Origin of the sequence: Flavobacterium pasteuri (assembly GCF_048286615.1) — a bacterium.
Taxonomy (GTDB): domain Bacteria; phylum Bacteroidota; class Bacteroidia; order Flavobacteriales; family Flavobacteriaceae; genus Flavobacterium.
This window is the reverse complement of record NZ_JBLVPN010000002.1, coordinates 1-57,671: the sequence shown is the minus strand read 5'-3', so window position 1 is coordinate 57,671 and position 57,671 is coordinate 1. Positions and strand designations below refer to the sequence as shown.

Annotated in this window: 42 protein-coding genes and 1 pseudogene; 16 read left to right on the top strand and 27 right to left on the bottom strand. The window is 34.1% G+C overall.

Features of this window, described 5'->3' with window-relative positions; genetic code table 11:
• Positions 1-5: 5 nt before the first annotated feature.
• The 5 genes from lgt to ACNQF6_RS02875 all read right to left on the bottom strand — a co-directional run bounded on the left by lgt (position 6) and on the right by ACNQF6_RS02875 (position 5,036).
• Positions 6-932 carry a prolipoprotein diacylglyceryl transferase gene (gene lgt / locus ACNQF6_RS02895; protein ID WP_417963076.1) on the bottom strand — a complete coding sequence of 309 codons (927 nt, stop codon included), beginning with the start codon at positions 930-932 and terminating at the stop codon, positions 6-8.
• A gap of 68 nt (positions 933-1,000) precedes the next feature.
• Positions 1,001-1,249, bottom strand: a complete 249-nt coding sequence (gene yidD / locus ACNQF6_RS02890; RefSeq protein WP_417963074.1) for a membrane protein insertion efficiency factor YidD — start codon at positions 1,247-1,249, stop codon at positions 1,001-1,003.
• An 82-nt stretch (positions 1,250-1,331) separates the two neighbouring features.
• Entirely contained in the window at positions 1,332-2,810 is a 1,479-nt protein-coding gene (gene cysS, locus ACNQF6_RS02885; protein WP_417963072.1) for a cysteine--tRNA ligase, read from the bottom strand.
• 124 nt (positions 2,811-2,934) lie between these two features.
• Entirely contained in the window at positions 2,935-3,606 is a 672-nt protein-coding gene (gene folE, locus ACNQF6_RS02880; protein ID WP_417963070.1) for a GTP cyclohydrolase I FolE, read from the bottom strand.
• Positions 3,607-3,830: 224 nt separating this feature from the next.
• The gene (locus ACNQF6_RS02875) at positions 3,831-5,036 is read right to left on the bottom strand and encodes a pyridoxal phosphate-dependent aminotransferase (protein WP_417963068.1); all 1,206 of its coding nucleotides are present in this window, start codon (positions 5,034-5,036) and stop codon (positions 3,831-3,833) included.
• Between the two features lie 127 nt (positions 5,037-5,163).
• Between ACNQF6_RS02875 and ACNQF6_RS02870 the strand changes: the two genes are divergently transcribed.
• A complete protein-coding gene (locus tag ACNQF6_RS02870; RefSeq protein ID WP_417963066.1) occupies positions 5,164-6,495 on the top strand; it encodes a PDZ domain-containing protein in 1,332 nt (443 codons plus the stop codon).
• 61 nt (positions 6,496-6,556) lie between these two features.
• Here the strand turns inward: ACNQF6_RS02870 and ACNQF6_RS02865 are convergent, their stop codons facing one another.
• Positions 6,557-6,943, bottom strand: a complete 387-nt coding sequence (locus ACNQF6_RS02865; RefSeq protein ID WP_417963064.1) for a DUF1573 domain-containing protein — start codon at positions 6,941-6,943, stop codon at positions 6,557-6,559.
• A gap of 160 nt (positions 6,944-7,103) precedes the next feature.
• On the opposite strand from ACNQF6_RS02865, the gene ACNQF6_RS02860 reads away from it, so the two are divergent.
• Both ACNQF6_RS02860 and ACNQF6_RS02855 read left to right on the top strand, forming a co-directional pair.
• The gene (locus ACNQF6_RS02860; RefSeq protein WP_417963062.1) at positions 7,104-9,737 is read left to right on the top strand and encodes a valine--tRNA ligase; all 2,634 of its coding nucleotides are present in this window, start codon (positions 7,104-7,106) and stop codon (positions 9,735-9,737) included.
• A 258-nt stretch (positions 9,738-9,995) separates the two neighbouring features.
• A complete protein-coding gene (locus ACNQF6_RS02855) occupies positions 9,996-10,373 on the top strand; it encodes a hypothetical protein (RefSeq protein WP_417963060.1) in 378 nt (125 codons plus the stop codon).
• 224 nt (positions 10,374-10,597) lie between these two features.
• Here the strand turns inward: ACNQF6_RS02855 and ACNQF6_RS02850 are convergent, their stop codons facing one another.
• The 14 genes from ACNQF6_RS02850 to ACNQF6_RS02785 form a co-directional block, all read right to left on the bottom strand.
• Positions 10,598-12,814, bottom strand: a complete 2,217-nt coding sequence (locus ACNQF6_RS02850; protein WP_417963058.1) for a TonB-dependent siderophore receptor — start codon at positions 12,812-12,814, stop codon at positions 10,598-10,600.
• A gap of 558 nt (positions 12,815-13,372) precedes the next feature.
• Positions 13,373-14,359, bottom strand: a complete 987-nt coding sequence (locus ACNQF6_RS02845) for an FAD:protein FMN transferase (RefSeq protein WP_417963793.1) — start codon at positions 14,357-14,359, stop codon at positions 13,373-13,375.
• Positions 14,360-14,521: 162 nt separating this feature from the next.
• Positions 14,522-16,720: a PepSY domain-containing protein gene (locus ACNQF6_RS02840; protein WP_417963056.1), complete on the bottom strand. Its 2,199-nt coding sequence runs from the start codon at positions 16,718-16,720 to the stop codon at positions 14,522-14,524.
• A gap of 92 nt (positions 16,721-16,812) precedes the next feature.
• Positions 16,813-17,295 (bottom strand): DUF2271 domain-containing protein, encoded by a 483-nt coding sequence (locus tag ACNQF6_RS02835; protein WP_121342626.1) that lies wholly within the window; start codon positions 17,293-17,295, stop codon positions 16,813-16,815.
• A gap of 86 nt (positions 17,296-17,381) precedes the next feature.
• Positions 17,382-18,887 carry an ankyrin repeat domain-containing protein gene (locus tag ACNQF6_RS02830; protein ID WP_417963053.1) on the bottom strand — a complete coding sequence of 502 codons (1,506 nt, stop codon included), beginning with the start codon at positions 18,885-18,887 and terminating at the stop codon, positions 17,382-17,384.
• 297 nt (positions 18,888-19,184) lie between these two features.
• The gene (locus ACNQF6_RS02825; protein WP_417963051.1) at positions 19,185-20,312 is read right to left on the bottom strand and encodes a PepSY-associated TM helix domain-containing protein; all 1,128 of its coding nucleotides are present in this window, start codon (positions 20,310-20,312) and stop codon (positions 19,185-19,187) included.
• Between the two features lie 63 nt (positions 20,313-20,375).
• A complete protein-coding gene (locus tag ACNQF6_RS02820; protein ID WP_417963050.1) occupies positions 20,376-22,523 on the bottom strand; it encodes a TonB-dependent siderophore receptor in 2,148 nt (715 codons plus the stop codon).
• Positions 22,524-22,712: 189 nt separating this feature from the next.
• Positions 22,713-23,192: a DUF6265 family protein gene (locus tag ACNQF6_RS02815; RefSeq protein ID WP_417963048.1), complete on the bottom strand. Its 480-nt coding sequence runs from the start codon at positions 23,190-23,192 to the stop codon at positions 22,713-22,715.
• 241 nt (positions 23,193-23,433) lie between these two features.
• Entirely contained in the window at positions 23,434-25,725 is a 2,292-nt protein-coding gene (locus ACNQF6_RS02810; protein ID WP_417963046.1) for a DNA topoisomerase 3, read from the bottom strand.
• A gap of 243 nt (positions 25,726-25,968) precedes the next feature.
• Positions 25,969-26,619 (bottom strand): YdeI/OmpD-associated family protein, encoded by a 651-nt coding sequence (locus tag ACNQF6_RS02805; RefSeq protein WP_417963044.1) that lies wholly within the window; start codon positions 26,617-26,619, stop codon positions 25,969-25,971.
• A 237-nt stretch (positions 26,620-26,856) separates the two neighbouring features.
• Positions 26,857-27,441: a fasciclin domain-containing protein gene (locus ACNQF6_RS02800; RefSeq protein ID WP_417963042.1), complete on the bottom strand. Its 585-nt coding sequence runs from the start codon at positions 27,439-27,441 to the stop codon at positions 26,857-26,859.
• Between the two features lie 239 nt (positions 27,442-27,680).
• The gene (locus ACNQF6_RS02795) at positions 27,681-28,109 is read right to left on the bottom strand and encodes a hypothetical protein (protein WP_417963040.1); all 429 of its coding nucleotides are present in this window, start codon (positions 28,107-28,109) and stop codon (positions 27,681-27,683) included.
• Positions 28,110-28,182: 73 nt separating this feature from the next.
• Positions 28,183-28,560 (bottom strand): hypothetical protein, encoded by a 378-nt coding sequence (locus tag ACNQF6_RS02790; RefSeq protein ID WP_417963037.1) that lies wholly within the window; start codon positions 28,558-28,560, stop codon positions 28,183-28,185.
• 164 nt (positions 28,561-28,724) lie between these two features.
• Positions 28,725-30,824: a hypothetical protein gene (locus ACNQF6_RS02785; RefSeq protein WP_417963035.1), complete on the bottom strand. Its 2,100-nt coding sequence runs from the start codon at positions 30,822-30,824 to the stop codon at positions 28,725-28,727.
• Positions 30,825-31,322: 498 nt separating this feature from the next.
• Here ACNQF6_RS02785 and prfA point away from each other — a divergent pair, with 498 nt between their 5' ends.
• The 4 genes from prfA to ACNQF6_RS02765 all read left to right on the top strand — a co-directional run bounded on the left by prfA (position 31,323) and on the right by ACNQF6_RS02765 (position 35,616).
• Positions 31,323-32,399, top strand: a complete 1,077-nt coding sequence (prfA, locus tag ACNQF6_RS02780; protein WP_417963032.1) for a peptide chain release factor 1 — start codon at positions 31,323-31,325, stop codon at positions 32,397-32,399.
• 263 nt (positions 32,400-32,662) lie between these two features.
• Complete coding sequence (gene pyrF, locus ACNQF6_RS02775) at positions 32,663-33,505, top strand: orotidine-5'-phosphate decarboxylase (protein ID WP_417963030.1); 843 nt, start codon at positions 32,663-32,665, stop codon at positions 33,503-33,505.
• 274 nt (positions 33,506-33,779) lie between these two features.
• Positions 33,780-34,580, top strand: a complete 801-nt coding sequence (locus tag ACNQF6_RS02770) for an ABC transporter substrate-binding protein (RefSeq protein ID WP_417963029.1) — start codon at positions 33,780-33,782, stop codon at positions 34,578-34,580.
• 250 nt (positions 34,581-34,830) lie between these two features.
• A complete protein-coding gene (locus ACNQF6_RS02765; RefSeq protein ID WP_417963027.1) occupies positions 34,831-35,616 on the top strand; it encodes an alpha/beta fold hydrolase in 786 nt (261 codons plus the stop codon).
• A 251-nt stretch (positions 35,617-35,867) separates the two neighbouring features.
• Here ACNQF6_RS02765 and purU read toward each other — a convergent pair whose 3' ends face one another.
• Positions 35,868-36,722 carry a formyltetrahydrofolate deformylase gene (purU, locus tag ACNQF6_RS02760; protein WP_417963025.1) on the bottom strand — a complete coding sequence of 285 codons (855 nt, stop codon included), beginning with the start codon at positions 36,720-36,722 and terminating at the stop codon, positions 35,868-35,870.
• 125 nt (positions 36,723-36,847) lie between these two features.
• Positions 36,848-37,555, bottom strand: a complete 708-nt coding sequence (locus tag ACNQF6_RS02755; protein WP_417963791.1) for a DUF4197 domain-containing protein — start codon at positions 37,553-37,555, stop codon at positions 36,848-36,850.
• Between the two features lie 332 nt (positions 37,556-37,887).
• Here ACNQF6_RS02755 and ACNQF6_RS02750 point away from each other — a divergent pair, with 332 nt between their 5' ends.
• Positions 37,888-41,340, top strand: coding sequence for a methylmalonyl-CoA mutase family protein (locus ACNQF6_RS02750; RefSeq protein WP_417963023.1), 3,453 nt, complete (start codon positions 37,888-37,890; stop codon positions 41,338-41,340).
• Positions 41,341-41,599: 259 nt separating this feature from the next.
• Entirely contained in the window at positions 41,600-42,466 is an 867-nt protein-coding gene (locus ACNQF6_RS02745) for an alpha/beta hydrolase (protein ID WP_417963021.1), read from the top strand.
• Between the two features lie 99 nt (positions 42,467-42,565).
• Here ACNQF6_RS02745 and ACNQF6_RS02740 read toward each other — a convergent pair whose 3' ends face one another.
• Positions 42,566-43,138, bottom strand: coding sequence for a DUF1543 domain-containing protein (locus ACNQF6_RS02740; protein ID WP_417963019.1), 573 nt, complete (start codon positions 43,136-43,138; stop codon positions 42,566-42,568).
• Positions 43,139-43,224: 86 nt separating this feature from the next.
• On the opposite strand from ACNQF6_RS02740, the gene ACNQF6_RS02735 reads away from it, so the two are divergent.
• The gene (locus ACNQF6_RS02735) at positions 43,225-43,716 is read left to right on the top strand and encodes a hypothetical protein (protein WP_417963017.1); all 492 of its coding nucleotides are present in this window, start codon (positions 43,225-43,227) and stop codon (positions 43,714-43,716) included.
• 69 nt (positions 43,717-43,785) lie between these two features.
• Here ACNQF6_RS02735 and ACNQF6_RS02730 read toward each other — a convergent pair whose 3' ends face one another.
• Together ACNQF6_RS02730 and ACNQF6_RS02725 are read right to left on the bottom strand one after the other, a co-directional pair.
• The gene (locus ACNQF6_RS02730; protein WP_417963015.1) at positions 43,786-44,733 is read right to left on the bottom strand and encodes a TerC family protein; all 948 of its coding nucleotides are present in this window, start codon (positions 44,731-44,733) and stop codon (positions 43,786-43,788) included.
• A gap of 141 nt (positions 44,734-44,874) precedes the next feature.
• Positions 44,875-45,888, bottom strand: coding sequence for a glutamine synthetase beta-grasp domain-containing protein (locus tag ACNQF6_RS02725; protein WP_417963013.1), 1,014 nt, complete (start codon positions 45,886-45,888; stop codon positions 44,875-44,877).
• 664 nt (positions 45,889-46,552) lie between these two features.
• Here ACNQF6_RS02725 and ACNQF6_RS02720 point away from each other — a divergent pair.
• The 3 genes from ACNQF6_RS02720 (at position 46,553) to ACNQF6_RS02710 (ending at position 50,522) form a co-directional block, all read left to right on the top strand.
• The gene (locus ACNQF6_RS02720; protein ID WP_417963011.1) at positions 46,553-48,742 is read left to right on the top strand and encodes a glutamine synthetase III family protein; all 2,190 of its coding nucleotides are present in this window, start codon (positions 46,553-46,555) and stop codon (positions 48,740-48,742) included.
• Between the two features lie 226 nt (positions 48,743-48,968).
• Positions 48,969-50,147 (top strand): AIR synthase related protein, encoded by a 1,179-nt coding sequence (locus ACNQF6_RS02715; RefSeq protein WP_417963009.1) that lies wholly within the window; start codon positions 48,969-48,971, stop codon positions 50,145-50,147.
• Between the two features lie 18 nt (positions 50,148-50,165).
• Positions 50,166-50,522: a hypothetical protein gene (locus tag ACNQF6_RS02710; protein WP_417963007.1), complete on the top strand. Its 357-nt coding sequence runs from the start codon at positions 50,166-50,168 to the stop codon at positions 50,520-50,522.
• 192 nt (positions 50,523-50,714) lie between these two features.
• Here ACNQF6_RS02710 and ACNQF6_RS02705 read toward each other — a convergent pair whose 3' ends face one another.
• Entirely contained in the window at positions 50,715-53,543 is a 2,829-nt protein-coding gene (locus tag ACNQF6_RS02705) for a M16 family metallopeptidase (protein ID WP_417963005.1), read from the bottom strand.
• A 245-nt stretch (positions 53,544-53,788) separates the two neighbouring features.
• Here ACNQF6_RS02705 and ACNQF6_RS02700 point away from each other — a divergent pair, with 245 nt between their 5' ends.
• Both ACNQF6_RS02700 and ACNQF6_RS02695 read left to right on the top strand, forming a co-directional pair.
• Positions 53,789-54,385: a GNAT family N-acetyltransferase gene (locus ACNQF6_RS02700; RefSeq protein WP_417963001.1), complete on the top strand. Its 597-nt coding sequence runs from the start codon at positions 53,789-53,791 to the stop codon at positions 54,383-54,385.
• 486 nt (positions 54,386-54,871) lie between these two features.
• A pseudogene (locus ACNQF6_RS02695) lies at positions 54,872-55,312 on the top strand (IS91 family transposase); the annotation flags it as partial.
• Positions 55,313-55,542: 230 nt separating this feature from the next.
• On the opposite strand, the gene ACNQF6_RS02690 reads toward ACNQF6_RS02695, so the two are convergent.
• A complete protein-coding gene (locus ACNQF6_RS02690; protein ID WP_417962999.1) occupies positions 55,543-56,595 on the bottom strand; it encodes a serine hydrolase domain-containing protein in 1,053 nt (350 codons plus the stop codon).
• A 116-nt stretch (positions 56,596-56,711) separates the two neighbouring features.
• Here ACNQF6_RS02690 and ACNQF6_RS02685 point away from each other — a divergent pair.
• Positions 56,712-57,671: transposase (locus ACNQF6_RS02685; RefSeq protein ID WP_417962997.1), on the top strand; the 960-nt coding region annotated here is incomplete at its 3' end.

Below are 57,671 nucleotides of genomic sequence, written 5' to 3'. Positions count from 1 at the left end.
ATTATTTAATTCGTAAGTTCTTTTTGAGCCGTAAAGATGAAATACAGTCCTATAAGTATAAACGGAATACTTAGCCATTGACCTGTTGAAAACAAACCTAAAGCGCTTTCGAAACCACCTTGACTTTCCTTAACGGATTCCACAATAAAGCGTACTGTAAATAAAAGAACTAGGAACATTCCAAAAATAAATCCGGTATGTTTTCTTTTTTCAGTTTTCCAATACAAGAAAAATAAAATAGCAAAAACAAAAACGTAACAAAATGCTTCGTACAATTGCGTAGGATGTCTTACTGGAACCTGCTCCAGCAATAATGCAAATTTTGGATCGCTTGCTATTGCTGTATAGGCATCTTTTGGGTTGGCTATTTGTGTAGCATTGACCGCATCCATCGGACTGAAATGATCTTTGATGAATTTTATTCCAAATGGGGATGTAGTTTGATGACCTATAATTTCTGAATTGAAAAAATTTCCTAATCTCACAAAAATGGCTCCACTGGCAACCGGAATTACCACTCGGTCTAAAATCCACATTTGTGGTTTTTTAAGCACATTTTTGCTGTAAAAATACATCGCAATTATGATAGAAATGGCAGCGCCATGACTTGCTAAGCCTTGGTAACCGGTAAATTCAAAATTTGGGGAAAAACGGAAAGGTAAAATGATTTCCAATAAATGATTGCGGTAATACTCCCAATCATAAAAGAAAACGTGTCCTAAACGAGCACCAATCAAAGTGGCAAGTACAGTCCAGATAAACAAAGAATCTAATTTTTCTATAGATTCTCCTTCACGTTCAAATATATGTTTCATTATGTACCAGCCTAATCCAAAAGCAATTACAAACATTAAGCTGTAATATCGAATGATAAAAAAGCCTAAATCAATTCCTTCTGATGGATTCCAAACGATGTTTAAAGCGTGTGTCATTTAGTGTTAAATTTGTTTATTAGCCGTAAAAATAAAGATTTAAAGTAAAATTTCGTATTTAAAAAAAGTTAATGTTTATGATTACATACTTTTTTGGGAACAGGATCGTAACCCGTTTTCCCCCAAGGATGGCAACTCAAAATACGTTTCATTCCTAAAAATCCACCATAAAATAAGCCATGGGTTTGTAATGCTTCAATCATATACGAAGAGCAAGTAGGCTCAAATCTACAAGCTGCAGGTGTAAAAGGGGAAATAGCAACTTGATAAAACCGAACCAATAGCAAAAAAGGGTAAACAATTATTCTTGACAACATGACTTAAGTATTAAAATTTAAAACTTCACTTTTGTTAATCAAAATTATTTTACGGTATTAGTCTGCAATTTGATATTGAAAACTAAATGCTAAAAGTAGTTCCTTCTTTTCCGTCTTTCAACTGGATTCCCAATGCAATCAATTGATCTCTAATTTGGTCTGATAAAGCAAAATTCTTATTGTCACGAGCTTGTTTTCTCATTTCAATAAGCATGTTTACAGTTCCTTCTAATTTGTCATTACTGCTATCCGAAACTTTTTCATCTTCCAATCCTAGTACTTCAAAAACAAAACTGTTCATTGCTTTTTCAAAAGATTTCAATTCCTCAGCATTCAATGTTTCTTTTCCGTCTTTCAATAAATTGATAAAACGAACGCCTTCAAATAATTGAGCAATTAAAATTGGAGTGTTGAAATCATCATTCATTGCATCGTAGCATAATTGTTTCCATGCCAGAATATCGATAGTGCTTTTTGTGGCAGCATTGATATCCTTAAATGTATTCATAGCTTCCATTAATCGTTTGTATCCTTTTTCTGCAGCTACAATAGCATCGTCAGAAAAATCAAGAATACTTCTATAATGCGCTTGTAACATAAAAAATCGGGCTACCGATGCTGAAAAGGCTTTACTCAAAATGGTGTTGTCGCCAGTCAATATTTCTCGCGGTAAAATGTTATTTCCCGTAGATTTCGCCATTTTTTTACCGTTCAAAGTCAACATATTGGCATGTAACCAATAATTAACAGGAGTTTGACCAGTACAAGCTTCGTTTTGAGCAATTTCACATTCATGATGCGGGAACTTCAAATCCATTCCGCCACCGTGAATGTCAAAATGATTGCCCAAGTATTTGGTGCTCATTGCAGTGCATTCAAGATGCCATCCTGGGAATCCATCACTCCATGGTGAAGGCCAACGCATGATATGTTGGGCTTCTGCTTTTTTCCAAAGTGCAAAATCCTGTGGATTTCTCTTGTCACTTTGTCCGTCTAGATCACGGGTATTGGCAAGCATATCCTCAATGTTACGACCACTTAATCGTCCATAATGATTGGTTTCATTGAATTTTACCACATCAAAATAAACGGATCCATTCGCTTCATAGCCAATTCCTTTGTCGATTATGGTTTTAATAATCTCAATTTGCTCAATAATATGACCCGTTGCTGTTGGTTCAATACTTGGAGGCAAAAAGTTAAATTCATTCAATATATCATGAAAATCTACCGTATAGCGTTGAACCACTTCCATAGGTTCCAGCTGTTCTAAACGCGCTTTTTTTGCAATTTTATCTTCACCTTCGTCCACATCATCGACAATATGCCCCACATCCGTAATGTTTCGAACGTAGCGCACTTTGTAATCCAAATGCAAAAAATATCTGAAAATCACATCAAAGGACATAAAAGTACGCACGTTTCCAAGATGCACATTGCTGTAAACCGTAGGTCCACAAACGTACATTCCTACATTTCCTTCGTGAATGGGTGTGAATGCTTCTTTTTCTCCCGAAAGAGAATTGTATATTTTTAGATTTTGGCTACTATATAATGGCATTTTCTATTTTTTAGGAGCTTATTCCTGCTGTACACTTAATCTTTTTATGGCGAAAAAAGCCATAAAAAGGATATCGCTTCCATCAGGGCTAGGGCTTGTCGGTACTATGAAATTTATTTCTATTTTAGAACTTTGTTTCTAATTTGATATAATCCAAAAACTCTCTGCGAGTTACATTGTCTTTAAATTTTCCACCAAATTCGGATGTCACAGTGCTACTCTCAATATCACTGATTCCTCTTGAATTCACACAAAGGTGTTTGGCATCAATTACGCAAGCTACATCTTCTGTACCCAAAGCGATTTGTAATTCCTGAACAATTTGCATAGTCAAACGCTCTTGAACCTGAGGTCTTTTGGCATAATATTCAACAATACGATTCATTTTAGATAATCCAATTACGGTTCCATTAGAAATATAAGCAACATGTGCTCTTCCTATAATGGGTAATAAATGATGTTCACAGGTAGAGTAAACGATGATGTTTTTTTCAACTAACATTTCACCGTATTTATAATTATTATCAAATGTTGATGCTTTTGGTTTTTTAGCAGGATTTAAACCTCCAAAAATTTCCTTCACAAACATTTTTGCAACACGATTGGGGGTGCCTTTCAAACTATCATCAGTCAAGTCCATTCCAAGTGTAATTAGAATGCTCTCAACATCTTTTTTTATTTTTTCAATTTTATCATCATCAGAAATGTCAAATGCATCATCTCTTACTGGATTTTTTGCGGATAAACTAATATGATTATCTCCTATTTCGTCTTGAAATTCTTCGTTTTTTATCATTAAAAGCAACTATTATTGTGGGTGTAAATATTTAAGCGGTAAAGATAAATAATAAAAATTTAAGAATTTCTATCGTTCCCACTATTTAAGACTACTTTATCGGTTCTATAAGGCTTTATCATTTCTTTTTTTTGAAGTAAAAAAAAAGGCAATAACGAGTTCGCTATTACCTTTGATATAGAAATCAATTTATTAGAATGGTAAATCTAAAATTTCTTGTTTAATTATACTTTTGTAAGTGAAGCATTATAAACCGGAATTGCAGCTTTCAAAATGGATACTGCACTAATTAAATCTTCTTTCTTTAATACATAAGCGATTCGAACCTGATTTAATCCCATTCCTGGAGTAGAATAAAATCCTGCAGCTGGAGCTACCATTACAGTTTCACCATTTAAATCATAGCTTTCTAAAAGCCATTGTGCAAAATTATCAGCGTTGTCAACAGGAAGTTGTGCAATACAATAAAAAGCACCTTTTGGTTTTGATACTATAACACCTTCAATTTTATTCAACTCATTTATTAAAGTATCTCTACGTTCTCTATATTCTGAAATTACTTCATCAAAATAACTTTTTGGAGTATCAAGAGCTGCTTCACTTGCAATCTGTTCAATAGTAGGAGGACTTAATCTAGCTTGTGCAAATTTCATAGCAGTAGCCATAACTTCTTTGTTTTTAGAAACAATACATCCTATTCTTGCGCCACACATACTGTATCTCTTAGAAACCGAATCGATCATGATAGCGTGTTCTTCAAGCCCGGGAACATTCATTACTGAATAATGGATGTCACCATCATACGTAAACTCACGATATACTTCATCAGAAATCAAGAACAAATCATGTTTTTTGACTAAAGCTGCCAGTTGCATAATTTCTTCTTTCGAATATAAATATCCCGTTGGATTTCCGGGGTTACAAATAAGGATAGCTTTCGTTTTTGGAGTAATCAGTTTTTCAAAATCTTCTACAGCCGGTAAAGCAAAACCAGTTTCAATAGTCGAAATTACAGGAACAACAGTAACACCTGACGCAGTTGAAAAACCATTGTAATTAGCATAAAATGGTTCTGGGATAATGATTTCATCTCCTTGGTCCATAGTGCTTCCCATCGCAAACATAAGCGCTTCTGATCCACCAGTTGTGATAATGATGTCTTCAATATTTACTGAAATCCCCTGATGGATATAATAGGCAGATAGTTTTTTTCTATAGCTTTCATTTCCAGCAGAATGACTGTATTCTAGGATAGTTAAATCAATATTTTTAACTGCATTCATGGCAACTTCAGGAGTTTTAATATCCGGTTGACCAATGTTTAAATGGAATACTTTATGTCCTTTTTTCTTCGCTATTTCGGAGTATGGAACTAATTTTCGTATTGGCGATTCCGGCATTTGTTTGCCTTTGTTTGATATTTTTGGCATAGTCTTAATTATTGAATTGCAAATTTGCAATTTTTTTTTCGAATTTATTATAATCAATGTGCGTATATATTGTTAAATCTGCATTTTTGATATGATTTATTTAGTATTTTTATGTAAAAGATTAACAATGAAAAAAATAATAGTTATTATTCTCATTTACCTGTTTATTTGCCCTGTTGTTGCACAACAAGGATTTCAGTTTGAAAAAAAAGTGAATAAAATTACCGTCCCTTTTAAATTGATTAATAATTTAGTTTTTGTGCCTATCAAAGTAAATGGAATTGAATTAAATTTTTTATTGGATACCGGTGTTGCCGAAACTATATTATTTAGTTTAGAAGATAAAAAAGAAGTTCGTTTTTTTAATGCCGAAAAAATATTACTTAAAGGATTAGGAAGTCAAGAGGCTGTTGAAGGATTAAAATCCACCAATAATATTTTAGAATTCAATAGTATGAAGTATAGTAATCATATACTCTATATTATTTTGGATCCTGAATTTAATTTATCGTCACATGTTGGAATTCCGGTTAACGGAATTATTGGATATCATTTTTTTCGAAATAATTTAGTAGAAGTTAATTACAAGAAAAAGAGAGTTATAGTTTACAAAGACAATGATAAAAATCGAAAAAAAATCGAAAAAAAATACAAAACAATTCCTATTTCCGTTGAAAAATCCAAGCCCTATTTGAAAAGCACGGTGGTTCAGGATAATAAAGAAATTCCTGTAAAATTATTGATAGATATAGGGAATAGCGATGCAATATGGTTGTTCCAAGATCGATCAGAATTGATTAAAGTTCCAGCTAAAAATTTCGAAGACTTTTTAGGAAGAGGTTTTAGTGGTGATGTAAAAGGTAAAAGAGCCATAATTAAAAAATTTGAGATGGGAGATTTTGAATTTAATAATCCTGTGGTAGCCTTTCCAGATTCGGTATCAATTAGGAATGTAAATATGGTACCAGATCGAAAAGGATCTGTAGGAGGGGAGATTATGAAGCGGTTTGCAGTTGTTTTTGATTATAAAAATAACCAAATGTATTTAAAAAAGAATAGTGAGTATAATGCTACTTTTAGCTACAATAAAAGTGGAGTGGAAATACAGCAGAACGGATTACAGTGGGTTCAGGAAACTGTGCGAATGGAAACGGTTCCGTTATCTACAAAATATAATGAGTCAGGAGTTGCTAAAGCATTTGCTAATGACTTTAAATATAAATTCCAATTAAAACCTATTTATGAGATTGCTTATGTCAGACAAGATTCTCCCGCAGCTAACATAGGATTACAAAAAGGGGATATAATCATTTTGATTAATAATAATCCCATTCATAAACTTTCATTGCAAGAAATTAATGCTCTTTTTAAGGCGGAAGAAGAAAAATGGATTATTCTAGAAATAGAACGTAAAAGCGAAATCTTAAAATTCAGATTTCAATTGTACAATATTTTATAAACAAAAAACGCTTTTGAAAATAGTTTTCAAAAGCGTTTTCAATTTATTTTCGATTCTGGAATTAATTAGAAATAACTTCTCCTTTAATTTTCAGAGCCACTCTTCCACCTTCATAGTTAACAGCATTTGACTCAACAGTTAGAGTCTTTCTGATAGGACCAGGAGCCATGTTGTATTTTACAGTTATTTTCCCTGTTTTTCCTGGCATAATTGGTTCATCTGGTTTTGTAGGAACCGTACAGCCACAAGTAGACAGTACATTAGTAATAATTAATGGAGCATTACCTGTATTTGTAAAGATAAAATCACGAGAGCCATTTTCATTCTTAGTAACCTTTCCATAATCAATTGTATTGTCTTTGGCTGCAAATTCAATTTTTGGGCCATTCTGAGCAAAACCGATACTGCTGATTAATGCGAATGCGAATAAAGCTATTGTTTTTTTCATTTTCTTATATTTAAATTCATTTAGTAAATTTACTTTCTTTTAATTAACGTACAAATTTTTATTTCTCTTTTTATAGTGTACTTAATTATTTACTTTTGTTCCCAATTAGAATTACAAATATCAGACCAAAGTTTAATTTTGGTTTTAACAGTTGCTTTTTATGACAATCCCTGCACAATTTGACGCTAAAACCATTGAAAATAAGTGGTATGACTACTGGATGAAGAATAATTATTTTCACTCAGAGCCAGACCATAGAACACCATATACCATAGTAATTCCTCCACCTAATGTTACTGGAGTTTTGCACATGGGACACATGTTGAATAATACCATTCAGGATGTATTAATCAGAAGAGCGCGTCTTAAAGGATTCAACGCTTGCTGGGTTCCGGGAACGGATCATGCCTCGATAGCTACTGAGGCTAAGGTGGTTGCAAAATTAAAAGCCGAAGGAATCAATAAAAATGATTTAACACGCGAAGAATTCTTGTCGCATGCTTGGGAATGGACTGATAAATACGGTGGTGTGATTTTGGACCAATTAAAAAAACTGGGAGCTTCATGTGATTGGGAGCGAACTAAGTTTACAATGGATCCTGATATGTCAGCCTCAGTAATTCGTTCTTTTGTAGATTTGTACAACAAAGGTTTGATTTATAGAGGATACCGTATGGTAAACTGGGATCCGGAGGCTAAAACGACTTTGTCTGACGAAGAAGTAATTTATGAAGAGCAACAAGGAAAACTATATTTCCTAAAATATAAAATTGATGGGAGTGAAGATTTCCTGACGATCGCTACTACACGCCCAGAAACTATTTTTGGAGATACCGCAATTTGTATTAATCCAAATGATGAACGTTTTGATCATTTGAAAGGCAAAAAAGCAATTGTACCTATTTGCGGAAGAGTAATTCCAATAATCGAAGATGAATATGTAGATATCGAATTTGGTACTGGTTGTTTAAAAGTGACTCCGGCGCACGATATGAATGACAAAACATTGGGAGAAAAGCACAATTTGGAGATTATTGATATTTTCAACGAAGATGCTACTTTGAATAGTTTTGGATTGCACTACCAAGGACAAGATCGTTTTGTGGTTCGTGAGGCAATTGCTAAAGAATTAGAAGCAATTGGTGCTTTGGCAAAAACAGAAACACACTTGAATAAAGTAGGTACTTCTGAAAGAACTAAAGCAGTTATCGAGCCTCGTTTATCAGACCAATGGTTCTTGAAAATGGAAGATTTGGTAAAACCAGCTATTAAATCGGTTTTGGAAGACGGCGAAATCAAATTGCATCCAGCACGTTTTAATAATACGTACGCGCATTGGTTAAATAATATCCGCGATTGGAATATCTCGCGTCAATTATGGTGGGGACAACAAATTCCTGCCTATTTCTATGGTGATGGGAAAGAAGATTTTGTTGTTGCTGAATCGATCGAAGAAGCTTTAGTTTTAGCTAAAGAAAGAACCAACAACTTAGAACTTACAACTTCTGACTTGAAACAAGATGTTGATGCATTAGATACTTGGTTTTCTTCTTGGCTGTGGCCAATGTCTGTTTTTGGAGGAATTATGGATCCCGAAAGCGAAGATTTTAAATACTATTATCCAACGAATGATTTAGTTACCGGTCCGGATATTTTGTTTTTCTGGGTGGCGAGAATGATTATTGCAGGTTATGAATACACAGGAAAAAAACCATTTACAAATGTATATTTGACTGGTTTAGTTCGTGATAAGCAAAGACGCAAAATGTCTAAATCATTAGGAAATTCACCTGATCCTTTAGATTTGATTGAAAAATTTGGTGCTGATGGAGTTCGTGTGGGATTACTTTTGAGCGCTTCTGCAGGGAATGACATTATGTTTGATGAGGAATTGTGTAACCAAGGAAAAGCGTTTACCAACAAAATCTGGAATGCGTTCAAACTGATAAAAGGATGGGAAGTTTCTGACGCTATTCCGCAACCAGAATCTTCTAAAGTGGCGATTGAATGGTATGAAGCTAAATTGCAACAAACACTTCTAGAAATCGAAGATAATTTTGAAAAATACAGAATTTCGGATGCTTTGATGGCCATTTACAAACTAGTTTGGGACGATTTCTGTTCTTGGTTCCTCGAAATGATAAAACCGGCGTACCAACAGCCAATTGACAGCGTAACTTTGGCGAAAGCCATAGAAATGCTGGAAAATAACATGAAATTATTGCATCCTTTTATGCCGTTCTTGACAGAGGAAATTTGGCAAATTCTTGCCGAAAGAACTACAGAGGAAGCATTAATCGTTTCGACTTGGCCAGAAATGAAACCTTTTAATGCGGGTCTAATTACTGATTTCGAACATACAATTGAAGTGATTTCTGGAATTAGAACCATTCGTAAAGACAAGAATATTCCGTTTAAAGACACAATCGAATTGAAAGTGGTAAACAATGATAAAGTTTCTACTTATTTTGATACGGTTATAACTAAATTAGGGAATATTACTTCATTAGAATATGTTTCGGATAAAGTAGACGGAGCATTATCTTTTCGTGTAAAATCAAATGAGTATTTCATTCCGATTACAGGAAATATAAACCTTGAAGAGGAAATTGCAAAACTGACTGCTGAGTTAGTTTATACACAAGGTTTCTTGGAATCAGTTCAAAACAAACTAGCAAATGAGAAATTTGTGGCTGGTGCGCCAGAGAAAGTTTTGGCAAACGAAAGACAAAAAGAAGCGGATGCCTTATCTAAAATTGAAACTATCGAACATAGTTTGGCAGGATTGAAATAAGAGTTAGTTTATTTATAAAATTTAAAATCCCATTCGTCTCGGCGAATGGGATTTTTTTTTGAAAAATCAAGTAAATAATTCGTCTTTGGTAAAAGAGGAATACTTGCGATTTATTATAATTTGGTAATTTTTTATCGATTAACGTCAATTGTATTGTGATTTAAAGAGTATTTTCTCCTTTAATCGGTTTTTGTGAGCTTACTGAAATATTGTTAATATGTTTGTACTGAGATTTTCAATTAATACTTTAGTATAGAAATGAAAAAAATATATAGTCCAGCTTACAGACAACATTATTTTGAAGGATATTCAATTGGTTTGAATCCATTTTTGGAATTTAATTATTCAAAAAGGAATGAAGCTTTTATTGCTGGATTTGATTCTGGACGATCAGATTATGAGAGGATGAACGGATGTATTAGTGATGGAATTCCGGAATGTATTGTCACTAATAAAATTCTGGAAGATTTTCTTCTGGCTGGTTTATTGGGCTTAAGTATAGATACTGAAGGCTATACTTCATATCAGATGAATTTGATAGCAAAATGGTATCAAAGTGGTGTAGAAAAATACGAGCCAAATCATAGTATCGCTCTTTTTGAATTGCTTGAAAAAAATGGCATTCAAATAAATTAAATTCTTTGCGAATGTTTAAATAAAAAAAATCTGTTTGAAAAACAGATTTTTTTATGGAAGCTTTTTAATTTTTTTTTATAAATTTTATGTAATAAGGGAATTACATTTCTATTCTTTTACAAACACAATTTTTAGTTTGTTAAAATAACAAAAACTTTTTCTGCTTTTCAAAAAAATGAAATTAGCAGAAAAAGTTTTAGATGAAATAAAACCTAGGTTTGGTTTTAGAATTTATATTTTAAACTTGTTAATATTTGACGCGGTGCAATTGGATTGATACTGTAGTTTTCGTGCACTGTATAATTCAATTCATTTGTAATGTTTGACAACCTACATAAGATTGATATTTTTTTCCAAGTATAACCGGCAGATACATCGATTGTAGTATAACCACTCATTGGAATTTCTCTGTCATTTATTGTTTGAACTCCAGTAGTAGGATTAATTACAACTAGATTATTCCAACCTCCAAGACGGTCACCAATGTAGTTTCCGATTGCTCCAAAAGAAACACCTTTTAATACTCCAGAAGGTAAGGTATAGAAAAAGCTTAAATTAGCGGTATTAGCTGGCGTTCTTACTACTCGATCTCCTTCAATAGTACTTCCGTTTAATCCGGATGTTTTGGTAAAACGCATGTCGTTGTAGCTGTAACCTGCAATGATGTTCAAGCCTTCAGTTGGTCTAGCTGTTATATCAATTTCAATTCCTTTACTTGTAGTTTCTCCGTTCAAGACTTTTATAGTTGTGTCAGTATTATTTGAGCCATCAGCTTTAAATTCTGCTGTTTGCGCTAAATTGCTATTTGTAATTTGGTACGCAGTAATATTTGTACTCAAAATACCTCTCCAAAAATCTTTTTTAATACCTGCTTCATATTGGTCTATGATTGAAGGTTTTATTGGTTTTAAATCAACTGTTGTTCCTGTATTTGGTGTAAATGAGTTAGAGTAGCTGGCAAACAAAGACATCTCTTTTGTTGGTTGATATACTAATCCAAATTTTGGAGAGAATGCCTCATCTTTACGAAGTGGAGCTTGAGTAGTCAAGGTGCTGTTGATTACTTCTGCTTCTTGCCAAGACCAACGAATACCTGCTAAAAGCTTAATTTTTTCTGTGAACGAGATTAAATCTTGTGCATAAACCCCAAAACGGTTTGTATCAGTGCTTACGATTCTGGTAAGCTTAGAGTTTGGCTCATCCATTCGCTGTACATTCGGGTCGAAAGTAAAGATATTTACAGTATCATAATTAGTAGGACTAAAGGCAAAAGTATATGCCTCAGCAAAAGAGTTTTCAAAGTCTACACCTGTGAATAATTGATGTTTTATTTTTCCAGTGTTGAAGTTTCCTTGTATGCTTAGTTGATCTCCAAAAATTTGCTCAGTACCTTTATTCTGTCCTAATGGCCTATTAAAATTTCCATAAGGATTAGCTGTAGGTGATATTACAATACGTTCAGTAGCTTTTGATTCTCTATCATAATTTTGAAAAGAAGCATTGAAGTTTAATTTCCAGTTTTCATTGAAACTGTGATTAAGTAATGCCGAAGCACTTGCTGATTTTGTTTTTCCGTTTGACCATAGTGCACCGTAATAGTTGCTACGTGGTACATCAACAATTACTTTACCAATTGCCCCTGTCCCAAAATCTGGTGTCCAATTGCTTTTCAAGTAATCTCCTTGAACAGTAATTTGAGTTTTATCACTCACATTGAAAAGGAAAGATGGGTTAATGTATAAACGTTCGTTTTTCACAACATCTCTAAAACTTTCAGAATTTTCGTAAGAACCAGTAAAACGATATGCAATATGTTTGTTTAACGGTCCGTAAAAATCAACTGATGGCTTGTAGTAAGCAAAACTTCCTGCTTGTATAGCAATTTCTCCACCACTTTTAAAAGATGGTGTTTTGGTAACTAAATTTAAGATTCCTCCTGGAGCAACGTTACCAAATAATAAAGCCGCACTACCTTTTAAAAATTCTACTTTTTCCAAAGAAGAAACCTCGGGAATAGATCCAGCATTATAGCGAAAACCATTTTTAAACATATTGTTGGCTGACATATCATATCCTCTAGAATAAAATGATTCTTGAGCGCCACCACGTGCAGAACCTACATAAACACCATTGGCATTTTTCAGTACCTCACTCAAACGAATGCTTTGTTGTTGTGCTATAATTTCAGATCCAATAACCTGTACACTTTGTGGAGTGTCCATTGGTTTTAAACCTGATCTCAAAGCAGAAACTGGCTTTTTATCTTTATTGACTGTAATAATAACTTCTTTTAGTTGCCCTCCTTTTTTGTTTTTTATGGTGTCAAATTCTGAAGAAGTAGTTTCATCATAATTTTTATCACCAGAATCATTTGCTGATTCTTGTGCTAGACAGGATAAACTTAATAAAAGTGTTAAAGTTGGAAGTAAAATATATTTCATGATTGTTTATTTGGAATAATTAAAAATAACGATGCAAATATAAAAACCAAGTTTGGTTTGACAAAACTTATTTAGATTAAATATCAATAATATTTAAATTTATTTATAAGTATTTGTTTTTAAGTTTGTTATGTTTTTTTAAAATCTTCTTTTTTTGAATAAATATAGTATTCAATGTATTTTCCGAGAATAAAGTGTCATTTTAGCTTTTATAATTTCTTTTCCTAACCTTGAAAATTGCTGACAGTGTGTTCTGTTAATTTCTGTTAATGTAAATAAGAGTTGGAAGTCCTCTTTTTAAATAAACTCATAAAGTGATAAAAACGTAAAGCTAGTATGGAGTTTAGGTTATTTGCAGATGTAATCTTATAGAAGAGATGGGTAAACATAGAGAGACATCGACCAAAAGTCGATTTGCAAGTGAACTATTTTTTTAAATTTAAAGCTCGGCAGTGAGTCGGGAATGCATTTTATAAAAAATCATTTTTTTAGTTACAAGTAGATTAGGTAGCTATGTTTTGTATTTTACTATCTAATTTCTGTGAAAAAACTTGCCTTTTATTTTATTTTTCGAAATTTTTTTGATTTTACAACTTTTCCATCATCAGAAATCATGATGCAGCTGTATTCAGGGTATTTATTGAGTAAAAGAAGTCCAGCTGTTTTTCCTAGAACCATAAGCGAAGTACTCAAACCATTTGCCGTTTCAGCATTTGGCCCAAAAACAGTCACGCTACACAAGCCTGTTGCGGGATATCCTGTTGCCGGATTAATAATATGCGAATACCGCTTGCCATCAAAAACAACAAATTTCTCATAGCTGCCAGAAGTAGTTACCGCTCCGTTATTTATAGGAACAACAGCAACGAGTTTTTCAGGATGAAAGGGATTAGTAATTCCAATATTCCAAGCTTTTCCATTGGGTTGTTTCCCCCAAGTACTCATGTCGCCAGATCCGTTTATAATTCCTGCTTTGATGCCTTTTGCAAGCATGATATCTCGGCATTTATCGGTAGCATATCCTTCTCCTAAAGCACCAAAACCAATTTTCATCCCTTTTAGTTTCAGAAATATGGTAGATTGTACGCTATCCAAGATTATATTTTTGTAGCCCACTTTTTCAACCGATTTTTGAATGGCTTCCACCGAAGGTATGGCTGTCATGGAGCCGTCAAATTTCCAGATTTTATCCATCGCAGCAAAACTGATGTCAAAACCGCCATTCGTAATTTCAGAAAATTGAATTGCCCTTTGTGTTAATTCAAAAACTTCACGATCTACTTTCACTGGACGAATGCCCGCATTTTTGTTCACTTCAGATACTTGTGAGTCCGATTTCCAATCAGAAATTAAATTTTCTATTCGGGTAATTTCTTCAATAACAACATCAATATTTTTTTCTGCACCTAACGAATCTTTGTCAACGATGGAAATGTCAAATCGACCGCCCATAAGTAAGGTAGTTCTTTTTCGTAGTGTTTGTGCACTACTTGTGAAGTTGCAGACAATAAAAAAAAGGAAAATGATTTGGTATTTGGTTAACATAGCGTTTGATTTTAAATCCTGCAAGGTTTCCAAAACCTTGTAGGTGTCGTTTTTATCTAAATACCACAAGGTCAAAAAAGACCTTGCAGGAAAATCGATTAATCCTAATTTTTTCAACCTAGTTTCGGCTCACTCACCTTTGGAGAGGGCTGAGAAGAGGACTTAGTAACTATCCGTTAGCACTTGTCCATTGGCTTTATAATCAGCAATACCTTTCCCAGTTTCGTCAATGCAAAGCGCATCAAGAACAGCTTCTACATCTTTTTGCATCGCAAGCGAACCGCAAATCATTACAACGTCTCCTTGTGTTAACAAATCAATGAAAAAATCAGCGTCACGTTTGATCAAATCCATCACATAATCATGGTTTGCTTCACGGGATAAAGCTACATTAAAACTTTTAAGATGCTGTTTTTGGATCATTTCAGCAGCAAATTTTTCATACCCTAAAACAGTTTCAGTTGCTTTTCGAAAACCACAATACAAATGAATTTCGGTTTTTTTCTTGTTTTGTTCTATCATTCCCAGAAAGGGAGCAATTCCAGTTCCATTTGAAATTAGTGCCACTTTGGGTGCTTTTTTTGGGAAATGAAAGGTGAGATTTTTAATAATTCTTGCTTTGAAAACAGATCCCTTTTCAATATTATATAAATAGCCGGAACCCAACCCTGAGGGATGTAATTTTACCACTAATTGTACGTTGCCTTTATGATTTCCGATAGAGTAGAGGCGTTCTTGGTTGTCATTAGCAGGATAAACAGCCAAAAGGTCGCCGGACGTAAATTTAGATTTTCTACTCGCTCGCAATGTGAGTAAAAAAGTATGTTCCGTGTCAGAAACGGCAGTTTTATGGAGTACGGTAAGCTTTTGCAACCCCTTTGGGACTTCATTATATAAGGATGGAGTAGCTGAAAGCGGAATTCCTGTTTTGGCACTCCATAATTTTACCCAACCTACAAATTCTTCAGCTGATTTGTCATTTACGGTTTGTAAATCTAAAAAGTGCTCCGCCCAATTTTGTTTTGCCAATAAAGTGTCAATGTCACGTGCATAACCACAAAAATCAGGATACGCTTTTGAACCAAATCCGACTACCGAAACATTGATTTTGTGCTGTTGTTCGGTTTTGTTAATGAGCGAAATAAATTTGCTCGCATTAGAAGGAGCATCACCTAATCCGTGGGTTGAAGTAAATACGATAAGATGTTCTGCTTTTGGGTAAACCGAATAATTATTCAATTCAGTAAGGAAAGCTTTTTTTTCGTGAGCAAGTAATTGTGTGTGAATAGCATTAGCAAATCGTAATGAACTTCCATTTTCAGAACCTACCAGCAAAATAAATGTACTGTCTTCTGGTTTGAATTTGTTTTTAATGCGACTCGATCTTCGTTTCAAAGTCATTGCAAATCCCGAGTAGATAAAAAAGAGAATATTTAAACTCGCTATTCCTAAAATTATCGCCCATAAAATATTGGTTCGACCGGTATGTAAGTTAAGACTCAAATCCGATATTAAAGCTCTCATCGGAAAAGGAGTTTCATTTACAATTGCACCAGAAACCTGGTTAACTTCTATTTCTCGGTCTTTTAATGTAATGATATAATATTCTTCGGGATCATCTGAAAAGGGGAATTCAATTTTTTGAACATCAGCCAGAAGCGTGTTTTTAAAAACTGAAGTAGAAACACCTTTTTTTGCAATAAGCGTAGTTACAGTCGTTTCGGTTTTGTCTTCTGAATCTGTTTTTTCGAGGAAAAAATTAAACTTTTCCAAGGTTAAATAGGTTCCTGAAAGTGCGATAATCAGAATTGGAATCAGCGATAATCGTCCTAGAAAAATATGGTAATATTGGGCAAAATTTTCTTTTACAATTTTAGAAAACAAACTAACAAGACTTCTTTGTCGGTTGAGTATTAAAGCAAAACCCGAAATGGAAATCAATACTAACAAAAAGGAAATAAAACCAACAAAAAAACGCCCCGTTTCTTTCAGAAATAAAGAACGATGGAGCGCTGTAGTCCATTTGATAAACTCACTTTTTTTGATGGGTTCTCCTAGTATTTTTCCAGTTCTTGGATCAACATAAGCATTGACATCATTATCTTCCTGGTCGATACCTTGCAGGGTTACAAATTGATTGTGGTTAACACTTAATTCCGTTATTTCAGCGTAGGTTTTGCGCAATATCGGCAAAGTTTCTCCAAGTGTTATTTTGTCGAAATTTTCTACTTTGTATGGCGGTGTTTTCTCTTGTATGGCATCGACTGCGAGTATGACACCAGTTACGGATGCCAATATCAAAAATGCAGCAGAAAATAAAGCCAAAGCCAAATGTGAGTAACGCCAAAAAGAAAGGGTCATTGATAATAAATTTTAACATATAAGTCATATAAGTTTTACGTTTTGTAAAAGCTTATATGACTTATTATGGTTTAATGTAAAAGCTGTTTATTTTATATTTTGTTTAATCTTACGTAACGAATATAACCTTTACCTTCAGTTTTTGCAGCAATTCCTTCTGTTGTAAGCGGAATTTCTAAATCGGCGGTATAATATTTATGATCTTCTACAGCTGTTTCAAATCGCAATTTAAATCCTTTGTTGATTTTAGCATCTTCAATTTCTAGTGTAGTGATGCTACGGTCGCCGCCAGTTACTGAAGCTCCAGTTTTGGCGCTGATATTTTCTGGTTTTTTAGAATAGAATTTATGCCACTCTTTTAGGGTTTTGTACCATTTTTTATCGTCACCCATTACATATAATGTTTTCACATATTCGCCTTTAGCGTTTACAAGTGAAACTACGATATAAGCGCCTTCTCCCATGTAGTTGGACATTTGGAGCATGCATTTGTATTTACTGGTTTGTGCGGCAGCTTGAAAGGACAAAAGGAATAGAAACGCTATAGATAAACTAATTTTCAGGATTGATTTCATATGTAGATAATATTTGTTTTAAAGGAATATGGTATCGCCATTCTTCATTATTGTTTGTGATTTTCTATCACGGCAATTTCATATTGTTATTTTAAAAATTCGAGAGATACGTTGTTTTTTGTTAAAGACTCGTTTTCTTTTGCTAAGGCATAGGCACTTTCGTCAAAATCAGTGATGATTTCTTTTTTGGCACCAATAGAGATCAGGTATTTTAAGATAGTATCGTCTTTAGAGATCATAGCTGCTTTGTGCAATGCTGTTAAACCATCTTTGTTTTTTGCGTTTACATCGACGTTTAAATCAGTAATTTTCTTTAGCAAAGTTAAATCGTTTTTTGCGATAGCAAAGTGATAAAGCGTGCTTCCGTCTTTTTGAGGAGTGACTACGTTTAATCCTTTATCCTGAAGTAGTTTTATTTTAGCTTCAAAAGGATCTTGTTTTGGTCCATTAGCAGCTTCTGGTCCACGACCTATTGGTCTGTAGGACTGTATTAAGTAATATCCTAAGTTGTTTCCATCTTTGTCTTGAACGTTTGCAGTGGCGCCTTTACTCAATAGTAGTGCAACTGCTTCTGGTGTCCCAGATTTCACAGCCATCGTTAATGCCGACTCACCTTTACCATTTTGTATATTGATGTTTTTTACAATTGGCAATAACAGTTCTAGTGCGGCAATTTCTCTTGACCCAGCTGCTGCCATTAATGCAGTATTCCCTTCATTATCGGCTTTGTTGGCATCTACTCCTTTTGCTAAAAAGTAATTGATGATTTCAGTTTGGTTGGATTTACTTACCAGAAAATGAAGTACAGTCTCTCCTGTTTTGCTAGTTACTGTAGGTTTTAGTTTTAATTCCTCTACCAAGTATTTATAGGTCGCTATGGTGTTAGCGTCTCTACGAGAACCTTGTGCAGCAATAATTAGTGCATTATCAGTGTATTTCACTCCTTTTTCTGACAGTGTTTTTAAAAGGGTTACATTTCCAGTTCTGGCCGCATAATTAAAGGCCGTATTGCCATCATTATCAATGTCTGTAAGAGATAAACCTTTAGAAATAAAATAGGTAGTAAGTGTCAGGTTTTTATCAGACGGTATAGCCATAAACAATAGATTTAGACCGTCTTTATATTTTTTCTTTGGGTCTATTCCAGCTTTAAAAAGAGCATCATAGACTGCGGTATTATTTTGACCGTTATTGGCTGCAAATGTAATTGGAGTAAAACCTTGGCTATCTTCTAGGTTTATGTCTGATCCTTTGGCTATAAGGTATTCTACGATTGCTGTATTTCCTTTATTAGCGGCCCAATGTAAATAAATACGATTGTCATGGGTAGATTTAGTGACTTCATTTCCGGGTTGTTCTAATAAGAATTTTATTGTAGCCTCAGGTGCATCATTATTGATAGCCATAACAGTTACATCAAAAGCATTAGGTGTTGATGCTGATGGGCTGTTCCCTTTTGCAATTTCGGCTTTAACTGTACTTACATCTGGAGTTGTTTTCCAGAAAGACTGCTCTAAAAGTGTATTTTTTTGTTGCGCACTCACTAATAAAGTAGTGACTAAGGCAAATGAAATTAAAAGATTCTTTTTCATAAATGTATTGTCAAGGTTCTTATTGATAGGGAATATTTGTTTAATTAATTGTTGGTTATTTAGAATAAATAAAAATAACGCAAATGTAAAAATAAATACTATAATAGCAATTAATATTTATCCAATATAAAGAAATTTTTTTGTCGTCTTTTTTAGATTGCTTATAACTAAAAAAGCATAAAAACCTTTTTAATTATTTTAGTTAGATATAAAATGAATTGAAAGGTTTAATGGAATTGCATTAAATTATTCAATTATTATTTTTTTTTGATTTATGTTGAAACTGTTGTTGTGTTTTTATTTTTTTTTATTTCGTCCCCACCAAATATAGCATCCGGATATTGGTAGACTTGCAATGAGTAAGCTACAAAGAAAGGCGAATATTTTTCCCGGTAATCCTAACAGGGCTCCGGTGTGAATATCATAATTCATTTTCATTAGGTTATCAGCAACTTCATCCGCTGTTTTTCTGCCCCAAAGATGGGAAACTGGCATCTCTTTCAAGCTGTATTGATCAAAATAGCGGTAGTCAATTTTCCAATATGTTCCCTTATCACTATTCGCATTGGCGGCTATTGGTGAAAGATTCGTTTCCGGCGGATGAATTTCAATGGATTTAGCTTGAGGATATTCTTTCTGCATTTTAAGCCAAACAGCATCTAATGGCTTTACGATTGTTGTAGTTGCAGTTTCCTGGTTTTTTTTCGAAAGCGGTTCTTCATATAATAATGATTTTTCACCACCGGATACTTTATAATACGAGTACGCAAACCATTGAAATCCCCATACTAATCCCGTAATGGCAAAAATAATTCCGATTATCAAGACGTAAAAACCGGTGACATTATGTAAATCGTAATTTTTCCTTTTCCATTTCGTGCCTTTTTTCCATTTGAACCAAAAGCGCTGTTTTGCTGCACTTTTATTTTTTGGATACCAAAGAATTATACCCGAAATCAACATTATCAGAAATAGTAATGTCGCCGATGCTACAATAGTTTGCCCAATTTCATGTGGCAGCCAAAGGTAGAAATGCCCGTCTAGTATAAAAGGAAAAAAACCTTCCTGATTATTGATTGTTTTTAGCACTTTTCCCGTGTAAGGATTCATGTAAGTCGTATGATGATAACTGGGTTCGTAATGAAAAAATATAGCTTCAACAGAATTATTTTTTTCATTGTATTTGATGGCGTGAAGTACTTTATTAGGAACTTCTTTTCTAGCGATGGGTTCCAATTGTGATGGAAGCAGAAAAGGTTTTTTTTGCGTTTCCACAAAGCGATATTCTTCTGTGATGTCTTGTATTTCCTCCTGAAAGGCATACAAACATCCCGTGATGGCGATTATAAAAACGATTAAACCAGAGGACAAACCAAGCCAAAGATGGATTTTTCGGATCGCTTTTTTGAAGTTATTATTTTTCATTTAAAAAGGATAAAACTCCCCACCGAAATGAGGAGTTTAGTAAAACAAAACCAATTATGAAACTTAAAATTTATAGGTTAAACCTGCTGTTACGCTTCTCAAACGCTGAGGTGTTACAGTAGACCATCCTGAATAATATCTTTCGTTTAATGCATTATTCAATTTTAATGCGATATTAAATTTATCACTCGTATAAGATAAAGCCGAATTCAAAACGGTATAACTTGGTAAGGCAAAGGTTCCAATATTCGCTCTGTTTAAGGTTTTGTACTCGCTGGCATAGTTTCCACCAAATCCAATTCCGAAACCTTTTAATTTTCCGGAAGTCAATGTGTAATTAGCCCAGAAATTAACTAGAGTTTCCGGTCCTGCTTCTTCGGGTCTTTGGCCTAAATAACCATCTCCGGGATTGTCTTTAGTAACTTCACTGTTATTATTACTGAATCCAGCAATAATGTTGAATCCTTTGACTGGATTTGCCGTAAAACTTACCTCAACACCTTTACTGTTTACTTCACCGCCTTGAATGGAATTGTTGATATTATTGGGGTCAGTCATTATTCTATTTTTTACATCAATGTTGTAATAACTAATCGATGCCGAAATAATATCCTTGTACAAGTTTGTTTTTAGTCCAAACTCATATTGATTGGCTTGTTCTGGGTCAAAAGATTCCATTCTCGGATTAGAACCATCCACTTCAGAAACTTCTCGTGGCGTTACATTTACAAAGCCATTCATATAATTAGAGAAAACAGAAACTTTATCTTTAATCAGCATGTAAACCAAACCGAATTTTGGAGAAACGGCTGCTTGACTGTTTTCTTCGGTTGCTGTTTTAGATTTGAAGTTATCAATTCTCAAACTCGCCATGGCTGATAATTTATCAGTAATATTCAATACATTCGACGCATAGGCACTAATAACCTCTGTTTCAGCAGTTGAGTTTCCTTCAAATGAACTTACTAAAAGGTTGTCAACTCCTGCTTGGGTTAGATCTCCCGTATCTGATCCATCGATTAAGGAAACAATTCCGTTTCCTACCCAACCGGTGCTTCCGTTTATAATATTTGACTTATAATAATCAATACCTGCGACCAGTCTATTTCTTAAACTTCCAATTTTAAAGTCGCCAATGAAATTCTGCTGAATATCAGTTGCCAAAGTTTCTCCGTTTCTTTTAGAAATGTATCGTGAAAAATCATTTCCGTTTGACGCATCAAATAAATACGAATAATACCCGGTGGTTTTACTGTTACTTCTGGATAATACCGTTTGGGAAGTCCATTGGTCAGACAACTTGTAAAACATTTGAGCTTGTAAACTATACGTTGGATTGCTGATTGATAGTTCGTTTGAAGTAAACGATTTTTTATAATTTCTTTCAAATAATTCGATTGAATTAAATGATAGAGCTGAATATCTGCTCAAGAAAAGCATGGGCGCATTAGCAGAATTTCTATTTGTAAATTCGGTATTGATTAAGAACGAGAGTTTATCGTTTACTTTATAACTCAACGAAGGCGCAAAGAAAACTGATTTGCCAAAACCTGCATCTTGAAACGAATTCTCTTTTTGATACGCTGTATTTATTCGAACGGCAACATCTGAATTTAAAGGTACGTTAACATCGGCAGTGATTCGGTCCAATCCATAGGATCCTGAAATATAACTTATTTCTCCACCAAAAGTTGAGTATGGCTTTTTAGTTACAGTATTTATTAAACCTCCGTAGGAAATCAAGCTGCTTCCAAATAATGTTCCTGATGGTCCTTTTATTACTTCAATGTTATCCACATTTGCAGGGTCGATACTTCCATTATTGATTCCCGGAAGTCCATTAATCATGGTGGGCTGAACAGCAAATCCTCTCATAGAAAAATATTCTGCTCCATCACCACCACGTCCAGTTGATTCCCAAAGACGCGTTATACCAGTTGCATTCTTTAAAGCATCATTAAAATTTGTCACTACTTGCTCTTTCAATAATTCGCTGGTAACGGTATTGTACACTTGAGGATTTTCAATATTGTTCAAAGGCATTTTAGAAACTGTAGTGCTTTTTTCTCTTTTGTACTTGTATCTGTTGGTGTTTACAATAACTTCCTTTAAGGTTTTAAGAGAATCTTTTTCTCGCTCTTTTTTTTCTTGAGCACTTGCTGTTATGCCAATTAATAAAACGGATAGGTAAAATGTATGTATAGGTTTCATTTATTTAGATTAATTAAAAATAATACCGCAAATATAATAGTGCTTTTTGTTTTAACAAAACTTATTTAGACTAAATATAAATAATACGAAAAAATAATTTTCAGTAAATTGAAAATCAGTATTTTAACAGCATGAAAAAACCTTGCTTATTTAGGGCAAGGTTTTGATTTTAACAGAGATGTTGAAGTTTTATTTGATTTTTTTCATCGAAAACTGTTCGGAACTTGGTTTTCCTTGTTGGATTCCCGAAATTTTAGCCACTAAACTGTCTGGAGTAATTTGGGTATAACTGATTTTTTGAGGGTAGTCATGTTTTAAATTTTCAAATGATACTTGTTTATCGGTTGCGGTTGTCAATTTGAAAGCAACAGGTTTGTCATTATTTTGTCCCTTTACGGTTGCAGTATAGGTCAAATTTTCTCCTTTTTGTTGTAATACGATAGATTCAAAATGAACTGTATCTTTCTCTTTGATGTAATAGGATTGTGCTTGAAAAGTGCTGTCGTTTACTTTTTTCCAATATTCGGTTAGAGTACCATCAACGGATTTATTTTCCCAATTCCCCAAAAGCCAACTTGCCGCTTTGATTTTTTCGTTTTTGTTTGAATCAGAATTTTTGCAGGAAACAATGGCTAACAAAAGTAGTATAAGAGTCGTTTTTTGAAACATTGGTCTAAATATTAAGTTTTATTTAAATTAAGCTAAGGTAAGAAAAAATAAAATAGTGTTCTTTTTTTAGTTTTTAAATTTCCAAAAAAAGACTAGACTTTTGAATACTTTTCAAACAAATAATTATAATACAACCGTTATAAAAAACTTAACCTTATATGTCATATAAGGGCATATAAGCGATTGTTTAGCAACTAATTTTAATGATTTATAAGGTGAAATTTAAATTTAGTTTTTAGCCTTAAATACTTTGTTTTAAAATAGTATAAACCAATTCCTTCGTAGGTTTTTGATCTTTTAGTTTAGCTCGAACCACATCAAAAGTCACTTTAAAATCACAACCCAATTTATAATCGCTGCAACCATAAGCGGTTTTTCCTTTCAGCACGGTTCCTTTTTGACATTTCGGACAGGTTAATTCGTCGGGAATGGCTTTCGCCAAAGTTTTCTTAGGTTCTAAAATGAGTTGGAAATTTTCGTCAAAGCGGAGTAAACCTTCCACAACCCCAGCATCGGTTTTGAAATCTTTTAAGTTTACCGTAGACCCTTTTTGAAGCAATCGCAAGTATTGTTTTTCGGATATTTTTTTCTCTGCAAAAGTGTAGGGCAATAGAAACGTGCATCCCGCTTTATAATCAGAACACCCAAACGAAGATTTTCCTTTGATAAGTGTTCCCTTTTTGCATTTCGGACAGGCTTCAGCCAAAATTCCGGCTACTTTCTTTTTCTCTACTTTAGTTACTTCTTTTTGTACACTTCCTGCATGCGAAATATTGGCGCGTCTCGTTTCGCTTCGGACTTCGTACACCAAAGTTTCGACCATGTTTTTCATGTTCTTAATAAATGCACCAGCGGTAAACGTTCCTTTTTCAATATCTTTTAACTGTTTTTCCCAAGAACCAGTTAGTTCAGCCGACTTCACCAAATCATTTTGAATCGTATCAATCAGTTGAATCCCCGTTGGTGTTGGTAATACCTGTTTTTTGTTTCTTACTATGTATTGGCGTCTAAAAAGGGTTTCAATAATATTGGCTCGCGTCGATGGGCGACCAATACCGTTTTCTTTCATCAATTCGCGTAAATCCTCATCATCAACTTGCTTGCCCGCGGTTTCCATGGCGCGCAATAAAGTCGCTTCCGTAAATTGATTTGGTGGTTTGGTTTCCTTTTCCAAAAACGAAGGTTGGTGGGGTCCTTTTTCGCCTACAACAAAACTCTGCAAGATATTGGCTTCTTTTTCTTTGGTATTAGGATCTTCAAAAACAACTCGAAATCCTTTTTTTAAAATCTCTTTTCCCGTGGTTTTAAATAAAACATTGGCAGCTTTCCCTACTACTGTGGTATTGGCAACCAAACAATCATCATAAAACACAGCAATAAATCGCTTTGCAATAATGTCATACACTTGCTGCTGATTGTATTGCAAATTGCTTTGAATTCCCGTTGGAATAATGGCGTGGTGATCCGTTACTTTTTTATCGTTGAAAACCTTGGGCGATTTTTTTATCTTTTTTTCCAAAAGTGGTTGCGTCAACGCAGCATAATTCGTCAAGTTTTTCAGAATCCCTGGAACTTTTGGATAAATATCATTGGGTAAAAATGTGGTATCGACTCTGGGGTACGTGACTACTTTTTGTTCGTATAACGTTTGTACAATTTTAAGTGTTTCATCTGCAGTAAAACCAAATTTGGTATTGCAGTACACCTGAAGACCTGTTAAATCGAATAGTTTTGGTGCAAACTCATTGCCATTCTTTTTTTCGACAGAAACAATTTCGAACTCACTTTCCTTTACCTTATTGGCGAGAAGTTCACCATCTTCCTTTTTCAAAAAGCGCCCTTCTTCATAGCTGAAAAGTGTTTCTCGATATAAAGTTTGCAATTCCCAATACGGTTGCGGTTTAAAATTCTCAATTTCCTTGAATCGGTCCACGACCATTGCCAATGTTGGGGTTTGCACCCTCCCAATAGACAAAACTTGTTTGTATCCGCCATGTTTTACAGTGTACAATCGCGTGGCATTCATACCGAGTAACCAGTCGCCAATGGCTCTGGAAAATCCGGCGTAGTATAAATTATCGTAGTTGGCAGATGGTTTCAAGTTCTGGAAACCTTCTTTGATGGCTTCGGTGGTCAAGGACGAAATCCACAAGCGTTTCACCTCGCCTTTGTACTGCGCTTCGTTCATGACCCAGCGCTGAATGAGTTCTCCTTCTTGCCCGGCATCCCCGCAGTTGATGACTAAATCGGCTTTGTCGAACAAGCTTTTTATGATTCTGAATTGCTTTTGGATCCCTGAATTCTCCACCACTTTGGTCTCAAATTTTTCCGGAAGCATAGGTAGGTTGTTCAAATCCCAACTTTTCCAGTGCGGTTTGTAATCGTTCGGTTCTTTCAAGGTGCATAAATGCCCAAAAGTGTACGTTACCTGATAACCATTGCCTTCAAAATAGCCATCGTGCTTGGTATTGGCTCCCAAAACGGATGCGATTTCACGGGCTACACTTGGTTTCTCGGCAATACAGACCTTCATTTTCTCTTACTAATTTAAGGGCGCAAATTAGGAATTTAGAAATTGTTATTAAAAAGAAATCGGTAGGAGTTATGAACGGCTTGGCTGTGCTATTTTTTAGGAGCAGAACGAACGGGTTTTCAATCACGAACCGTCCTGCTGTCCGCTGTATCCACGCGAAAAAGCGTGGGATGCCGCTTCCATCAGGGCTATTGATTTCGTTTTATTTTCATAATTACCAAAGCAAAAAATTTTTGTAGCTTGCTATTTGTTTTCTTCTCGAATGTATTTGTGTGAACCGTCACAGCTGGGCATTTTTTTAGACATTCCACAAATGCAATCGTTGATTCCTTTTCCGTTCAGAATACGTTGCGTGTATTTTTCTATTCGGGTTTCGCGGGTTTTGGATTGTTTAGCCTCGGAAAAATGGAGATTGTACGCGCGTTGTCGGCCGGGTGTTAAGGCATTGAAAGCGGTTTTTAAATCCGGATTTTTGTCAAAAGCAATTTGCAATTCTTCCACCAGTTCAAGTTTCTCATGGCTTTTAAAAATAACTTTTAGCCCCGCTTTTTCAATTTCAATGGCTTCATAAATGTAAGCTTTGATTATTGATAGATTTTCGGTGATTTCTTCCGGATTAGTAAATTTAAAAAAACGTACGGTCTGACTGTTTTCTCCGGGTTTGCATAGAATTCCATTACTATCTTGGAGTAAAATTCCTTTAAAAAAACTAAGTGTACAAAATCCCTTAAAACTGCCAATAAGTACAACATTATTTCCCTGAAAACAGTAACAAGGCATACGCCACTTGAATTCTTCGGTTAGCCCGCAATCGAGTAGCAATAACCGCAATTGCTCTATTTCGGGCTGCCATTTTTTGGCATTACTGATAAAGTCATCAACTTTAGGATTCATTTTATTAGATTTTAAAAAAATAATGAAGGTTTTGGTTTTATAAAAGTATTAAAATAAATCCGTTGCAAACACTATGATGCTGTAAATTAAAATTGGCAATCGATGCAAATGAAATATGAGGAACTAGCTAAATGCAATGTTGAAAAAATGCAGTTGCTATTTGTTGGTTATAATCCATAAAAAAAAACCGTTGCAAATACAAAATTGCAACGGTTCCTGAATTAATAAAGTAAAACCTTATTTGGGCATAACAACAGTATCAATTGCATGAATCACTCCGTTAGAAGCGGCCACATCAGCAAGAACTACGGTTGCAGTTCCTCCATTTGCGTCAGTCAACATCACTTTTCCATCTTTCAGGCTCAAAACAATAGTGCCACCTTGAACAGTTGTAACGGTATATTTTCCGTTATTTTTATTTATTGCATCAATTACTGTAGCGGCATCAAATTTTCCTGAAACAACATGATACGTCAATACTGCTTTTAATTTGTCTAAACTTTCTGGTTTCAGCAAACCATCAACAGTTCCTGCTGGAAGTTTTGCAAATGCTGCGTTATTTGGTGCAAAAACGGTAAAAGGACCTTCGCTACTTAACGTTTCTACTAATCCTGATGCTTTTACTGCAGTAACTAATGTTGAGAAATCTGCATTTCCTGCCGCTACATCAACAATTGTTGATGGCTCCACTACAACTGTAGTATCCATGGCTACTGCAGTAGAATCAGTCATTTCAGTAGATTCTGCTTGCTTTTTTTCTCCACAAGAAGTAGTTATTACTCCTAATAATACAAATGCGCTAATTGTTTTTACTAATTTCATAGTCAATGTTTTAAGTTTAAAATTATTTATATTTCAAATATACAGATTAAAAACTGTTGTTTAATCTTTTTAACAAATAATTAAACAAAAAATAAGATAATAATATTATAGTAGAGATGGGTTCTAGTTTTATAAATATGGAGCGCTGCAACCAAATTTCGCAAATTATTTAAAGATCAAAAAAAATACAATTGGAAGTCTTTGCAAATGAACGCTAGTAGGGGATTGGTAATGCGTACCTATATTTTAAAGACATCCAGTCGTTGCATCCAGAAAATTTCTGATTCAACAAAAGTAAGTTTGGTCTTAATGATGCGGTCACTTCTATCTCTGGGATTTTTAGTGACAAATCTCGCCTTGGAATTATTAAAATCCAACGTATATTTTTCATCAAAGTCTTCTTGTTTGTTCGAAGAGAAAGTAACCACATTGTCTTTAGCAGTCCATTTTCCTTTTCCGTATTTATTTACTTCAGGCGGAAATCCGTTTTTGATTTTAGAATATGAATGAAATACGAATTTTCCATCTTGATGTAAGGTCAATTTGTATTCAATTAAATGATTGCCTTCCTTGCCCAAAGTGCGATTGTAATCACCTGAAAATCCATTCGATTGCCCGAATGTTGTAAAGCTGAACAATACAAGTAAAGATGTCAGTAGTAATTTCATCGGTTTGGTTTTTCATGGGTTCGTACTTATTTGCTGCTTATGGTTTATTTGTGAGTGTCCGAGCAAGTGAAGTTTATTCTAAATTATTCCAACCTGTTACATTCGCTTTTTTGAATTGTAATATTCCATAGAGAATGACTAAGCAAACCAAAATAAAGATTGGAGACATAACTCTATCACTATTTAGTAATTGAACTACAAATAATATCACGCTGATAATTAAAATACCCCAAAATCCCAATTTTATCCATTTAAGTAGCATTATAGAGAAAATGACGCCCAATATTGCAAATGAACCATGAAGTAACATCATGTTTTCTGAAATATTGTATTGTGCAATGTTGTACATTTCCTGTGTTTTGAAAAAATAGAAAATTGCACTAAATGAATATGCAATGATTAAATAAATCAACCATGCTGTTAAGCATCCGTGTCTTTGTTTATTTTGCATTCTGTATTAGTTTTAAGTTTTATTTTAAATTTATCTTGATGTTTTTTACCACGCTCGTGCTAATTAAAATTTGTAATGTATTTGCTTTTGTTTGTGTTCACGAGCGGGACGCCAGCGCCAGCGGGGGAAAGCCAGCGCCAAAGGGGTTTTTTTCTGTTGTTTAGCTACAGTTTTTGTCCTTTTTCAATTTCTTTGTTTAATATTGTTAGTACTTCAACTACCAATTTGGTGCCTTTTTGAGAAATTCCATATACGTCTTTTTTAATAGTTTTACTTGCTGCTAAATCGTGATAAACAAGATCTTTTTCAATTAATTTCTCAATATTAACTTTAATTGTCGTTTCTCCTTTATCTAAATTTGTTGATATACGGTTTATACTTACAACTCTATTAAAAGAATTCAAATAATCTAAAATTTGGAATTCAATATAAGTAAATGATTTGAGTCTTTTATTTTCAATATTTTTCAACTTTTCTCGTATCTCATTACTAGATAATGTAACTTCACAAACACCATTTTTTTCATTATCAAGACAATCAGGACATCGCATCCTAAATCTTTTTAAAGTCTCTAACATTTCATATGCAAACTCGTGACCATTATTGCATTTAATAATTTGAGTTTGATTAAAATAATCAGAAATCAAAATATTCATATTAAACCTTGTTTGAGAAAAATATGTTACTAATTTGTCGTTTTTTGCTCTTGTGAAATTTAAGCCATTTCTTTTGCACAAACCATAATCCAAAGAATAAATGATAGATAATTGATTGTGATTATCATAGGTATTGTTATATGTTGTTATAAAACCATTTAATTCTAAATTGTCAAGCAGATTTGAAATTTCTTGATTAACAATAAAATGATTAGTTGGTTTACCAGGGATTCTTGTTCTCACCGTTGCTAATGCGTTTGCTTTTTGGCGACTTATGATATTGTTTAATAATTCATATTGATGTTCGTTTGATATTTTGTCTTCAAAAGGTTTTATAACATATTGATTGGCTAAGAAATATTTTAATGTTACATCATTGAAATATCTATGTGAAGCTTTTTCTATTGCTTCAATTGAAATTTTGGAATTATGGATTAAGCAAGATTCGTAACAATATGAAAGAATATAACCTATTTTTCTTGGATTGTTAAACGTAACACTGAATAAAATATCAAATAGACTATCTTCAGACATATCAAAAAATCGTTCCCAATGATTTTTTGGAAAAAAAAGATTTAGTCTTTTTTTTAATAATCTTTTTGTGTAATCCAATGCAAGCATTTCCATTTTTGAAATATCGACTTGCTTTTCAAAGCTATAAAAGGCATCAAAAAATTCAAGTGAAATTTCATCAATTTTAGAATTATCTAATTTTCCATAATAAAAACGATTTGGATAGACTGCAATTTTAAATTTCACAAAATCTTCGGATAAATTATTTAGTGGTGCTATAAACCAATCCATAAATATTTTCTGAGCATCTTCGTCGATCTCTGAGAAGTCATCTAGAAATATATATAAATGGTCAATATTTAATATGTTTTTGATTTCCTTTAGTTTTGAAATTAGACTTTTTTTAATGTCTAAATAACTTATCAGAGTTTTTTCAAATTCAGTTTTTATTGAAGAATTTTTTGAGTCTTGAGCATTTATTGATATTTTTGGATCTTTAGAAATATCAAACTGTAAGCTATCTGATGAAGATTTATCATTTTGATTAGTTTGTTTGAATGTTTGGATTAGAGATCCATCGATGTGTTTTATAACGTCATTTATCGTGGATTCAATTTCATCCAATTGCTCATTAATTTGTTCAATTTGATCTAAATCAAACCCCAATAATTTTTTTAAAATAGATACTTTTACAAAATCATCAAGTCTATTTTTTGTTTCAATAATTATTTCTTTAATTAAATTACTGTATATTAAATATTTATATAATTCTGAGCTTAATGATTTGACCTCTTCAGGTATTTCAGGAGTTGAATTGTCATATAATGATTTTACATCTATATAAATTGAAATACATTTCCTATTTGATATTAAATCTTTTTGTGATTTTTGAAAAATTGTTGACTTTCCTGTTCCTTTTCTCCCAACTAATATTGTGGTTCTCGGTAAATTTAGTTTTGTTATTACACCGTTGCTTGGAAGTAAATCGGTATATATATCGTCAATATTTTTATCCTCTATAAAATCTTCAATTCTATTTTTTCTTACAAGTTTTAAAGACTCTGCAAATTCTAAAAATTTTGTATTATCATTCATTCCTTCTTTATTTTAATTGTAGATTATAAAAGTTTGTTTCTCTTTATCTATTTCCAAATATATAAATTTCTTCCGAAAATACTGATAAAAATATATCAAGTTTAAATCCCTACCCAAAAGTAACTTCATTTGTTTTATCAACTTTACGGAAAACCGTAAACGCAATTATTTTAACATAAATTCCCTAGCCCTGATGGAAGGGAAAATCCTTTATTGATAAAACGCGAAGCAAGTTTTATCAATAAAGATTACTTCACAACATTCTTAATTTAATTGGAGTTCAGTGAATTTCATTTAGAATGACAGCAGGGAACAGCTCCTAAAAAGAGTTTAACTGGTTAAAAGTTTACTGTTTAAAGTTTCTATCATTGTAGTGTTTGTGTTATCGAAGGCTTTGTGTCTGGAAAGTTTTAAATGGATAGAGAATACGCCAAAAACGAGCCTTGCAAACTGAATACTTTTTTCGTATTTTTGCACTCCAATAAAAGGAATAAGAATATGTTAGATAGACTTCAAATAGTAAAACAACGTTTCGACGAGATTTCGGATTTGATTATTCAGCCGGATGTAATCTCGGATCAGAAACGTTATGTGCAATTGAATCAAGAGTACAAGAGTTTAAAAGCTTTGGCTGAAAAGCGCGATGAATACGTTATTTTGATGGCGAATATCGATGAAGCAAACGAAATAATTGCCGATAACAGTGATGCAGATATGACCGAAATGGCCAAAATGCAATTGGAAGAAGCAAAAGAAAGATTACCGGAACTGGAGGATGAAATCAAATTTATGTTGATTCCTAAAGATCCTGAAGATGCTAAAAATGTTATGGTGGAGATTCGCGCCGGAACGGGTGGGGATGAAGCTAGTATTTTTGCCGGGGATTTGTTCCGTATGTACACGAAATATTGTGAAAACAAAGGTTGGAGAACATCTGTGGTGGATATGAATGAAGGAACTTCGGGTGGATTTAAAGAGGTAATTTTTGAAGTTACCGGTGAAGATGTGTACGGAACGTTGAAGTTTGAAGCGGGTGTTCACCGTGTGCAACGTGTACCGCAAACGGAAACGCAAGGACGTGTGCACACATCAGCAGCGACTGTTATGGTGCTTCCGGAAGCAGAGGAATTTGATGTGCAAATTGATATGAATGATGTGCGTGTGGATTTCTTCTGTTCGTCAGGACCTGGTGGACAATCGGTAAATACAACTAAATCTGCCGTTCGTTTGACGCACATTCCAACCGGATTAGTGGCGCAATGTCAGGATCAGAAATCACAACACAAGAATAAAGATAAAGCTTTTGGTGTTTTACGTTCCCGTTTGTACGAACAGGAATTAGCTAAAAAACAAGCGGAAGATGCTACAAAACGTACGTCTCAGGTAAGTTCTGGAGACCGTTCTGCAAAAATTCGTACCTACAATTACGCACAAGGTCGTGTAACGGATCACCGTGTAGGTTTGACGTTGTATGATTTAGGAAATATTATGAATGGTGACATTCAAAAAATTGTTGACGAACTAGCGTTAGTTAACAACATGGAAAAATTGAAAGAAGCCAGCGAGGTTTTCTAAATGAAAATTTTGATTCTTCTTTTTATTTATTATCTGATTTTTTTTCTATTTAAACCATTAAGAAATTAAGGTTCATTAAGGTTGAAAACTTAATTTTCTTAATTTCTTAATGATTTAAAAAAATACAACGAAATTTTTGATTTGCTAGGCGGAGAGTTACATTAAGAATTAAAAATGTCAATCTAATTTAGTTTGACATTTTTTTTTAAGACCTTGTGAACTTTGCGAAAAACTTTGCGAACTTTGCGGTTAAACACACAACAATGACTACACAACAACTTATTGACCAAATCAAAATCAAGAAATCATTCCTAGCAGTAGGACTCGATGTTGATTTGAATAAAATTCCACCCCATTTATTAGAACAGGAAGATCCTATTTTCGAATTCAATAAAGCGATAATCGATGCGACCCATGATTTAGCGGTGGCGTATAAACCCAATACTGCCTTTTATGAAGCCTATGGAATAAAAGGGTGGATGTCGTTACAAAAAACAATCAATTACATCAACTCAACCTATCCGGATATTTTCACGATTGCTGATGCAAAACGGGGTGATATTGGAAACACGTCATCGATGTATGCTAAAGCTTTTTTTGAAGATTTGAATTTTGACAGTGTTACTGTTGCTCCTTATATGGGGAAAGATTCGGTAGAGCCTTTTTTAGCTTTCGAAAATAAACATACGATTATGTTGGCTTTGACTTCAAACGAAGGTGCATTCGATTTTCAGACTTTGAGTGTTTCCGACGCTTTGGGAGGAAAAGAATTGTACAAACAGGTGTTAGAAACGTCTAAAACTTGGAAAAACAGCGAAAATCTGATGTATGTTGTTGGCGCTACCAAAGCCGAATATTTCACTGAAATTCGTAAAATTGTTCCTGACAGTTTCTTGCTTGTTCCTGGAGTGGGCGCACAAGGCGGAAGTTTATCTGAAGTTTGTAAATATGGTATGAACGACAATGTAGGATTGCTGATTAATTCCTCCAGAGCGATTATTTATGCTTCAAATGGAACTGATTTTGTTGAAAAAGCAAGAGCCGAAGCGTTGAATATGCAACAGGAAATGGCAGAAATTATGAGTTTAAAGTTTGAAAAGGTTTAAGGTTTAAAGTGAAAAAATTTTAAACTGAGACTTTTTTTTAACCATTAAGAAATTAAGTTTCATTAAGGAATACTTTAAAGCTTAATTTTCTTAATTTCTTAATGGTTAAAAGTTTAAAGTTTAAAGTGGAGTAATTTTTAACTGGGACTTTTTCTTAAACCATTAAGAAATTAAGTTTCATTAGGATATACTTTAAAGCTTAATTTTCTTAACTTCTTAATGGTTAAAAAGCTGCCAATTTATGTTTTAATAATATCAACTTTAAACTTTAAACTTGAAACAAAAAATTCTAATAGATCAAATAGGAACATCTCATTCATTTGAAACTTCGCCTAAGCGCATCATTTCATTGGTTCCTTCCCAAACGGAATTGTTGTATGATCTAGGTTTGGAAGAGCGAATTGTTGGGATTACCAAATTCTGTGTGCATCCGTATCATTTTAAGTCCACAAAGAAAACTGTGGGTGGAACCAAGAAAGTGCATTACGAGAAAATCAGATTGTTACAGCCCGATATTATCATTTGTAACAAAGAGGAAAATACACAGGAAATAGTAGAAGAGCTGCGTAAAATTTGTCCGGTTTGGGTCACGAATATTATCACGATTGAAGACAATTTTCAAATGATAACCGACTTTGGTCAACTCTTTAATTGCAGAACCGAATCGCAGAAATGGAACGACAAATTGGCTTTTGCCTTGAGCGATTTTAAAAATTTCATCAAAGATAAACCAGTTAAAAAAGCAGCGTATTTCATTTGGAAAAACCCTTTTATGGTCGCAGGTTCGGATAATTTTATCAATGAATTACTGAAACTGAACCACTTTCAGAATATTTATGACAACAAAGGGCGTTATCCAGAAATCGAACTCAAAAAAATACGTTTAGAGGGCGATCCGGATTTGGTTTTCCTTTCTTCAGAGCCGTATCCTTTCAAAGAGGAAGACGCATTCGAAATAGGAAGACACACGCATCATGCCAAAACTGTGTTTGTTGATGGCGAAATGTTTTCTTGGTATGGAAGCAGGTTGCTAAAAGCATTTGATTATTTTAAAAAAATGCATCAAAAACTATAATGTGCATTCCTCTAATATTAATTCTTCCTGAATGACGGTCGGATTTATAGGGTTTTTTTCGAGGTCGAAATTAAATTTCGCAAGTATTTGGTATTCTCTTTTAAGCTTTTCTATTTCACTTTTCTCTTTCAATAATCCAATCATCGGTGTAATTTTTTTGCAAATTTAAGGCATACAATTATAAAACTAGCAATATTTTTTGTTAAGATTGGGATTTAAAAATAAAGTTCTATTTTTACAAAAAAAATACGTGATCAATTACACCATTTACGAAAATAAAAACACCGAGCAGTGGGTCACTTTTGTACATGGTGCAGGTGGAAGTTCTTCTATCTGGTTTAAGCAAATTCGGGATTTTAAAAAACAGTATAATGTATTGCTATTGGATTTGCGGGGTCACGGCGAATCTAAACCTACTTTAAAAACGGCTTTCAAACAGAAATATACTTTTTCGGCTTTGGCCAATGATATTCTGGAAGTCTTAGATTTTCTTAAAATAAAAAAATCACATTTCGTTGGTATTTCATTGGGTACTATTCTCATCAGACAATTGGCTGAAATGTATCCGGAACGCGTGCAAAGCATGATTCTGGGTGGTGCAATCCTAAAAATGAATTTCCGTTCTCAAGTATTGATGCGATTGGGAAATATGTTTAAATATGTTTTGCCATATTTAGTTTTATATAAGTTTTTTGCCTTTGTTATTATGCCTAAAAAAAGTCACAAGCAATCTCGTGTTCTTTTTATAAACGAGGCAAAGAAATTATACCAAAAAGAATTTATAAAATGGTTTAAACTCACTGCCGAAATAAACCCAGTGCTGAAATGGTTCCGTCAGGTAGAATTGAATATCCCTACACTCTATGTAATGGGTGAAGAGGATTATATGTTTTTGCCTTCGGTACGTAAAGTAGTGGAGAATCATTATAAATCATCGAAACTTTTCGTAATAGAAAAATGTGGACATGTAGTAAATGTGGAGCAACCTAATGCTTTTAACGATGCGGTTCTGTCATTTATAAATACCGCTAAATAAAAATGCCTGCACTATGAATGCAGGCAATTCTTTAACTAACCAAAACCAAAATAATAAATAACCAGTTTATTACCTTGCAAAGATCACACTTAAGGAAACGTTTTGCTGTTAAGATTTTGTTATTACTTTGTTGTACATAAGTTAAGTTTTTTACACTTTTACTCTTTACAATTAATTCTAGTTTCGGAAGATTTTATTGGTGTATGGTTGACAATATTGAGTGCAGAAACTAATTCGAAAAAGGATTATTTTTATAAAAATACTACCGTTTTATTGTCATAAACCATTGTTTTTCTCTCGGCATGCAATTTTATGGCTCTGGCCAAGACCATGCGTTCCAGATCACGTCCTTTCATGATAAAATCTTCTATGGAATGACTGTGAGATACTCGAGCAATATCCTGCTCGATAATCGGACCTTCATCCAGTCCTTCGGTCACATAATGACTGGTGGCGCCAATGATTTTTACACCGCGCTTAAAAGCCGAATGATACGGTTTTGCGCCAGGAAACGCGGGAAGAAAGGAATGATGAATATTGATAATTTGATTTTTGTATTGCGCAATCAAATTGGGAGTGATAATTTGCATGTATCGTGCCAAAACAATAAAATCAATATTGTATTCTTTCAGTAAATCCAACTGCTTTTGTTCACCCTCGGCTTTTATATCTTTCGTAAACGGAACATAATGAAAAGGTATAGAAAAACGTTCCGCTACGCACTTTAAATCTTCATGGTTGCTGATGATCAAAGGAATCTCTAAAGGCAATTCACCGGCGCTGTAGCGTCCTAAAATGTCATACAAACAATGGTCGTATTTAGAAACAAACAAAGCCATTTTTGGTTTTTCGTCTTGAGTGTAGATTTCCCATGACATATGGAATGGAGAGGCCAAATTAGCTTGAAAATCAGTTTTAATAGCTTCAATATTCCAATTTTTGGCACTGAATTCACATTCTAAACGCATGAAAAACACATTTTCATCGGCATCGACATGTTGGTCTAAATAAATAATATTTCCATCAATGGATGAAATATAGTTTGTAACGGAGGCAATAATTGCTTTTTGATCTTCGCAATGGATTAGGATAGTAATTTTCTGCATTAGCGTTCTGTTTTCAGCTTTGTTCTTAGTAATGAATAGTATTTTTCAAAACTAAACGTATTTGTTTTTATAAAAAAGTTGGATTGGGCTGTTTAATGTTTAAAAAAAAACAGCCCAATTTCAATCTATTTGTTATCCTGCATCGCAAAAACTTTCTGTAATAAAACAGAAGTTCTGGCACTTAGATTGGTTCTGATGTTTTTCTCTTCAACGGCAACCATTTTGAAAACACCATTCAGCGCTTGATTCGTAACGTAATCCGTCAAATCAGGATTTACTTTATTTACAAGAGGAATGCTGTTGTATTTTGTAATAATGTTGGCCCAAACTTTATCGGCACCTACTTTAGTAAATGAATTTTTAATCACAGGATTGAATTTTCCGTATAAAGCCGTCGAAGTACTGTTTTGTAAATAAGTAGTCGCTGAACTTTCATTACCCATCAATATCGTTTTGGCATCCATAAATGTCATGTTTCTTACGGCATCAACAAATATTGGCGTCGCTTCCTTTACCGCGTCTTCGGCAGCACGATTTAATACTTTTAATCCTTCATCAGCCAAAGAACTCAATCCAATTCTTCTCAAACCCGCGTCTACTTTTCTCAATTCTTCCGGCAATAAAATTTTTACGGCTTCATTTCTGTAAAAACCATCGGTGGCAGTCAATTTTGTCACCTGTTTTGAAATCCCATTATTCAGTGCTTCCTTCAATCCTCCGGCAATATCAACGCCCCCAATTCCTTGCGTTTGTGGAAATTGATTCATCACCTGTTGCATTTCGGCACAACTGGAAAGCGAAATTGCTACTGTTAAAACTAAAATTTTCTTCATCATAATTATAGTATAAGTTTACTTCATCTGTTTGCCATTTGGCATTTGTAAAAATACTACTTATTCAAAAACAAAGCCAACTATTCTTTAGGAGCACAAAGTTTAGTAGTATTAATCACGATTTGTACCGCTTTCCGCTGTATTCCCGCTAAATAAAAACTACGGCTAAAAAAAAGCCTTGTTTTTCTAAATCGGGAAATGCCGCCCGAGGCTTCGGGACAATCGGGGCTAAATAACAAAATTCTTCCTTATTTATTAACAACGAGGAGCAATATCAAATAATTTTTAAAATAAAATTGTAAATTGCAGGCTTAAATTATCATATTCATAAAATGGAACAACAAAAACCATATATCCCTAACAATAAAGTAAGAATTGTAACCGCTGCAGCTCTTTTTGACGGTCACGATGCGGCAATCAATATCATGCGTAGGATTATTCAGTCTACAGGTGTTGAGGTGATTCATTTAGGTCACGACCGCAGTGTGGAAGAAGTGGTCAACACCGCGATTCAAGAAGATGCCAATGCCATTGCGATAACTTCTTATCAAGGAGGACACAACGAATATTTTAAATACATGTTTGACTTGCTTCAGGAAAAAGGAGCGGGCCAAATCAAGATATTTGGTGGTGGTGGCGGTGTAATTCTGCCTTCTGAAATTGCTGAATTGCAAGCGTACGGAATCACCAGAATTTACGCTCCAGATGACGGACGTGCGATGGGATTGCAGGGAATGATAAACGATTTGGTACAAAAATCGGATTACGCTATTGGCGATAAACTGACGGACGAAATCAATCATTTGGAAGAAAAAAATCCAAAAGCAATTGCCAGAATCATCTCATCAGCAGAAAATTTTCCTGATGTAGCGGCAAAAACTTTGGAAGCCATCCAAAAAAAGAATGAAAACAGTACGATTCCGGTTCTTGGAATTACAGGAACAGGCGGAGCAGGAAAATCATCTTTGGTGGATGAATTAGTACGTCGTTTTCTAATTGATTTCCCAGAAAAAACAATCGGATTAATATCAGTAGATCCATCCAAACGTAAAACGGGCGGTGCACTTTTAGGAGATAGAATCCGAATGAATGCCATCAATAATCCTCGTGTTTACATGCGTTCATTGGCTACACGTCAATCCAATTTGGCTTTATCTAAATATGTTGCCGATGCAATCCAAGTAATTAAAGCGGCAAATTATGATATCATCATCTTGGAGACTTCTGGAATCGGGCAATCCGATACAGAGATTATGGATCATTCTGATGTTTCTTTATATGTAATGACACCGGAATTTGGTGCTGCAACCCAATTGGAAAAAATCGACATGCTTGATTTTGCTGATTTGGTAGCAATAAACAAATTCGACAAACGCGGTTCTCTTGATGCGTTAAGAGACGTGAAAAAACAATACCAACGCAACCATAATTTATGGGATGCTAATTTAGATACACTTCCTGTTTTCGGGACAATTGCTTCGCAGTTCAACGATCCTGGAATGAATACGCTTTATAAAGCGATTATGGATAAAGTCCATGAAAAAACAAATTCTGATTTGAAATCAACGTTTCAAATCACGCGTGAAATGAGCGAGAAGATTTTCGTTATTCCGCCACACAGAACGCGTTATTTATCAGAAATTGCCGAAAGCAATCGTAAATATGATGTTACGGCTGTAAGCCAAGAACAAGTTGCCCAGAAATTATATGGAATTTTCAAAACCATTGAAACGGTTTCTGGAAAATTTCCTTTAATAAATAAAGCAGGAATAGACGATCATTCGGTTTTGCCAACGGCTATAGAATCGGAGAAATCGGGTGCAGCTGAGGACAAAATATTTTTGAATCTTTTACTGAATCAATTTGATAAAGTAAAAATGGATTTGGATCCCTACAATTGGGAAATCATTTTGACTTGGGACGAAAAAGTAAACAAGTACAAAAATCCAGTGTATACGTTTAAAGTTCGTGACAGGGAAATAAAAATGGCTACGCATACAGAGTCGCTTTCGCATTCTCAAATCCCGAAAATTGCATTACCAAAGTACAAAGCTTGGGGTGATATTTTACGATGGTGTTTGCAGGAAAATGTTCCTGGAGAATTTCCTTTCACCGCAGGTTTGTATCCTTTCAAGCGTGAAGGAGAAGATCCTTCTCGAATGTTTGCTGGAGAAGGCGGACCGGAAAGAACCAACAAGCGTTTTCATTATGTGAGCGCGGGATTGCCTGCAAAACGATTATCGACTGCTTTTGACAGCGTAACTTTATACGGAAACGATCCACATGTACGTCCAGATATCTATGGAAAAATAGGTAATGCTGGAGTTTCTATTTGTTGTTTGGATGATGCTAAAAAACTATATTCTGGTTTTGATTTAGTTCATGCGATGACTTCGGTGAGTATGACTATTAATGGTCCTGCACCCATGCTATTAGGCTTTTTCATGAATGCGGCGATTGACCAACAATGTGAGTTTTACATCAAAGAAAATGGTCTTGAAAAAGAAGTTGAAGCAAAAATCAACAAAATATACGCAGCTAAAGGAGTCGAAAGACCACATTATCAAGGGGATTTACCCGAAGGAAATAACGGTTTAGGGTTGATGCTTTTGGGCGTTACGGGAGATGAGGTTTTACCTTTGGAGGTGTATGACGACATAAAAGCAAGAACGTTATCTCAAGTTCGTGGAACCGTTCAGGCAGATATTCTTAAAGAAGACCAAGCACAAAATACGTGTATTTTCTCTACTGAATTTGCCCTTCGATTGATGGGTGACGTACAGGAATATTTCATTACTAAGAACGTAAGAAATTTTTATTCGGTTTCTATCTCAGGATATCACATTGCCGAAGCAGGAGCAAATCCAATTACACAATTGGCATTTACACTTTCTAATGGTTTCACTTATGTGGAATATTATTTGAGTCGTGGGATGAACATCAATGATTTTGGACCAAATTTATCGTTCTTTTTCTCGAATGGAGTAGATCCGGAATATGCCGTTATTGGTCGTGTAGCGCGTAAAATTTGGGCGAAAGCCATGAAAAACAAATACGGCGCTAACGAACGTGCGCAAATGTTGAAATACCATATTCAGACATCAGGTCGTTCTTTGCACGCACAGGAAATTGATTTCAATGATATTCGTACGACTTTGCAAGCTTTGTATGCTATTTATGACAACTGTAATTCCTTACATACTAATGCGTATGACGAAGCAATCACAACGCCTACGGAAGAGTCAGTGCGTCGTGCAATGGCAATTCAGTTGATTATCAATAAAGAGTTAGGTCTGGCCAAAAATGAAAACCCAATTCAAGGTGCTTTCATCATCGAAGAATTGACAGATTTAGTAGAAGCAGCAGTTTTACAGGAATTCGACCGAATTACCGAACGTGGCGGAGTGCTTGGTGCTATGGAAACGATGTACCAAAGAAGTAAAATTCAGGAAGAAAGTTTGTATTATGAAACATTGAAACATACAGGTGAATTCCCTATTATTGGTGTAAATACGTTTTTGAGTTCTAAAGGTTCGCCAACGGTGATTCCAGCTGAAGTAATTCGCGCTACCGAGGAAGAAAAACAATACCAAATTGATATGTTGAACCATTTGCACCAGTCCAATCAGGATTTAGTAAAGGAGCACTTGAATACGCTTCAGGAAGCCGCCATTAAAAACGAAAACTTATTTGAACATTTGATGGAAGCAACGAAGGTTTGTTCTTTGGGACAAATTACATCAGCTTTATTTGAAGTAGGCGGACAATACAGACGTAATATGTAAGCAGAGAACCACTTTTTGCATTGCAAAAAGTGTGTGAATCGTTTATCCCGCTTTCGGGCGGGATCTCAGGAATCTGTATTATATTGTATTGCAAAAAGTGTGTGAATCGCTTATCTCGCTTTTAATTTGGATTAATTTATAAATATTTTAAAAGACCTTTCAGCGATGAAGGGTCTTTTTTTGTGTAGTATTAATTGCGGCTTCATTTTATTTATTCTAAAGTATTATATTTACTTTTCAATCACCAAAAAACTATCAGATGAAAAAAATTCAAATTGTATTCTTATTTTTTCTTTTCGGACATATTGCAGATTCTTATGCTGCAAAAGCCGATACGTTGCAAATTCCCAGTATAGCAATGAATAAAACATATAAAGCAGCGGTAGTTTTACCAAGTTCTTATGCTAAAAGTAAAGCTAATTATCCAGTGCTTTACCTATTGCATGGCGCTTATGGCCATTTTAATGATTGGTTGTCTAAAACTCCGGATAAGAATTTATTACACAATTTAGCGGATCAGTATAATATCATAATTGTAATGCCGGAAGGGGAAACTTTCAGTTTTTATCTTGATAGTCCTGTTAATAAAGGAAGTCAATTTGAAACCTATATCACAAAAGAAGTAATTCAGAAAGTAGATAATACTTATCGAACCATAAATGAAAGGAGAGGACGTGTAATTACAGGACTTTCTATGGGAGGTCACGGAGCATTGTATCTTTCTACAAGACATCCAGAACTTTTTTGTGCCGCAGGGAGTATGAGTGGAGCAGTAGATATGGGAAGCATGATAAATCCGGAATCTAAGGAACGAGTTACGAAGTTAATGGAACCTGTTTTTGGAATCGAAGGTGCTCCTCAGGAAGTATATGCTGCTAATGCGGTTTTGAATATGGTTGATAAAATAAAAAATAACAAACTGGAGTTGATTATAGATTGCGGAGTTGATGATTTTTTGATAGAATCTAACAGGGAATTACACCGAAGACTCGTTTATAATAAAGTTTCTCATGATTATACGGAACGTCCAGGAGCTCACACTTGGGAATATTGGGAAAATGCATTGCCTTCACATGTTTTATTTTTTAGTAAGATCTTAAAAAATAATACTCTAGTGGTGAAATAGATATTTTAGTATTTAAAAATTTTAAAAAGCCTTTCATATCACAGTATTGGAAGGCCTTTTTATTACGATTCATTTACAAAAAAGAGCAACAGCGATTGATTAATCTTTAATTTTTTTCAATTTTAAATAACCTATATGTAATGGGTTTTGCTCTAATTCTATTTTGGACTTTGTGATCTTTAACGAATATAAAGCTTTGAAATGCGCTGGCAGCATATCTACAACTTTGTAAATATTATCTACATCAATTCCGTATTGATCGTCAATATGCGAAGGTGCTTCTTTGAAACCACAATGTTTGTAAAAGGTCGTTTTTTTTGATTTTTTTAATGCTAATGCTAAACTACCAGCAACTGTTATCATTTTATAATGGTATTCTTCAAATTCATTTTGTTTGTAACCTCCTAAATTGATGAAAAATAATTGTTCAGGGGAAACTTGTGCTTCAGTATTTTTTGGAACAATTTCAATAACGAAGTCATCAACAACAGAAACTTCTCGCCAAACATCAATATGAATTTGACCTTTGGCTTCTGGCCAAAAAAGATTGATATGTGGAATCAATTCTTTTAAGGAATTACCAATTCCAAAAAAAATATCATGCTGTTCTGTAAACCGTCCTTCTGGTACACAGCCTAGCATTATCATATATAACTTAAGTTTCTTTTCCATAATTCAAAATTACATTATTCTTTATAATAAAGTTTGGCACAATTCATGAATAGAGTCTTTTATCTAAATTATAAAAACGAAATCGAATGAAAAAAATTACCTTATTTTTAGTTTTCATCGGGATGATGGCACTACAAAGTTGTGAAGTAACAGAAGTGTATGATGATGCGCCAAGAAATGAAGTGTTTGAAGTTACGACTTCATTCAATTCCAATAATAATTACAGTAGATTGGTCGTATTTGACCCGCCAATTTATTCGTCAGATTCGGTTTTAGTCTATCATTTATACGAAACCGTAAATGGTCAGGATGTGTGGAAGTTAATGCCTCAAACGTATTTTTTTAATGATGGAGGAGCATTAGATTTTAATTTTGATTATTCTAGATCTAATGTGAATATCTATCTTTCGGCAAATTTTAATCTTAACACATTGCCTGCAAGTTGGACTCAAAACCAAACTTTTAGAATTGTTGTAATACCAGATGGTTTTGCAAAAACAATTAATAAAAATAATATTGACTCTGTAATGTCTGCATTGAAAGTTGATGGAAGCGGCGTTAAGAAAATCAATTTTTAAATATAAATACAAGCAATAAAAAAAGGAAATCGTGAGATTTCCTTTTTTTATTGCTTGTATTTTTTAGTTTTAAACTATTTCTTTACTACTCTTTCTAACAGATGCAACAATACCTGCGATAAGGGAAACGGCTATAAAAGCAAGTGATACCCATTCAGGCAATTTAAGGTAATCATGAAGCAACATTTTAACACCTACAAACGTCAATATGGCGATAAGACTGTACTCTAAATGAGCAAATTTGTCTAGCATGTGAGCCAGAAAGAAATACATAGAACGCAATCCTAAAATAGCAAAGATATTAGAACTAAAAACTAAAAAAGGATCGCTTGTTATGGCTAAAATTGCAGGAACACTATCAATTGCAAAAACGACATCCATAACTTCAATCACGATTAGCGATACAAATAGAGGAGTCGCAGCCGTAATATGTCTCCTTTTTACAAAGAAATGCTCACCATCGATGTGATTCGAAATTGGTACAACTTTTTTCAGCGCTTTATAAATGAATGATTTTTTTGGTTCAAATTTTTCATCCTCTCCACTAAATAGCATTTTCATGGCGGTGTAAATTAGAAAACCTCCAAAAATATAGGTCATCCATGAAAATTTGTTAATCAGTAGAACGCCAAAATAGATCATAAGTCCTCTAAAGACAATAGCGCCAAGAATTCCCCAAAATAGCACCCGATGTTGGTATTTTTGTGGAATTTTAAAGGCTGAAAAAATAATAGCGATTACAAAAATGTTATCAATACTAAGAGATAATTCTATCAAATAACCCGTGATGAATTTTATTGATGCGGCAGCAGGTTGTAAAGAATCTGGATTGGCAATATAATTCGTTGTGTAAAGCCAATAGATTACTCCAGAGAACATAAAAGATAATGTAACCCATATCCCAGTCCATTTACCCGCCTCTTTTGAACTTATTATATGTGGTGTTTTATTGAAAACTCCTAGATCGAGTGCTAGAAAAATTAAAACAGCTGTTAAAAAAGAAATCCAGACAATCATAAGTCAAATATTTAAAGTTGCACAAAGATACTTTTTGATTCTTACTTTGAAAAATATTTTTGATAGGATAAGTGCAAAGTGTATTACAAAAAAAAGTGCCATCGTAGTTATGGCACTTTTATTATTTATTAAAGATATAAATTATAGAACAGAATTTACTGTTTTGATAATTCTAGCTGCAATTTTGTATGGATCTCCGTTTGAAGCGGGTCTTCTGTCTTCTAGCCATCCTTTCCATCCTTTTTGAACGGTCATTAATGGAATACGGATTGAACATCCTCTGTCAGAAACTCCGTAAGAGAAATCATGTATAGATGCAGTTTCATGTTTACCAGTTAAACGTAGGTCATTGTAAGCACCATAAACAGCAATGTGTTCTGCGGTTACAGGACGGAAAGCTTCACATATTTTCTCGTAAGTTTCTTGAGAACCACATGTTCTTAGGACTTCATTAGAGAAATTAGCGTGCATTCCTGAACCATTCCAGTCAGTATCTCCTAATGGTTTTGGGTGATATTCAATGTAGTAACCATATTTCTCAGTCAAACGGTCTAATAAATATCTAGCAATCCATATTTCATCACCTGCTTTTTTTGCTCCTTGAGCAAACAATTGGAATTCCCATTGTCCACAAGCAACTTCTTGGTTGATTCCTTCAAAGTTGATTCCTGCAGCAATACATAAATCTGCATGCTCTTCAACAAGTCCTCTTCCGTGTGTGTTTTTTCCACCTACTGAACAATAATACATTCCTTGTGGTGCTGGATATCCACCAATAGGGAAGCCTAATGGTAATAAAGTTTTTGTATCCATGATGAAATATTCTTGCTCAAATCCAAACCAGAAATCACCATCGTCATCTATAGTTGCTCTACCATTTGAAGGATGTGCAGTTCCATCAGCATTCATAACTTCAGTCATTACTAAGTATCCGTTGATACGTGTTGGATCTGGGTATATTGCAACTGGAACTAATAAACAGTCAGAAGAACCACCTTCGGCTTGTCTTGTTGAAGAACCATCAAATGACCAGTTTCCAATTTCAGCTAAAGTTCCTTGAAAATTTTCATGTTCTTCAACTTTAGTTTTACTTCTAAGATTTTGAGTTGGTTCATAACCATCTAACCAAATGTATTCTAATTTTATTTTAGCCATAATATAAAAAAAAGTGTTAAGAAATCATTTTAATTGAGGTTTTAGCAATAAGTAGCCCCTCTATCGTGATGCAAAAATATGTTTTTTCTTCAAAAAAAAAAAGAGACTCCTTTTTTTTAAGCTGTTATTTGCTTAAAATGAATTGTTTTTTTATTTTAAACCCTGTCAAAAATGCTGTTTGTTGTATTGAATTTTATAAATAATCAAAATTAGCTTAAAAAATAGGGGGTGTCGTAAAAAAATGATTTATTTTTGTATAATTCGTAATTCTGCTAATTTTTGATTTTTTAACAAATAGAGGCGAGTTTTTAAAAATTATAACAGATAAAGTACGTTTTCAAAGTACACGCTTTTTGGATGGTACTAATTTCAATTTTTGAGTTGTTAAATTAGAATCAAATCAAGATTTTAGAATTTTGATTTTCTTATTGAAAAAAAAGTAAATAAAAGTGTTTTTTGTAGAAAAACAAACATTTCAACTCAGGGTGTAGACCACAAAATTTCAAATAAATTTTGTATTTTTGTAATATAAGGAGTTTAAAAAAAAGGATAGAAAAGAGTGGGATTAATCAAAAAAATATATATAATTTTTTTGTATTTCATCAAACCTTTAACGAAGAAAGCCAATAATTACTTGATTAATTAATATACTAAACAGAGAAAAATGTCAACAATTCGTTTCCGAGCTTTGAGAGAAGCATCAAACAGAAAGCCTGTACAATTTGAAGAAACCGATAGAAAATCAACTATTTTTGGTTCGAATGTCTTTAATGATAAGGCAATGAAGCAATTTTTGACTTCTGATGCTTTTAAAGGAGTACGCGATGCAGTACAGCATGGAACTAAAATAGATAGAAAATTAGCTGATTATATTGCAATGGGTATGAAAGAATGGGCTCTGTCAAAAGGAGTAACTCATTATACACATTGGTTTCAGCCACTTACAGGAACAACTGCCGAAAAACATGACGCTTTCTTTGAAACTTCATATGATGGTAGCGATCCAGTAGAAAAATTTGGTGGTGCTCAATTAGTACAACAAGAACCAGATGCATCTAGTTTCCCAAATGGTGGAATTAGAAACACATTTGAAGCAAGAGGTTATACTGCTTGGGATCCAACATCTCCAGCATTCATTTTTGGTACCACTTTATGTATTCCAACTGTTTTTATTTCGTACACCGGTGAAGCTCTAGATTATAAGACACCTTTGTTACGTGCTCTTATGGTCATGGATGATGCAGCAACCGAAGTGTGTAAATATTTTGATAAAAATGTAAAAAAAGTTACCGCAACTTTAGGTTGGGAACAAGAATATTTCTTAGTAGACAGAGCGTTAGCAAATTCTCGTCCTGACCTTATTATGACAGGAAGAACACTATTAGGACATACTTCTGCAAAAGGGCAACAATTAGATGACCATTATTTTGGGTCTATTCCAACACGTGCATTGACTTACATGAGAGATTTAGAGCAAGAATGTATGTTGCTAGGCATTCCTGTAAAAACACGTCATAATGAAGTAGCACCAAATCAATTTGAATTGGCTCCTATTTTTGAAGAAACAAACTTGGCTGTGGATCACAACTGTTTGTTGATGGATGTAATGCAAAAAGTGGCTGAACGTCACGAATTGAAAGTGTTATTCCATGAAAAACCTTTTAAGGGAGTGAATGGTTCAGGGAAACACAATAACTGGTCATTAGCTACAGATACGGGTGTAAATTTGTTGAGTCCGAGTAGAACACCGATGAGTAATTTACAGTTTTTGACTTTCTTTATCAATACTATTAAAGCAGTAAATGATAATGAATCATTATTAAGAGCAGCTATAGCCTCTGCAAGTAATGATCATAGATTAGGTGCAAATGAAGCGCCACCAGCAATCATCTCCGTATTCATTGGTGGTCAATTGACTAAAGTTTTAGCAGAATTAGAAGGTGTAACTACTGGTAAATTATCTCCTGAGGAGAAAACTGATTTAAAACTAAATGTAGTAGGGAAAATTCCAGATGTTCTGTTAGATAATACAGACAGAAATAGAACGTCACCATTTGCCTTTACAGGAAATAAATTTGAGTTTAGAGCGGTTGGTTCTACAGCAAACTGTTCTAATGCTATGACTACCTTGAACGCAATTGTTGCAAAACAATTAAGAGACTTTAAAGTTGAGGTTGATGCATTAATTGATTCTAAAGACATGAAGAAAGATGATGCAATCTTTAATGTTTTAAGAGAGTACATCAAACAATCTAAAAAAATCCTTTTTGAAGGTGATGGATATAGCGAAGAATGGGAAGCAGAAGCAGCAAAAAGAGGCTTAAGTAATTTTAAAACTACTCCGGAAGCATTAAAAGCAAGAATTTCGAAGCAGTCATTAGATTTATTTTCGGAATTAAATATCATGAATCATGTTGAAGTTGAAGCGCGATACGAAATTGAATTAGAAGAATACACTAAAAAAATCCAAATTGAAGGAAGAGTTTTAGGGGATATTTCTAAAAATCACGTTATTCCTACGGCAATTCGTTACCAAAATACTTTGATTGCTAATGTTAAAGGTTTAAAAGATATTTTTGGAGAAGATTTTGAAACAATAGCTAAGGAGCAAATTGTTTTGATAAAAGAAATTTCAGGTCATATTGAAGGCATTAACTCAAAAGTAGAGGAGATGACAAACGAAAGAAAGATTGCAAACAATTTGACTGATGCGCAGGAAATGGCAGAAGCATATTGTAATAAAGTAAAACCATACTTTGAAATTATTAGAAATCATTGTGATAAATTAGAGTTATTAGTAGATAATGAAATTTGGACTTTAACTAAATATAGAGAACTGTTGTTTACTAAATAAAATATTTTTTTTTTAATTTCACCCGATCCGCTTTTATAGAGAATCGGGTGTTTTTTTTAGATAATTTTTTTTTGATTGAACCGAATTTAAACACTATGTTTCTATATAGTTTTAACGTTAATTTATTTTAATAGGTTTGACCTGAACCGCATAGGCAAAACCCAAAAAAAATAATTATCTTTGCCGCACAACTACCTGCCATAAAGCAGGCTTCACAACATACTACATGAGTTCAGATACTTCAAAAAGATATGCGCTTCGCGGTGTTTCGGCATCCAAAGAAGATGTTCATAATGCCATAAAAAACATTGATAAAGGATTATTTCCACAAGCTTTCTGCAAAATTGTCCCTGATTATTTAACTCAAGACGAAGAATATTGCCTTATCATGCATGCGGATGGAGCAGGAACTAAATCCTCTTTGGCATACATGTATTGGAAAGAAACTGGAGATATTTCTGTTTGGAAAGGTATTGCTCAAGATGCTTTAATCATGAATATTGACGATTTATTGTGCGTGGGTGCAACAGATAATATTTTGCTTTCATCTACTATAGGAAGAAATAAAAACCTAATCCCAGCCGAAGTTATTTCAGCTATTATCAATGGAACCGAAGAGTTGATTAAAGAATTGGACTCTTTTGGGGTAACCATTCATTCAACAGGTGGAGAAACAGCAGATGTGGGAGATATTGTTCGAACTATTATTGTAGATTCGACGGTAACAGCCCGCATGAAACGAAGTAAAGTAATTGACAATGCCAATATTCAAGCCGGCGATGTAATAGTAGGATTGTCTTCTTTTGGTCAGGCTACTTACGAGAAAAGCTATAATGGCGGAATGGGAAGCAACGGATTAACATCAGCGCGACATGACGTTTTCGGGAAGTATTTGGCAAACAAATATCCAGAAAGTTTTGATGCTGCAGTTCCAGAGGAATTAATCTATTCTGGACAAGTACAATTGACGGATGCAGTTGAAAATTCACCAATAGACGCTGGACAATTAGTGCTTTCGCCAACGAGAACCTATGCGCCAATCATCAAGAAAATTTTAGATAAATATTCGTCTGATGAAATTCACGGTATGGTGCATTGCAGTGGAGGAGCACAAACTAAAATTTTGCATTTTGTAGAAAATCTACACATTATAAAAGACAATTTATTTCCAGTTCCACCATTGTTCCAGTTAATTCAAGAGCAATCTAAAACGGATTGGAAAGAAATGTACCAAGTATTCAATTGCGGTCACCGTATGGAAATTTACGTTCCGGAAGCTGTTGCTCAAGACATTATTGCGATTTCAAAATCATTCAATGTTGATGCGCAAATCGTAGGTAGAGTAGAAGCTGCTACTTCGAAAAAACTGACTATTACTAGCGAATACGGTACTTTTGAATATTAAAAAGTAAAATAAAATACTATGTACGAATTACTTTTTTGGAAATATCAGGACGGAATTTATCTGAACCATCACTTGGTTTATGAAGCTATTGTTGAGCAAGAAATTGTCGAAGGACTCGAGGAATTGCCTGTTCAAGTTATCTTAAATCGAATCGCTTCAGTATTTTCCAAATGGGAAAAAGTAGACGAGAAAAGTTGGAAAAATAACAATGGTGTAGGTGCTTTTCATATCAGGACGACGCCTCAAAGTATAAAAATTGATTGTTATGGTACTGAAGGAAAAACAATGGACTCTTTAGTGAATATAATGGATGAATTCAAATGCCCGCTATATGATCCGCAAGTTCCGGAGCGTCATGACGAAATGAATGAATAAAATTTTTAGGAGCTTATCCAGCACTCCGTTACAATACTCCATTAAAAAAAATATTTTTCTAAATCCTGAAAGGAGCTTCCGTTGGTCGCTCTTTCAGGACAAGAAAAATTATCTTTTTTGCAGTCGGTATTTTCACTTCGATCTGGGCTAAAACAATCAGTGATGTAAAACCCAAATTCGTTTAAAATCAACTTATTTTACTGCTGGTTTATTCAGAAGAATTGGTTCCCCAAAACCAATTTGCTCTAGCTTATTCAATTGCGTTTCAGCATCACCAACCACTAAATAGATCATTTTATCAGCATTCAAATACTTTTCTGAAAGCTTTTTTATAGCGTCAATAGTGCTCTTTTTTACAATGTTTTCTTGCTGTTTCGCATAATCATCAGCGTAATTGTAATTGCTGATATCATACAGCATTTCCAGTTTAGCAGACAGAGTTTCAAAAGCTCTCGCATTACTTTTTATTAAATATCCTTTCGTCACTTCAAGATCATTCTCGTTGAAGTTTTTTCCATATTGCGAAAGAATTTCTTTGATTAAGCTAACGGATTCATAAGTTACATTCGAACGCACACCACTTGCAATAGTAAATGGACCTTTGTTTACAGAACCATTGAAGGAGGAATTGATTCCGTACGTATATCCTTTTCCTTCGCGTAATTCTTGCGTCAATTGTGAAGCAAAACTACCACCGCCCAAACGATAATTCATGATTTGAACAGGATAAAAATCAGCATCAGTAGCAGCAAGAGCAGGATATCCAATTCGGATTACAGATTGTTTGGCACCTGGAACATCATAAAAATAAATTTTTGAGGATGCTGCCGTATTTATAGCTGCTATTTTAGGAACCGTAACTTTTTTAGCTTCCCAGTTTTTATTTAAAGCCGCTAATGAATTTGTCACATCTGCTTTTGAAATAGCACCCACAATTTGAAAATTAGCAACAGATGGGGCCATGTTTTTGTTGTAATAATTTTTCAAATCGGCAATCGTAATGTTATTCACTGAATTTTCAGTACCGATGCGGTTGTTTGCTAAAATAGATTCTTTTCCATAAATTAATTTTTTGAATTCATTTCTGGCAATACTATTTGGATCTGCTTTCTGTTGTGTGATTTGGCTTAACGTACTTTGTTTAATCAAATCAAATTCGGCATTATCCCAGCGTGGTTGCAAAATTATTTCTTGAACTAATGTCACAGTTGCAGCGTAATTTTTGGCTAAGGTATTTCCTGAAATAAATATAGATTCATCACTTGCATACGCTCTAATGGTTGCTCCCAGACTTTCAATCGCATTTTCAAGTTGCTCTGGAGTTTTGTTTTTAGTTCCTTTTGTCATCAGTTCCGCCAGCATAGTCGAAACACCTACTTTATCGGTATTTTCAAGCAACATTCCGCCTTTAATTTGCAATTGAAATTGAACAAGCGGTACTTCGTGGTTTTCAATTCCTAATACGTTTAAACCGGATGATAACTTATTTTTCCAGACTAATGGTAATATTACATCTGGGCTTTCACCATAAGCGGGCTCTATGCTTCGGTCAAATTTTGAAGGTGTTTTTTCATACGTAGCAGCAATACTTGCATCAAATGAATCTTCTTTTCCTTCGATAATTTTTTCTTCCACAACTGCGGCTAATGATGAACCTTCTAAGATTAAATTAGCTTCACCTTTTGGGACAAAACTAGTGGCAACAAAATGCTTTCCTTTGATGTATTTTTGATACACGCGCATCACATCTTCGGTAGTCACGGCTAGAATATTTTTCACGTCTTGATTGATATAATCCGGAGTTCCTGCAAAAATTTCATATTGTGCCAGTTGAAATCCTTTTCCTAATACACTCGATAAATTTGTGTAAAAAGCAGTTTCTTGTCCTGCTTTAATTCTATTTAAATCCTGTTGTGAAATTCCTTCAGCTTCAAAGTTTTTAAAAGCTACGTTTACGCCATTCATTACTTCATTCAAATTTGTTTTTTTAAAAGCAGTAACACTTAACATATACTGACCTGCTATTTCTGAATTGTATTGGAAAACATCAACGGCATCCGTTAATTTTTTGTCTTCAACAAGGGTTTTGTACAAAGGTGCTTTTTTACCTTTTGAAAGATAACTGGCCAGGACTTCTAGAGCATAACTATCAGGATGGTATTCATAAACAGAAGGCCAAGTCAGTGTGAGTTGCGGTAACTTGGCAAAATTATCCTCGTAATATAATTTTTTAGTTTCCGTCAATGTTACAGACTGTTTTTCCATTTTGGGAATGGCTTCCCCACGGTTGATATCTCCAAAATATTTTTCGACCCAAGCTTTGGTTTGTTTCACATCAAAATCTCCGGCAATTGTCAATGTAACATTGTTTGGCACATACCAGCGGTTATAGAAGCTTTTTACATCTTCCAGTGTAGCATTCTGTAAATCTTCTAAGGAACCAATCACATCCCAGCTGTACGGATGCGTAGCCGGATATAGATTCTTTGAGATTACTGAAAAATTATGACCATAGGGTCTGTTATCATAACTCTGTCTTTTTTCATTTTTAACGACCTGTTTTTCCTTAGCTAAAACCGGTTCTGTAACCGTGTTGATGAAATAACCTAATTTATCGGCTTCGGCCCAAATCATTTTTTCTAATGCATCTTTAGGTACGGTCTGAAAATAATTAGTGCGGTCTCTGCTCGTAGAACCATTGGCACCAGCCCCGCCAATACGAGCACTCATTTTATCAAGCCCTCCTTTTCCTAAATTTTCCGATTCCAAGAAAAGTAAATGCTCAAACAGATGTGCAAATCCGGTACGACCTGCTTTTTCTCTGGCAGAACCTACATGACTCGTCAAAGCAACCGCAACTACAGGATCAGACCGGTCAATATGTAAAATAACTTGCAATCCATTTTCTAGTGTGAATTTTTCAAATTCTACTTTGAATTCTTTTGATTTTTGATTTTGGGAGTTAGAGGAAAATGTACAAAAAAGTAGTAAACAGAACGCTAATAACTGGATTGGTTTCATTTTTTAAATTTAGGTTCAACGATATTTTAATAGCAAACGAAGTTTTTGCTTTAGACACTAAAAGTAAGAAAAAATAAAATAGTAAAACAGTAGAAAGCACCTAATTGAATTTAGGTTTGTGGCTATTCTCCAGTCAATAAGGTATTTGGTGGGTTTTAATCTCGGCGTAAAATATTTTTCTGTACTAATCTAATATGGGTTATATTTGGTCATCTGTAGTTTACAACTCTAAAATAAATACCAAAATGGATTTAAACTTTTCACATACGCTGGTTCTTGAGGATGAAACAGTTTTATTGCGGGCATTACAAGAATCAGATTTCGAAAATCTATTGGAAATTTCCATTAATGAACCGGAGACTTGGGAATATTCTTTGGTGCGAGCCAATGGTAGAGAAAATTTGGAAAAATACATTCAGATTGCGCTAAATGCCAGAGCGATAAAAACCGAGTTTCCCTTTGTAGTTTTCGATAAAAAATCTGGAAAATATGCTGGAAGTACTCGTTTTTATGATATTAATCTTCAGTTTAAAACGTTGCAATTGGGCTACACTTGGTATGGAAAATCATTTCGAGGAACAGGTCTGAACAAGCATTGTAAATATTTACTTTTAGAATATGCATTTGAAACGCTGGGAATGGAGCGGGTTGAATTTCGAGCTGATAATAATAACGAACGAAGTATTGCGGCCATGAAAAGCATCGGTTGTAAAGTAGAAGGTATATTGCGCAATCACATGCCAACTTTAGGAAGTGACGCTCGGAGGGACAGTATTATTTTAAGTATTTTAAAAAATGAATGGTTTGATGGCGTTAAAGAGAATCTAAAAAGGAAATTATAGTGCATAAATATTGATACTGGTATTCCGCTTCATGCTTAAATCATTGTATCAGTATTGCCTTTTCGAAATCCTATTAGTTGTCTGTATTTAGATTCTGATTCTTTCAAATCTTCTTCCATTTGTTTGTATTTACTAATGTCTTTTATTGTTATATCAGTCGCTACTACATTATTGCTTTGATCAACTAACGTCAGTTTGTCTAAAATCCTCCAAGCGAACTTTATTTGATTAATCAGTTAGTAAATACGTGTGATCTAAACTAGAATTTAAACTCTTTTTGAAAAAAACATGTTTCACTTTACCAAAAGAAAATCAGGTTTAAAAAGCTCTAAATAGCGTTCTTAGATTAATAAGATACAAAGCCAATACTTTTAGATATTGTTTTAGTAGTTTCTGGTGAATCAAGTTAAAATCCGGTGCAGATTATTGACCGAGAAGATTAAACCAACATCAGCTGAAGCGTGTTTGATTGCTTTCTTAGTCATTTTTGGAAGTCCTAAATCGGTGGTGGAATATCTAGGACGATATACCCACAAAATAGCCATCAGCAACAACAGAATTAAAAGTATTGATGCTCAAAATGTGACTTTTGATTACAAAGATTACCGAGTAGCAGGTGTCAAATAGAAAATGACACTGACGCATCAGGAATTTATTAGGAGATTTTCGTTGCATATTTTGCCCAAACGTTTTGTAAAAATACGACATTATGGTTTTTTGAGCAGTAACTGGAAACGGCAAAAGCTAAAGCTTTTACAGGAAAAACTCAAGGTAAAAGTTTTGGAAAAAGCAGAGAAAAAGCCTCTTTTGCCTAAATGTCCGTGTTGCAAAACAGGTAATCTGCATCGGATAGCAGTTTTTGACCAGCGTGGTTCGCCTGCTTGGTATCTTGGCGGTAGCCAAAACTCCTTTCCCTGTAAAAGCTAAATTATGGGTAAGGCCACGTGTGCCTAATCCCGAAACTATGGCAAAGGAAAACACGTAAAAACCATCTTGATATTACCGCAAAAAAAAAGAGGCTCACTTGCCTCTTGAAATTCTCTCTCTAAACTTTACGATAACTACATAAGTGTTGACGGTATGTAATCGGTTCCGTTCAACATAGGTTTCATTGTTCGTGCTGCGCACGCAACGAAACTCTAGCTGTTGTGCGATGGTTACTGTTTTATTTCGGGTAATTTAAATTCTGTATTATAAATTATACTTACTAAATTTTCTACAAAAATATTAGTGGGGATTCTTTCGCCATTTGTAGAATAAGAAATTGATATTTTATCTTTTTGGCTGTAAATTAGTCTCGTATGTGAACCAAGTACATCGCCTCCGTGCCCGAAAAATTGATTTTCTCCATATTCAAATAATGCCAATCCTCGACCCCAATCTTCCTTACTTATAGTTGGTTTCATCAAATCTAAAGTCTCTTTTTTTAAAATTTTGTACTGAAACAAACTTGTAATTATAGTATTTAAATCTTTAGTTGTGCTTGCAATATCTCCAACTCCAATAACGTTTAAATATTCAATATCTTTAATTTCATTCCAATTTTCTTTAAATGTATAAGATTTAAAAACATTAGTTGGATTTGATTTTACAGAAGCAAAATTTTTAAGATTAAGTGGTTTTACAATTTTTTTATATACGATTTTATGAAATTTTTTTTTATATTTTTTTTCAAGAATCATTCGTAACAATATATAAGCTGAATTTGAATAAACAACTTTTTCATTTGGTTCAAAGCTTACACCTTGTTTCTTTATTTCTTCAAAAATTTCCTTTTCACTTACTTTGTCCATAACCCAAATAGCACCATTTTTTATTGCAAAATTACCTAATCCGCTCGTGTGTTCTAACAAATTTTTAATTGTTATTTTTTTTGAATTCGGTATTTCTGGATAAAATTCAGATAATTTAGCATCTAATTTTAGTTTGCTGTTTTCAACTAATTCTAATATTAGAATTGCTGTAATCATTTTAGTTACGGACGCAATTTGGTATTTTGTGTCCTTATTATAAGTTACATTTATTAATTTTTCCTGTCCGAAACTTCTATTGTAAACTTCTTGTCCGTCTTTGTAAATGGACACACTACCAATTCCACCATTATTATCTTCGATGTAATTTAGATAATCATCTATTTTTTCTTTAACTATTTCTTGGGAAAATATATTTCCTGAAATAAGTAATATAAAGTATATTAATTTTAATTTCATTTCTACGTTTTTTTTATAATCTCGCCCAACGTCAGTCTGAGAAAAAACCTCCGTTTTATTACAAACAAATATAACAAAATACTTATGTAAAAAGAAGATTATTCTTATTTTTAAGAATGCAACACATCACAGGTATTTCCCGTCAACAAATGCGTTTTTCAAGTTTAGAAGACACTATAAGTCCCGATAATCAAGTACGTTTTATTGATGCCTTTGTCGAGTCTATAGACCTCTCTAAGCTCGATTTTGCTATAAAAACGCTCAAGACCGAAGGTCGCCCGAGTTTCAATAGTAAAGTGTTTCTAAAAATCTATTTATACGGTTATCTCAACGGAATCAGGAGTGGTCGTGATCTAGAAAAGGAATGTTTCAGAAACATCGAAATGCAATGGCTTTTAGAAGACATTCGTCCCAATTACCACAGCATCACAAATTTTAGAAAAGACAATCCTATTGCCTTGAAAAAGCTATTCAAACTATTTGTTTCCTTCTTGAAAGCTGCTGATTTGATAGGCGGCGAAACTATTGCTATCGATGGTACCAAAAGTCGCGCGCACAATAGTAAGAAAGCTAATTTCAACCAAAAGAAAATCGACAAACACTTAGCTTATATTGAAGCTAAGACCCAAGAATACTTGGATACCTTGGAAGAAAATGATGGCAAAGATAATTCGGTAATAGTCCAAAATATCCAACAAAAGTTAGACCGATTGAAAGGGAACAAATTGCGTTATGAGCAACTGGAAGAAAAACTAAAAGCAAGTGGTGAGCTTCAAATAAGTACTACTGACAGTGATGCCAGAGCCTTGCTGGTTCAGGGACAAGTGGTTGAGATTTCGTTCAATATTCAGGCTGCAGTCGATGCCAAACACAATCTTGTGGTAGCCACGCACACCATCAACAAGAACGATCGCAGCGCCTTGTCAGCTATTGCCATAGAAGCCAAAGAGAATCTAGGAATCGAAACCTATACCGCACTGGTAGACAAAGGTTATCACAATGGTAAACAAATAGAAATCTGTAAACAAGCGAGCATCACTACCATTGTAGCACAACCCGAACAAGGAAAAAGTAAC

What these genes read in the sequence shown, in the direction of transcription:
- ACNQF6_RS02710 (WP_417963007.1), top strand. Translation starts at nt 50,166, where the DNA reads ATGTACGAATTACTTTTTTGGAAATATCAGGACGGAATTTATCTGAAC.
- ACNQF6_RS02750 (WP_417963023.1), top strand. Translation starts at nt 37,888, where the DNA reads ATGGAACAACAAAAACCATATATCCCTAACAATAAAGTAAGAATTGTA.
- ACNQF6_RS02850 (WP_417963058.1), bottom strand. Translation starts at nt 12,814, where the DNA reads ATGAAATATATTTTACTTCCAACTTTAACACTTTTATTAAGTTTATCC.
- ACNQF6_RS02810 (WP_417963046.1), bottom strand. Translation starts at nt 25,725, where the DNA reads ATGAAGGTCTGTATTGCCGAGAAACCAAGTGTAGCCCGTGAAATCGCA.
- ACNQF6_RS02715 (WP_417963009.1), top strand. Translation starts at nt 48,969, where the DNA reads ATGAGTTCAGATACTTCAAAAAGATATGCGCTTCGCGGTGTTTCGGCA.
- ACNQF6_RS02790 (WP_417963037.1), bottom strand. Translation starts at nt 28,560, where the DNA reads ATGCAAAATAAACAAAGACACGGATGCTTAACAGCATGGTTGATTTAT.
- ACNQF6_RS02860 (WP_417963062.1), top strand. Translation starts at nt 7,104, where the DNA reads ATGACAATCCCTGCACAATTTGACGCTAAAACCATTGAAAATAAGTGG.
- ACNQF6_RS02820 (WP_417963050.1), bottom strand. Translation starts at nt 22,523, where the DNA reads ATGAAACCTATACATACATTTTACCTATCCGTTTTATTAATTGGCATA.
- ACNQF6_RS02865 (WP_417963064.1), bottom strand. Translation starts at nt 6,943, where the DNA reads ATGAAAAAAACAATAGCTTTATTCGCATTCGCATTAATCAGCAGTATC.
- ACNQF6_RS02845 (WP_417963793.1), bottom strand. Translation starts at nt 14,359, where the DNA reads ATGTTAACCAAATACCAAATCATTTTCCTTTTTTTTATTGTCTGCAAC.
- ACNQF6_RS02870 (WP_417963066.1), top strand. Translation starts at nt 5,164, where the DNA reads ATGAAAAAAATAATAGTTATTATTCTCATTTACCTGTTTATTTGCCCT.
- ACNQF6_RS02855 (WP_417963060.1), top strand. Translation starts at nt 9,996, where the DNA reads ATGAAAAAAATATATAGTCCAGCTTACAGACAACATTATTTTGAAGGA.
- ACNQF6_RS02690 (WP_417962999.1), bottom strand. Translation starts at nt 56,595, where the DNA reads ATGAAATTAAAATTAATATACTTTATATTACTTATTTCAGGAAATATA.
- purU (WP_417963025.1), bottom strand. Translation starts at nt 36,722, where the DNA reads ATGCAGAAAATTACTATCCTAATCCATTGCGAAGATCAAAAAGCAATT.
- ACNQF6_RS02795 (WP_417963040.1), bottom strand. Translation starts at nt 28,109, where the DNA reads ATGAAATTACTACTGACATCTTTACTTGTATTGTTCAGCTTTACAACA.
- ACNQF6_RS02815 (WP_417963048.1), bottom strand. Translation starts at nt 23,192, where the DNA reads ATGTTTCAAAAAACGACTCTTATACTACTTTTGTTAGCCATTGTTTCC.
- ACNQF6_RS02735 (WP_417963017.1), top strand. Translation starts at nt 43,225, where the DNA reads ATGAAAAAAATTACCTTATTTTTAGTTTTCATCGGGATGATGGCACTA.
- lgt (WP_417963076.1), bottom strand. Translation starts at nt 932, where the DNA reads ATGACACACGCTTTAAACATCGTTTGGAATCCATCAGAAGGAATTGAT.
- ACNQF6_RS02705 (WP_417963005.1), bottom strand. Translation starts at nt 53,543, where the DNA reads ATGAAACCAATCCAGTTATTAGCGTTCTGTTTACTACTTTTTTGTACA.
- ACNQF6_RS02825 (WP_417963051.1), bottom strand. Translation starts at nt 20,312, where the DNA reads ATGAAAAATAATAACTTCAAAAAAGCGATCCGAAAAATCCATCTTTGG.
- ACNQF6_RS02755 (WP_417963791.1), bottom strand. Translation starts at nt 37,555, where the DNA reads ATGAAGAAAATTTTAGTTTTAACAGTAGCAATTTCGCTTTCCAGTTGT.
- ACNQF6_RS02725 (WP_417963013.1), bottom strand. Translation starts at nt 45,888, where the DNA reads ATGGCTAAAATAAAATTAGAATACATTTGGTTAGATGGTTATGAACCA.
- folE (WP_417963070.1), bottom strand. Translation starts at nt 3,606, where the DNA reads ATGATAAAAAACGAAGAATTTCAAGACGAAATAGGAGATAATCATATT.
- ACNQF6_RS02740 (WP_417963019.1), bottom strand. Translation starts at nt 43,138, where the DNA reads ATGGAAAAGAAACTTAAGTTATATATGATAATGCTAGGCTGTGTACCA.
- ACNQF6_RS02830 (WP_417963053.1), bottom strand. Translation starts at nt 18,887, where the DNA reads ATGAAAAAGAATCTTTTAATTTCATTTGCCTTAGTCACTACTTTATTA.
- ACNQF6_RS02720 (WP_417963011.1), top strand. Translation starts at nt 46,553, where the DNA reads ATGTCAACAATTCGTTTCCGAGCTTTGAGAGAAGCATCAAACAGAAAG.
- ACNQF6_RS02745 (WP_417963021.1), top strand. Translation starts at nt 41,600, where the DNA reads ATGAAAAAAATTCAAATTGTATTCTTATTTTTTCTTTTCGGACATATT.
- ACNQF6_RS02785 (WP_417963035.1), bottom strand. Translation starts at nt 30,824, where the DNA reads ATGAATGATAATACAAAATTTTTAGAATTTGCAGAGTCTTTAAAACTT.
- ACNQF6_RS02700 (WP_417963001.1), top strand. Translation starts at nt 53,789, where the DNA reads ATGGATTTAAACTTTTCACATACGCTGGTTCTTGAGGATGAAACAGTT.
- ACNQF6_RS02730 (WP_417963015.1), bottom strand. Translation starts at nt 44,733, where the DNA reads ATGATTGTCTGGATTTCTTTTTTAACAGCTGTTTTAATTTTTCTAGCA.
- cysS (WP_417963072.1), bottom strand. Translation starts at nt 2,810, where the DNA reads ATGCCATTATATAGTAGCCAAAATCTAAAAATATACAATTCTCTTTCG.
- ACNQF6_RS02835 (WP_121342626.1), bottom strand. Translation starts at nt 17,295, where the DNA reads ATGAAATCAATCCTGAAAATTAGTTTATCTATAGCGTTTCTATTCCTT.
- pyrF (WP_417963030.1), top strand. Translation starts at nt 32,663, where the DNA reads ATGACTACACAACAACTTATTGACCAAATCAAAATCAAGAAATCATTC.
- ACNQF6_RS02800 (WP_417963042.1), bottom strand. Translation starts at nt 27,441, where the DNA reads ATGAAATTAGTAAAAACAATTAGCGCATTTGTATTATTAGGAGTAATA.
- ACNQF6_RS02805 (WP_417963044.1), bottom strand. Translation starts at nt 26,619, where the DNA reads ATGAATCCTAAAGTTGATGACTTTATCAGTAATGCCAAAAAATGGCAG.
- prfA (WP_417963032.1), top strand. Translation starts at nt 31,323, where the DNA reads ATGTTAGATAGACTTCAAATAGTAAAACAACGTTTCGACGAGATTTCG.
- yidD (WP_417963074.1), bottom strand. Translation starts at nt 1,249, where the DNA reads ATGTTGTCAAGAATAATTGTTTACCCTTTTTTGCTATTGGTTCGGTTT.
- ACNQF6_RS02875 (WP_417963068.1), bottom strand. Translation starts at nt 5,036, where the DNA reads ATGCCAAAAATATCAAACAAAGGCAAACAAATGCCGGAATCGCCAATA.
- ACNQF6_RS02840 (WP_417963056.1), bottom strand. Translation starts at nt 16,720, where the DNA reads ATGACCCTTTCTTTTTGGCGTTACTCACATTTGGCTTTGGCTTTATTT.